49 protein-coding genes and 1 pseudogene (2 of these 50 only partly in view) are annotated in these 56,338 nt (G+C 74.7%); 22 read left to right on the top strand and 28 right to left on the bottom strand.

Annotated elements, in window-relative coordinates:
• Nucleotides 1-845: pseudogene (locus tag QSK45_RS28105) on the bottom strand (MFS transporter); it reaches 263 nt to the left of the window's first position.
• Nucleotides 846-1,185: 340 nt separating this feature from the next.
• The gene (locus QSK45_RS28100; RefSeq protein ID WP_285561690.1) at nt 1,186-1,515 is read right to left on the bottom strand and encodes a DUF6343 family protein; all 330 of its coding nucleotides are present in this window, start codon (nt 1,513-1,515) and stop codon (nt 1,186-1,188) included.
• A 374-nt stretch (nt 1,516-1,889) separates the two neighbouring features.
• On the opposite strand from QSK45_RS28100, the gene QSK45_RS28095 reads away from it, so the two are divergent.
• Nucleotides 1,890-3,140, top strand: a complete 1,251-nt coding sequence (locus QSK45_RS28095; RefSeq protein WP_395484976.1) for an MFS transporter — start codon at nt 1,890-1,892, stop codon at nt 3,138-3,140.
• Between the two features lie 8 nt (nt 3,141-3,148).
• Here the strand turns inward: QSK45_RS28095 and QSK45_RS28090 are convergent, their stop codons facing one another.
• Genes QSK45_RS28090 through QSK45_RS28080 form a run of 3 tightly spaced genes read right to left on the bottom strand, consistent with a single transcriptional unit; the run spans nt 3,149 to nt 4,802 of the window.
• Nucleotides 3,149-3,880 carry a metallophosphoesterase family protein gene (locus QSK45_RS28090; RefSeq protein WP_285561689.1) on the bottom strand — a complete coding sequence of 244 codons (732 nt, stop codon included), beginning with the start codon at nt 3,878-3,880 and terminating at the stop codon, nt 3,149-3,151.
• Nucleotides 3,877-4,146, bottom strand: a complete 270-nt coding sequence (locus tag QSK45_RS28085; protein ID WP_285561688.1) for a BON domain-containing protein — start codon at nt 4,144-4,146, stop codon at nt 3,877-3,879. Before QSK45_RS28085 ends, QSK45_RS28090 begins: the two co-directional genes overlap by 4 nt.
• On the bottom strand, nt 4,143-4,802 hold the full coding sequence (locus QSK45_RS28080) for a nucleotidyltransferase family protein (RefSeq protein ID WP_285561687.1): 660 nt from the start codon (nt 4,800-4,802) through the stop codon (nt 4,143-4,145). Before QSK45_RS28080 ends, QSK45_RS28085 begins: the two co-directional genes overlap by 4 nt.
• A 1,125-nt stretch (nt 4,803-5,927) precedes the next feature.
• Here QSK45_RS28080 and QSK45_RS28075 point away from each other — a divergent pair.
• Entirely contained in the window at nt 5,928-7,118 is a 1,191-nt protein-coding gene (locus QSK45_RS28075; protein WP_285561686.1) for a PP2C family protein-serine/threonine phosphatase, read from the top strand.
• A 43-nt stretch (nt 7,119-7,161) separates the two neighbouring features.
• Here the strand turns inward: QSK45_RS28075 and QSK45_RS28070 are convergent, their stop codons facing one another.
• From QSK45_RS28070 to QSK45_RS28060, 3 genes are all read right to left on the bottom strand, one after another.
• Nucleotides 7,162-7,647, bottom strand: a complete 486-nt coding sequence (locus tag QSK45_RS28070; protein ID WP_285561685.1) for a hypothetical protein — start codon at nt 7,645-7,647, stop codon at nt 7,162-7,164.
• Between the two features lie 182 nt (nt 7,648-7,829).
• A complete protein-coding gene (locus QSK45_RS28065; RefSeq protein ID WP_285561684.1) occupies nt 7,830-8,285 on the bottom strand; it encodes an SRPBCC domain-containing protein in 456 nt (151 codons plus the stop codon).
• A 29-nt stretch (nt 8,286-8,314) separates the two neighbouring features.
• Nucleotides 8,315-9,190, bottom strand: a complete 876-nt coding sequence (locus QSK45_RS28060; RefSeq protein ID WP_285561683.1) for a Sco1979 family transcriptional regulator — start codon at nt 9,188-9,190, stop codon at nt 8,315-8,317.
• Between the two features lie 328 nt (nt 9,191-9,518).
• Here QSK45_RS28060 and QSK45_RS28055 point away from each other — a divergent pair, with 328 nt between their 5' ends.
• Nucleotides 9,519-10,121 carry an ATP-binding protein gene (locus tag QSK45_RS28055; protein WP_285561682.1) on the top strand — a complete coding sequence of 201 codons (603 nt, stop codon included), beginning with the start codon at nt 9,519-9,521 and terminating at the stop codon, nt 10,119-10,121.
• Nucleotides 10,122-10,233: 112 nt separating this feature from the next.
• Nucleotides 10,234-10,359, top strand: coding sequence for a hypothetical protein (locus QSK45_RS28050; protein WP_285561681.1), 126 nt, complete (start codon nt 10,234-10,236; stop codon nt 10,357-10,359).
• Between the two features lie 13 nt (nt 10,360-10,372).
• On the opposite strand, the gene QSK45_RS28045 is transcribed toward QSK45_RS28050, so the two are convergent.
• The 7 genes from QSK45_RS28045 to QSK45_RS28015 all read right to left on the bottom strand — a co-directional run bounded on the left by QSK45_RS28045 (nt 10,373) and on the right by QSK45_RS28015 (nt 17,615).
• Nucleotides 10,373-10,669, bottom strand: a complete 297-nt coding sequence (locus QSK45_RS28045; protein ID WP_285561680.1) for a hypothetical protein — start codon at nt 10,667-10,669, stop codon at nt 10,373-10,375.
• Between the two features lie 34 nt (nt 10,670-10,703).
• Complete coding sequence (locus QSK45_RS28040) at nt 10,704-12,791, bottom strand: acetoacetate decarboxylase family protein (RefSeq protein ID WP_285561679.1); 2,088 nt, start codon at nt 12,789-12,791, stop codon at nt 10,704-10,706.
• A gap of 424 nt (nt 12,792-13,215) precedes the next feature.
• Nucleotides 13,216-13,872: a response regulator gene (locus tag QSK45_RS28035; RefSeq protein WP_285561678.1), complete on the bottom strand. Its 657-nt coding sequence runs from the start codon at nt 13,870-13,872 to the stop codon at nt 13,216-13,218.
• Nucleotides 13,869-15,125, bottom strand: a complete 1,257-nt coding sequence (locus QSK45_RS28030) for a sensor histidine kinase (protein WP_285561731.1) — start codon at nt 15,123-15,125, stop codon at nt 13,869-13,871. The genes QSK45_RS28035 and QSK45_RS28030 overlap by 4 nt, the downstream gene beginning before the upstream one ends.
• 79 nt (nt 15,126-15,204) lie before the next feature.
• Nucleotides 15,205-16,053 carry an ABC transporter permease gene (locus QSK45_RS28025; RefSeq protein ID WP_285561677.1) on the bottom strand — a complete coding sequence of 283 codons (849 nt, stop codon included), beginning with the start codon at nt 16,051-16,053 and terminating at the stop codon, nt 15,205-15,207.
• Complete coding sequence (locus tag QSK45_RS28020) at nt 16,050-16,991, bottom strand: ABC transporter ATP-binding protein (protein ID WP_285561676.1); 942 nt, start codon at nt 16,989-16,991, stop codon at nt 16,050-16,052. The genes QSK45_RS28025 and QSK45_RS28020 overlap by 4 nt, the downstream gene beginning before the upstream one ends.
• Before the next feature lie 171 nt (nt 16,992-17,162).
• Nucleotides 17,163-17,615, bottom strand: a complete 453-nt coding sequence (locus QSK45_RS28015) for a flavodoxin family protein (RefSeq protein WP_285561675.1) — start codon at nt 17,613-17,615, stop codon at nt 17,163-17,165.
• Nucleotides 17,616-17,735: 120 nt separating this feature from the next.
• Between QSK45_RS28015 and QSK45_RS28010 the strand changes: the two genes are divergently transcribed.
• From QSK45_RS28010 to QSK45_RS27985, 6 genes are all read left to right on the top strand, one after another.
• The gene (locus QSK45_RS28010) at nt 17,736-18,380 is read left to right on the top strand and encodes a class I SAM-dependent methyltransferase (RefSeq protein WP_395484669.1); all 645 of its coding nucleotides are present in this window, start codon (nt 17,736-17,738) and stop codon (nt 18,378-18,380) included.
• Between the two features lie 59 nt (nt 18,381-18,439).
• Complete coding sequence (locus QSK45_RS28005; protein WP_285561673.1) at nt 18,440-18,775, top strand: hypothetical protein; 336 nt, start codon at nt 18,440-18,442, stop codon at nt 18,773-18,775.
• Nucleotides 18,776-18,838: 63 nt separating this feature from the next.
• Nucleotides 18,839-19,516 (top strand): lipoprotein, encoded by a 678-nt coding sequence (locus tag QSK45_RS38630; protein WP_490993626.1) that lies wholly within the window; start codon nt 18,839-18,841, stop codon nt 19,514-19,516.
• A gap of 152 nt (nt 19,517-19,668) precedes the next feature.
• Nucleotides 19,669-21,033 carry an FAD-dependent oxidoreductase gene (locus QSK45_RS27995; protein WP_285561671.1) on the top strand — a complete coding sequence of 455 codons (1,365 nt, stop codon included), beginning with the start codon at nt 19,669-19,671 and terminating at the stop codon, nt 21,031-21,033.
• A gap of 234 nt (nt 21,034-21,267) precedes the next feature.
• A complete protein-coding gene (locus QSK45_RS27990) occupies nt 21,268-22,440 on the top strand; it encodes a DEAD/DEAH box helicase (protein WP_285561670.1) in 1,173 nt (390 codons plus the stop codon).
• A gap of 25 nt (nt 22,441-22,465) precedes the next feature.
• Nucleotides 22,466-22,756 carry a DUF1232 domain-containing protein gene (locus QSK45_RS27985; RefSeq protein ID WP_285561669.1) on the top strand — a complete coding sequence of 97 codons (291 nt, stop codon included), beginning with the start codon at nt 22,466-22,468 and terminating at the stop codon, nt 22,754-22,756.
• A 594-nt stretch (nt 22,757-23,350) separates the two neighbouring features.
• Here QSK45_RS27985 and QSK45_RS27980 read toward each other — a convergent pair.
• Nucleotides 23,351-24,505 carry a hypothetical protein gene (locus QSK45_RS27980; protein ID WP_285561668.1) on the bottom strand — a complete coding sequence of 385 codons (1,155 nt, stop codon included), beginning with the start codon at nt 24,503-24,505 and terminating at the stop codon, nt 23,351-23,353.
• Nucleotides 24,506-25,361: 856 nt separating this feature from the next.
• Between QSK45_RS27980 and QSK45_RS27975 the strand changes: the two genes are divergently transcribed.
• A complete protein-coding gene (locus tag QSK45_RS27975) occupies nt 25,362-27,797 on the top strand; it encodes a SpoIIE family protein phosphatase (protein ID WP_490993625.1) in 2,436 nt (811 codons plus the stop codon).
• Between the two features lie 194 nt (nt 27,798-27,991).
• Nucleotides 27,992-30,613, top strand: a complete 2,622-nt coding sequence (locus tag QSK45_RS27970) for a SpoIIE family protein phosphatase (protein ID WP_285561730.1) — start codon at nt 27,992-27,994, stop codon at nt 30,611-30,613.
• A gap of 383 nt (nt 30,614-30,996) precedes the next feature.
• On the opposite strand, the gene QSK45_RS27965 is transcribed toward QSK45_RS27970, so the two are convergent.
• Both QSK45_RS27965 and QSK45_RS27960 read right to left on the bottom strand, forming a co-directional pair.
• Entirely contained in the window at nt 30,997-31,230 is a 234-nt protein-coding gene (locus QSK45_RS27965) for a hypothetical protein (protein WP_285561667.1), read from the bottom strand.
• A gap of 85 nt (nt 31,231-31,315) precedes the next feature.
• Nucleotides 31,316-33,160: a glycoside hydrolase family 15 protein gene (locus QSK45_RS27960; RefSeq protein ID WP_285561666.1), complete on the bottom strand. Its 1,845-nt coding sequence runs from the start codon at nt 33,158-33,160 to the stop codon at nt 31,316-31,318.
• Between the two features lie 208 nt (nt 33,161-33,368).
• Here QSK45_RS27960 and QSK45_RS27955 point away from each other — a divergent pair, with 208 nt between their 5' ends.
• Nucleotides 33,369-33,575 carry a hypothetical protein gene (locus QSK45_RS27955; protein ID WP_285561665.1) on the top strand — a complete coding sequence of 69 codons (207 nt, stop codon included), beginning with the start codon at nt 33,369-33,371 and terminating at the stop codon, nt 33,573-33,575.
• Between the two features lie 154 nt (nt 33,576-33,729).
• Here the strand turns inward: QSK45_RS27955 and QSK45_RS27950 are convergent, their stop codons facing one another.
• The 4 genes from QSK45_RS27950 to efeU all read right to left on the bottom strand — a co-directional run bounded on the left by QSK45_RS27950 (nt 33,730) and on the right by efeU (nt 39,023).
• Entirely contained in the window at nt 33,730-34,200 is a 471-nt protein-coding gene (locus QSK45_RS27950; protein ID WP_285561664.1) for a DUF5709 domain-containing protein, read from the bottom strand.
• Nucleotides 34,201-34,321: 121 nt separating this feature from the next.
• Nucleotides 34,322-35,473 carry a Nickel transporter NicT gene (gene nicT, locus QSK45_RS27945; RefSeq protein WP_285561663.1) on the bottom strand — a complete coding sequence of 384 codons (1,152 nt, stop codon included), beginning with the start codon at nt 35,471-35,473 and terminating at the stop codon, nt 34,322-34,324.
• Nucleotides 35,474-35,676: 203 nt separating this feature from the next.
• Nucleotides 35,677-36,948 carry an iron uptake transporter deferrochelatase/peroxidase subunit gene (efeB, locus tag QSK45_RS27940; RefSeq protein ID WP_285561662.1) on the bottom strand — a complete coding sequence of 424 codons (1,272 nt, stop codon included), beginning with the start codon at nt 36,946-36,948 and terminating at the stop codon, nt 35,677-35,679.
• A 38-nt stretch (nt 36,949-36,986) separates the two neighbouring features.
• The gene (efeU, locus tag QSK45_RS27935) at nt 36,987-39,023 is read right to left on the bottom strand and encodes an iron uptake transporter permease EfeU (RefSeq protein WP_285561661.1); all 2,037 of its coding nucleotides are present in this window, start codon (nt 39,021-39,023) and stop codon (nt 36,987-36,989) included.
• A 212-nt stretch (nt 39,024-39,235) separates the two neighbouring features.
• Between efeU and QSK45_RS27930 the strand changes: the two genes are divergently transcribed.
• A complete protein-coding gene (locus QSK45_RS27930; RefSeq protein WP_285561660.1) occupies nt 39,236-39,901 on the top strand; it encodes a DedA family protein in 666 nt (221 codons plus the stop codon).
• 22 nt (nt 39,902-39,923) lie between these two features.
• Nucleotides 39,924-40,628: a phosphatase PAP2 family protein gene (locus QSK45_RS27925; RefSeq protein WP_285561659.1), complete on the top strand. Its 705-nt coding sequence runs from the start codon at nt 39,924-39,926 to the stop codon at nt 40,626-40,628.
• Nucleotides 40,629-41,141: 513 nt separating this feature from the next.
• On the opposite strand, the gene prcB is transcribed toward QSK45_RS27925, so the two are convergent.
• Nucleotides 41,142-41,996 carry a proteasome subunit beta gene (gene prcB, locus QSK45_RS27920; RefSeq protein WP_285561658.1) on the bottom strand — a complete coding sequence of 285 codons (855 nt, stop codon included), beginning with the start codon at nt 41,994-41,996 and terminating at the stop codon, nt 41,142-41,144.
• Nucleotides 41,997-42,023: 27 nt separating this feature from the next.
• Nucleotides 42,024-43,541, bottom strand: coding sequence for a hypothetical protein (locus QSK45_RS27915; protein WP_285561657.1), 1,518 nt, complete (start codon nt 43,539-43,541; stop codon nt 42,024-42,026).
• 164 nt (nt 43,542-43,705) lie between these two features.
• Here QSK45_RS27915 and QSK45_RS27910 point away from each other — a divergent pair, with 164 nt between their 5' ends.
• Both QSK45_RS27910 and QSK45_RS27905 read left to right on the top strand, forming a co-directional pair.
• Nucleotides 43,706-44,089: a BlaI/MecI/CopY family transcriptional regulator gene (locus tag QSK45_RS27910; protein WP_285561656.1), complete on the top strand. Its 384-nt coding sequence runs from the start codon at nt 43,706-43,708 to the stop codon at nt 44,087-44,089.
• A 209-nt stretch (nt 44,090-44,298) separates the two neighbouring features.
• Entirely contained in the window at nt 44,299-45,192 is an 894-nt protein-coding gene (locus QSK45_RS27905; RefSeq protein WP_285561655.1) for a M48 family metalloprotease, read from the top strand.
• A gap of 13 nt (nt 45,193-45,205) precedes the next feature.
• Here QSK45_RS27905 and QSK45_RS27900 read toward each other — a convergent pair whose 3' ends face one another.
• Complete coding sequence (locus QSK45_RS27900; protein WP_285561654.1) at nt 45,206-47,563, bottom strand: glycoside hydrolase family 65 protein; 2,358 nt, start codon at nt 47,561-47,563, stop codon at nt 45,206-45,208.
• Nucleotides 47,560-48,300 (bottom strand): beta-phosphoglucomutase family hydrolase, encoded by a 741-nt coding sequence (locus QSK45_RS27895; protein ID WP_285561653.1) that lies wholly within the window; start codon nt 48,298-48,300, stop codon nt 47,560-47,562. Before QSK45_RS27895 ends, QSK45_RS27900 begins: the two co-directional genes overlap by 4 nt.
• 107 nt (nt 48,301-48,407) lie before the next feature.
• On the opposite strand from QSK45_RS27895, the gene QSK45_RS27890 reads away from it, so the two are divergent.
• The 4 genes from QSK45_RS27890 to QSK45_RS27875 all read left to right on the top strand — a co-directional run bounded on the left by QSK45_RS27890 (nt 48,408) and on the right by QSK45_RS27875 (nt 53,466).
• The gene (locus tag QSK45_RS27890; protein ID WP_285561729.1) at nt 48,408-49,067 is read left to right on the top strand and encodes a nucleoside/nucleotide kinase family protein; all 660 of its coding nucleotides are present in this window, start codon (nt 48,408-48,410) and stop codon (nt 49,065-49,067) included.
• Nucleotides 49,068-49,189: 122 nt separating this feature from the next.
• Nucleotides 49,190-50,107 (top strand): MurR/RpiR family transcriptional regulator, encoded by a 918-nt coding sequence (locus QSK45_RS27885; protein ID WP_285561652.1) that lies wholly within the window; start codon nt 49,190-49,192, stop codon nt 50,105-50,107.
• Nucleotides 50,108-50,453: 346 nt separating this feature from the next.
• Nucleotides 50,454-50,816: a hypothetical protein gene (locus QSK45_RS27880; protein WP_285561651.1), complete on the top strand. Its 363-nt coding sequence runs from the start codon at nt 50,454-50,456 to the stop codon at nt 50,814-50,816.
• A gap of 148 nt (nt 50,817-50,964) precedes the next feature.
• A complete protein-coding gene (locus QSK45_RS27875) occupies nt 50,965-53,466 on the top strand; it encodes a SpoIIE family protein phosphatase (RefSeq protein WP_285561728.1) in 2,502 nt (833 codons plus the stop codon).
• 32 nt (nt 53,467-53,498) lie between these two features.
• Here QSK45_RS27875 and QSK45_RS27870 read toward each other — a convergent pair whose 3' ends face one another.
• Nucleotides 53,499-53,984: a flavin reductase family protein gene (locus QSK45_RS27870; RefSeq protein WP_285561650.1), complete on the bottom strand. Its 486-nt coding sequence runs from the start codon at nt 53,982-53,984 to the stop codon at nt 53,499-53,501.
• A 205-nt stretch (nt 53,985-54,189) separates the two neighbouring features.
• A complete protein-coding gene (locus QSK45_RS27865) occupies nt 54,190-55,038 on the bottom strand; it encodes an ATP-grasp domain-containing protein (RefSeq protein ID WP_285561649.1) in 849 nt (282 codons plus the stop codon).
• Between the two features lie 593 nt (nt 55,039-55,631).
• Between QSK45_RS27865 and QSK45_RS27860 the strand changes: the two genes are divergently transcribed.
• A protein-coding gene (locus QSK45_RS27860; protein ID WP_285561648.1) for a CaiB/BaiF CoA transferase family protein crosses the window boundary here: on the top strand, nt 55,632-56,338 show its 5' portion. Its footprint extends 448 nt past the window's final position; only the first 707 of its 1,155 coding nucleotides appear in the window; its start codon is at nt 55,632-55,634; its stop codon lies beyond the right edge, outside the window.

Here is a 56,338-nt window from a genome sequence, read left to right as displayed (position 1 = left end):
CCGCCGCCACCGGATGCGCGCCGGCCCCGTACAGACCGAGCAGGCCGGCCGCCTGGGTGGCCGTGGCGGTGGTCAGCGCGGCCCGCGGGAAGCGGTCCAGCAGCGCCCCGGTGATGGCCACCCCGGCCAGGCACGCGGCGCCGAACACCACGAGCAGGACGTCGACGGCGCCCGGCGCGAACCCGCTCACGTCACCGAGGAACCGCACGATGTACGTGTATCCCGTGAACGCCCCGGTGGCGGACAGGGTCCCGGCCGCGAGTACGGTCCCGAACCGGCGGGGGTCCGGGGCGGTCCCGTAGGCGGCGGGCTCCGCTTCCGGGGGCGAGCCGGGCAGCAGTGCCGCGATCGTCGCCATCGAGACGAGTCCCGGCAGCGCGAGCGCGCCCATGGGCACCCGCCAGTCGCTGTGCCCGCCGAGCCAGGTGCCCGCGGGCACGCCGAGCACGAGGGCGAGCGAACCGGCGACGGACAGCGCCCCGACCACCCATCCCCCGCACCTCGGGCGGGAACAGGCCCACCGCGACCGGTCCCGTCACGGCCCAGAACAGCGCCTGGGCGAGCGCGGTGAGCAGCCGCGCGACGAGCAGTGGCCCGTAGGAGCGCGCCGACGCGGCGAGCAGGCTGGAGACGACGAGCGCGGCCAGCAGCCCGGTGAGCACATGGCGCCGGGGCACCGCCCGCGTGCCGTGGGCGAGCGGTACGGAGGCGACGGCGACCGTCACGCCGTAACCGGTGACGAGGAGGCCGACCGCGGACGGCGACACCGCGAGGCTCCGCGAGACCAGGTCGAGCAGGCCGACCGGCAGGTTCTCCGCCGTGTTGAAGGTGAAGGCGGCGAGCATGAGGGCGCCGAGCACCGCCGGGCCCCGCCAGGAGCCCGCTCGCCCGGTCCCGGCCCGTTCCGCCCGTCCGACGCCGCCCGCCGTGGTGTCCATGGCCCCAGCTCACCGGGGGCACCGGCCCGGTCGCAACACATTTGGTCCGCGGACGGACACCAGCCCCGCCGTGTGCGGGGAGGCTTCCGGACCTCGTGACACGGCGGGGCGGGCGGTACGTGTGCAGACTGCACCCGGAATCCCGCGTTCAGTAGCGTGCGGTTGGCATATTCACGCCCTGCGTCCGGCCAAAGCCGCGCAAAGCGCGCCGCTGCCGCGTTCGCCGCGCCGGTCCGGGCGCGTCGGACTAACCGAGGTCGCCGGTGGTGGCGCGCTCACGCCGTCTGCGGGACATCACCCGCACGAGGTCGAGGGCAGCGGTCAGCGCGAGGATCCCGCACACCACCGCGAGGGCGGTCAGCGGGCCGCCGCCGGGGCTGTCGCCGGGTTTCCGGTGCGCGGACCACAGGGCGAAGCCCACGGTGGCGGCGGTGAAGAGGGGGAGGAAGAGCGCGGACAGGGTCAGCCGCAGGCCGAGGGCGCTGCGGGCGGTGGCCGGCTCGGTGCCGCCGGCGGTGCGGGCGGGGCGCGCGCGGCGCGCCGGCGGGGATGTGCGTCCGTGCTGGTCTTCGGTCATGGCGGTCCTCCTCCATCGGTGACGGCCGCTTCCGGGGGCCACGGTCCGCGCAGCCCGGCTCGGGCGCCCGCGAACGGCGTCCGGCGGAGCCTGTGAGCAACCCCACGCGCGGGGTCAACTGCCACGCGCGTACAGCGTTTTGGGCGTCGCACGACCCCGTCGGAGCGGTCGCGGGACGACATCGGCACCCCGCCTTCTGCCACGATGGTCGGCGACCTGACCGGGTGGCCCGGCCGCGCAGCGCAGCCGGCTCGCGGACCACCGTCGGTCACTCTCCCCGACCCCTGGTTGTCGAGTACCCCCACGTGTCCTCTTCCTCTCACCTGGCCGCACCCGCCTCGCGTGCGCCGTGGCGGTCGCTGCGGCATCGCGGTATGCGCTGGTGGTCGGTCGCGAACCTCGTCTCCAACACCGGTACCTGGATGCAGCTCACGGTGCAGAACCTGCTGGTGCTGCACATCACGGGCTCGGCCGCGGCGACCGGTCTGTCGATGTCCGTACAGGCGGCGCCCGCGCTCTTCGTGAGCCTGCTGGGCGGCACGGCCGTGGACCGCTGGCCCCGGAAGCTGACGGTCGCGGTCAGCCAGGCGCTGCTGGGCGCGGTGGCGTTCACCATGGCGCTGCTCGTGGCCCTCGACCGGATCGACATGACGTCGCTGCTGGTGCTGGCCGCCGTGACCGGTGTGATCGCCACCGTGGACGGCCCGGCCTGTGCGCTGCTCGGCAACGATCTCGTGCCGGTGGAGGACGTGCCGTCCGCGATCGGGGTCGGCGCGCTGGTGCACAGCGCGGGGCGGCTCGCGGGCACCGCGCTGGCCGGTGTGACCGTCGCCTTCCTCGGCACCGGCGCCGCTTACGCGGCCAACGGCCTGTCCTTCCTGTTCGTGGCGTCGGTGGTGCCGTTCCTGCGACCCGTGCACGGGACCGCCGAGCGGGCGGTGCCGCAGGGGCGCCCCGTGCCCGAGCGCACGGAGATGAGTGCCCGGGAGGGACTCGCCTACTTCGTGCGGCGGCCCCGGCTGATGGCGCTGGCCGGGATCACCGCGGTCAGCTCCGTCTTCGGCCGGAACTACGGCCTCACGCTCGCCGTGCTGGTCACGGGACCGCTCGCCGGGGGCGCCGGGTCGTTCGGCACCGTCTCCACGGTGCTGGCCGTCGGCGGCATCCTCGGCGCGGTGCTCGGCGCCCGGCTGCGTCGTCCGTCGGTGCGCACGGTGGGACTGCTCGCGGCTGCGGGCGGGCTGCTCCAGGTGGTGGCCGGGATGTCGCCGTCGCTCGCGGTGCTGCTGGTGCTGGTGCTGCCGATGGCCGTGGTGGAGTCCGTCTCCGACACCGCGGGCACGGCCGTGCTCCAGACCGATCCGCCCGCGCACCTGCGGGGCCGGGTGCTCGGGGTGTGGAGCACCATCGGCACGGTGTGGGGCCTCGGTGGGCCCCCGCTGCTGGGCCTGCTCATGCAGACGGCCGGGGCGCGCGGCGCCCTGGTCACGGGCGGTCTGCTCATCGCCGCGTCGGTGGGCGCGGGCCTGCTGCTCCGGCGCGGTCGCGCACTGCTGCCGGTGGCGGCGGTGCCGGCGCCGGACGGGGACGTGCGGGAGCGGGCGGCACTGGGTACGGCGGCCTGACGCCCGCGTCACCGCGGGTGGCCGGGCAGGTGGTACACGTGGAAGGCCCGGCCGATCACCGGCTGGGCGACGTTGCGGACGCGGATGCCGCCGGTGGTCATGCCGTGTTCCGTGCCGGCGTGGGCGTGGCCGTGGACGGCGAGGTCGGCGCCCGCCGTGTCGATGGCCTCGGCGAGGAGGTAGCTGCCGAGGAAGGGGTAGATCTCGGGCGGCTCCCCGGCGAGGGTGTCGGGGACCGGCGAGAAGTGGGTGAGCGCGATCCGTACGTCGGGGCCCCGCTGCTCCAGGTCCTTCAGGGCGGCGTGGAGCGCGTCGGCGCAGCGGCGGGTGTAGCGGACGAACTCCTTCATCAGCGGCTCGCCGAACTCCCCGGCGCAGCGTCCCACGAAGCCGCCGCCGAAGCCCTTGGTGCCGGCCACCCCGATGCGCGCGTCGCCGGCGGTGACGATGGTGGCCTGGCCCTCCAGGACGTGCGCGCCCGCGTCGCGCAGGATCGCGGTGACTTCTTCGGGGCGTTCGTCGTGGTGGTCGTGGTTGCCGAGGACGGCGACCACGGGAACCCCGAGGTCCTTGATCTCCCGGGCGACGACCGCGGCCTCCTCGGGGGTTCCGTGCCGGGTCAGGTCGCCGGCGAGCAGCAGCACGTCGGCGCACTCGGGCAGCGTCTCGAAGGAGGAGCGCAGCGTGCCCTGGCTGTCGGGGCCCATGTGGATGTCGCCGACGGCCGCGACGCGGATCATGTCAGGTCCTCTCCGTGGTCGGGCGAGGAGGTGCCGGCGACGAGGAGGTCGCTGTGCACCGGGTGGTGCGGCAGTTCCTCGCGGGCCGTGGCCAGGATCTCGTCCCGGCACGCGGCGGACGGCACGGTGCCGGTGAGCAGGACGGTGTCGCCGCGCAGTTCGAGGCGTACGCCGAGTTCGCCGAGCCTCCCCGCGGCCAGGCGTTCGGCGAGGTGGGCGACGCGGTAGTCGAGCTGGGTGTCCGGCGGTGGTGGGGCGTCGGTCATGGCCGGTCCTTACGGGGTTCGATCACGTTCAGGCGTTCGAGGAGGAAGAGGAAGGCCGCGGGCATGGGCTCGTCGCCGCAGGTGTCGCGGACGACGTCCCAGTCGACCTTCTCCCGCACGGCGCGGGCCACCGGCAGCACGGCCCCGAAGTCGCAGTAGTGCTCGGAGAAGGCACTGATCAGGCTGTGGATGAGGTCGGTCGGGCAGAGCACCGGCATGAGCACCGAGTCGACGGGCAGGACGTGCGCCCGGTCGAGCATGTCCCTGGTGACGGGCTCGTGGGCCAGCGCGAAGATGATGTCGACGTTCTGCCCCTGGCAGGTCGTCTTCACCAGCCAGTCCTCCGGCGGGGTCCGCACGGCGAGCCCGGCCTCGCGCAGGGTGGCCGCCACGGCGTCCGCGTCGTCGGGGAGCACACAGAAATCGGCGTCGTGCTGGAGGTAGCGGCTGCCCCCGTGCGCGTAGACCGCGACACTGCCGGCCAGCGCGAAGGGGTGACCCGCGCGCTTGAGGAGCGCACCGATCTGCTTGGCGGCCTCCAGGATGGCCTGACTGCGGTCGTGCGGCAGACCCGCGGCGTCGGCTCCCGTCGGGCCGCCGGGGGTGTCGTGCGCGGTCGTGGGCCGCGTCACGTCCCGCGTGGCGGGCTCCGTCACGTCCCGCGTGGCGGGCTGCGGCCGCGGCTGTCCTGACGGTGCCTCCGGGCCGGTGAGACCGTCCGGGACCTCCCGCCGCGCCCGGTGTCCCGCCGAGGTGGGGTGTCCTGCCGAGGCGGGCGGCCTCGTTCCCGGGTCGTCCGTCACCTCTTGCCGCGTGTCCTGTCCCGAGGAGGCCGGCGGCTGCGTGCCCGGCCCACCAGGGGCCGGCCCCCGCGTCCCCTGTTCCGACGGAACCTGCGGGCACGCCCCCGAGCCACCCGGGGCCTCCATCGGAAGCCCCTGATCGGGCGGAACCTGTGCGCGCGCCCCCGAGCCGGCCGGGGTCCGCGGTTGCGTCCCGTGTCCTGGCGGGGCCTGCGCCCGTGCTCCCGGGCCGCTCGGTGCGCACGGCTGTGTCCCGTCCGCCGCGAGATGCGGTTCGGTGATCTCCGGGACGTCCTGCCGCCGCGCCGACGCGGTCTCCTCCCCGTTGTGCCTCATGGCCCTCCCTTCGCGCCACGCTGCCCCGACGGTCTGGGCAGACGCCGGGGTCCGTACGGGTACCCGGCGCGACCGGGGCGACACGGCGGTGCGGTGGGCGCGCGACGGCCCCTTGGACACCGCGCCGCCACAAGGGACGGGCACCTCCGAGCCGGAAGACCCACCACGCTCGGGGCGCGGGCTCGGAGGGCGCCCCGGAGTGCTCGGACCGCGGTCTCCCAAGAGTGCCGGACGGCTCACCTCCCAAGCCCCGTGCACTCCCGAGGAACCCGATGCGCCCGGGGAGTCGGACGCCCCACGAGCCGGAACACGTTGCCCCGAGCCCCGGAGGCTCTCCTGAGGGCTTGGCGAAAGGTCCCAGGCGACCGGCACCCCACCAGGCCCGAGCGCATCCACCGAAGGCCCCGGAGACCACGCCTCCCCGGACTCGAACGACCCACCACAGACCCCGGACACCACGCCTCCCCCGGACTCGAACGACCCACCCCAAACCCCGGACACCACGCCTCCCCCGGACTCGGACGACCCACCCCAGACCCCGGACACCACTCCCTCAGCGCTCGGACACGCCGCCCTCCACCCCGGCCGACGCGCCGCAGGCGTAAGTGGCCGGTCGACCCCGCCGGGAGCACGCTGGTAGGCATGAGATTGCGGCTCGGGACGGCGGGGCGCCGGCGGTTCTGGCAGTCGTCGAACGCGTTGCTGCTGCTGCCGATCGTCCTCATCGTGGTGATCACGGCGGTGGACATGAAGGCACCGACCAGCATCCACCTCGGTCCGGCCCTGGTGATCGCGCCCGCGCTGACCCCGTCCTTCGCCGGTCCCCGGACCACGGCCGCCGTCGGCGCGCTGGCCACGCTCGCGCAGATCATCATCGCCGTCACCCATGGCGGGATCGGCACCTCGAACCACATCGTGCAGATCATCACCCTCGCGGTGCTCTCGGTCCTGGTGGTGCTCTACAGCGCCCTGCGCGAGCGGCGGCAGGCCCAGCTGGCCCAGGTACGCACGGTCGCGGAGGCCGCGCAGCACGTGTTGATGTGGCCGCTGCCCGAGCAGATCGGCCCGCTGCGGATCGCCTCGCTGTACCTGGCCGCCGAGGACGAGGCGCAGATCGGCGGCGACCTGTACGCGGCGACCCGCTGCGACGACGCTGTACGGGTGCTGATCGGGGACGTCCGCGGCAAGGGGCTGCCCGCCATCGGCGAGGCCGCGCTGCTGCTCGGCGCGTTCCGGGAGGGCTCCCACCGGCACCACGGGCTGGACGACCTGGTCACCACGCTGGAGCAGAGCGTCGCCCGGTACACGGCCGACATGGAGCCGGAGGAGGAGGCGGGTGAGCGGTTCGCCACCGCGCTGCTGGTGGAGATCCCCGACCGGGACCAGACCACCCGGATGACCAGTTGCGGGCATCCGCCGCCGCTGCTGCTGAGCCCGGGGCACGTGGTGACGATGCCGAGCCTGCACCCCTCGCCGCCGCTCGGCGTGCCCGTCGTCCCGGCGAACGTGGAGCACACGCTGGACGTCTTCTCCTTCGAGCCGGGCGACACGCTCCTGCTCTACACCGACGGGGTGGTGGAGGCGCGGGACACGCGGGGCCGGTTCTATCCGCTGGCGGAGCGGGTGGCGCGGTGGACCGACGACAGTCCCGAGGCGCTGATGCACCATCTGCGGCGCGATCTGCTCGCCCATGCGGGGGGCCGCCTCGGCGACGACGCCGCGCTGATCGCGCTGCACCGCGCGCCGGTCGACCGGCACCGTCTCCACGGCCGCGGCCACGGTCATGGGCGGGCGGCCGTGCGCCAGGACGTGGCGGGCGCCGAGGGGCCGTAGCCCGCTCCGGGTGGAGCGGGGCCGTACGGCGGTGCCGGTCCGGTCAGTCGGCCGGCTTGAGGTCGGTGATCTTCAGGGTCCGCAGGTCGGACTGGACGTCGATCCGGGTGACCTCGGCGTGCGGGCCGTCGCTCCAGGTCAGCGTCACCCGGCTGGTGGCGTGGCCGGCGCCCGAACCGGCGTAGGCCACGTGCCACCGCACCGGCACGTTCTGGGCGAAGAGGATGCCGTCGGCGTGTTCCTCGGCCTCGTAGGCGGCGACCTTCTTCTGGGCGGCCGGGCTCAGGTAGAAGGCACGCAGGGCCTTGGCCTCGGCGCCCGCGGCCTTGTCGTCGACGGCCCAGGCGGCGTCGATGTAGGCGCCGTAGAAGTCGGCGACGTGCTGGGTGACGTCGCGCGCGTCGCCCCGGGAGACGACGGCGGCGTGACCGGTGGCGGGTCGGGCGAGGGCGGGCGTGACCGCGGCCAGGCTGAGGCCGGCGGCGAGGGCGACGGCGGTGAACAGGGTCGTGCGGTTGCGGACGGACATGTGTCTCGTTCCCCCGGTTTCCTGACGGACGGGCCGGTCCCGACCGTTGACGGCTGGTAAGACCATGTTTCGGCGAGGGTGGTTCCGGTGGTTTACGGTTCATTCCGGGCATACGGCGGAACGGAAATGGTTGCGCCGATTTCCGGCCTCGGCATCGAGCCGATCCGGTCATGTACCCGGTTCTACCGTTCCTCCAGCAGCCGGGCGAGCCGGTCGAGGGCCATGCGGGTGCCCCGCTCGTTGTCCGCGGGGGGCACGGCGTCGGGGACGCCCTCGTGCAGGATCTCCACGTCCGTGCCGTCACCGGCCGGGGTGAGCGTCGTCGTCAGGGTCATCGTGGCGCCGAGGGCGTCGTCGTCCGTCTCGAACGCCGACACTTCCACGACCAGGACGTCCGGGACGAGCCGGGCGAAGTGGCCGCGGTAGGTGTCGCTGTGTCCGCCCGACTTGCCGGCGCCGCCCGAGTCGTAGTCGAGGGAGACCCGGAAGGCGCCGCCCTCCCGTGGCTCGAACACGTGCACCCGCGCGGTCATCCCGTCCGGAACCCGCCAGAGCGCGAGGGCCGCGGGGTCGGTCAGGGCCCGGTAGACGGCCCGTGGGGTCGCGTGCACATGGCGGACGACTCGGGTGGCGTACACCGGGTCCACGGTACCCGGGAGGCCGGGTGTCACAGCTCCTCGCGGATCGTGCCGAGCAGTGTCTCGGTCCGCGCGGCGGGCGCGGCCTGGGCGGCGAGCCGGTCCAGGGCCTCGCGGTACGCCTCGACGTCCTCCGGCCGGTCGAGGTATCCGGGGCCGAGCAGGCCGTCGACGTAGACGAGGTCGGGCAGTTCGCGGGCCCGGAACCGGAAGAGGTGGTAGGCGGCCGCGGCCATCGCGGGGTGCGGGCCGTGGGCGAACGGCATGAGCTGGACCGTCACCTGGGGCAGCCGGCCGATCTCGACCAGGTGGTCGATCTGCGCCCGCATCACTCCAGGGCCGCCGACGGGCCGGCGCAGCACGGTCTCGTCCATCACCACCCACACCCGCGGCGGCTCGGTCCCGGTCAGGAGCCGCTGCCGCCGCATACGCAGGGCGACCCGGCGCTCGGTCGTCTCGGCGGAGGCGTTCGGGTCGGTCGCGCGGATGAGGGCGCGGGCGTAGTCCTCGGTCTGCAGCAGGCCGGGCACGCACTGGTTCCCGTAGCCGCGGATGCGGTCGGCGGCCTGCTCCAGGCCGAGGTAGGCGGCGCACCAGCCGGGCATGACGTCGCGGTAACCGTGCCACCAGCCGCGCTCGTTGGCCTCGCGCACGGAGCGCAGGAAGGTGTCGATCTCGTGCCGGTCGGTCATGCCGTAGACCTGGAGCAGTTTCTCGGCGTCCGTGAGGCGCAGCCGGGCCACCTTGGCGGCCTCCATGCGGCGGATCGTGGAGTGGCTGACGCCGATGGCGGCGCCCGCCTCGGCGTATCCGAGTCCGGCCCGGACCCGCAGTTCCTCCAGCCGCCGGCCGAGGATCATGCGCAGCACGGAAGGGGCGCCTCCCCAGTCGGTCTCCGTGCTCATCCCCACCCCCGGGAGCATGCCTCAGGGTCACCCGCGCACACCGTCGCTCCGGGCACGCGCGTGCGTGCGTACCCCACGCAGGCAGCATGCACACGAACGACTGCCATTTTCAACTCGCAGGTTGCGAGCGGTTGTTGGCAGGTGGGAAAGTGGGGCGACTGCTCCGGCCGACCGAGGAGCAGGCGGCGTGGCCGGTCGGGGGACCGGCCCGCGGCACGGCCCCGCCCGGGGCGGTGTGTCGTCTGCTGCGCGCGGTCGGCCGACCGACACCCCCCACCACGCACGGCCACACGCATCCCATGCGAGGCCGGACGAAAGGCGCACGGCGATGGCTCCGCCCTTCCTCCCCCGACCACTGCACCGCCCGCCCCAGGACGCCAGGACGGACCGGTCGCCGCTCACGGACGGTCCGGGCTCGGAGCACGGCGCGCCGCGCACGAAAGGGGCCCCGCGCGGGGGCGGTGCGCCGCTCGGGAACGGCGCGTTCCGCGAGAAGACGGAGCGGCTGACCCCAGAGGCCCGGCTCACGCCGTCGGCCGCCGCCTTCGATCTGCCGGCCCGCTCCCTGTCCGTCGGCGTGGCCCGTCGGGTCGTACGGGACCTGCTGGCCGTCTGGGGCGTGCCGCGGGGGGCGCAGGACGACGCGGCCCTGGTGACCTCCGAGCTGGTCACCAACGCGCTGGTGCACGCGGGCGGCACCCGGATCGGCTGCCGGCTGCACCGCACGGCCGCACGGATACGGATCGAGGTGGCGGACGAGATCGCCGGGGAGACGGGCGCCGCCGCGCTCCCGGCGCCGTGCCGCCCCGGACCCGAGGACCAGCACGGGCGCGGGCTGCTCCTGGTGGAGGCGCTGAGCCTCGGCTGGGGTGTGGACCTCCCGTCCGACCGGCCGGTCCGTGTGGTCTGGGCGGAACTGCCGTCCGCCTGAAGCCCTTTGACCCCCACCCGCTCCCAACCCCCGGCTCCTCACCCCCCGCTCCTCGTCCCAACCCCTTACGACCCACCGTTCCGGACCAACCCCGACAGTCCGAAGGATTCCCATGCGCCACACCACTCCCCGCACTCCCCACCCGGTCCCGCTGCCCCGCCCCCTCCCCCTCCCGGTCGTCGACCCCTCCTGGACCCGCGCCCGCCCGAAGCCCGGCTCCGAGGAACAGCCCGACTGAGCGCCGCGCGCCACTACGCCACCGACATCGCGCCCCACGTCGGCCGGTCGGCACGCGCGTGGGCGAGCAACGCCTCGGCGGCGGCGCGCAGTCGGGTCGCCGCCGAGGCGCACGCGGCCGCCTGGCGCTCCAGGGCGGGACGGCTCCCTTCGGGCGCCGTCGAGCAGGTCCCGAGCGTGGCGGCGATGGCGCGCAGCCGCCGGGCGTAGCCGTCCATGAGGTCCGCGTCGGCCCGCAACCGTCCGACGTGGACCAGGAGTTCGTCGGCCTGGGCGGCGCCCGCCCGAGAGGACTCGCACTCGATCACCATGGGGACTCCCGACTCGGCCGAAGCGTGAGTGACGTCATCGCGCCAGTACGGCACCGCCGCCGCGGTGCGCCATGAACTGCGGGCACGCCAGCACGAACAGGGGCCGCGCCGCGTCGATGCCGAGCCGGCGCAGTTGCCCGGCGAGGGGCTCGGCCGCCCCGGTGTCGAGCCGCACCCGGACGCCCGCGCCCGGGTGCAGCCGGAGCCTTCCGTGGGCCCGGACCAGGGTGCGCACCGTACCGGTGCCCCGCCGGCCGTACAGGGCCCGGTCCGCGTCGGGGCAGCGCACGCCCGGTCCGAGGCGCCCCTCGACCAGGAGCCCGAGGTCTTCCGAGCGGGCCCGGATCCCCCTGCCCGTCAGGTCGGCCTCGGCGCGCATGCGCAGCACCGGCTGCCCCCAGACCTCCCGCGCGACCGCGCGGGCGGCCTCGGTGGTGACGGCGAGCGAGAGGACGTACCGGCCGGTGCGGCGCAGGTCGACGCGGCGCAGCAGATCGGTGACGGCGTCGTACGGGCGCGGCCGCCACAGGTCGTCCACCAGGACGGACAGCGCGATCTCGGTGTAGGGGCCGATGGTGGTGCACCGGTGCTCGTGCACGGAGAGGACCGCGAGGGCGCGGGGGCCGAGCCGGCTCGGGGTCAGCCAGTCCGCGTCGGGCAGCAGGCTCCGGGCGGCGGCCGGGTCGACGGGGAAGCAGAGGTGAGCGGCGGCGGAGTCGTAGTACCGCACCGGCACGTCGACCGGGCCCACCGTGGTGCGTACGGGTGCGGTGGCGAGGGTGAGGAAGGGGTGGCCCGCGGGCGGGTGGGCGTGGTCCTTGAGCTGGTAGGCCTGGGTGCGCACGACCGGGCCGCGATAGGGGGTCAACGCCTCGTCCAGGTCCGCGCGGGCGTCGGGGAGAAGGGTCCTGAGGTGCTCGATGTACTCGTGCAGGCGGTGGCACAGGGGGAACTCGCGGGTGGGACCGGCGTATTCGACGCGGTACCGGGTGGCCGGGTCGCCGGGCGCCGCGGGGTCCGCGGGCAGGCCGTCCGGGGCGGCCACCAGGTCGTACTGGTTGGTGACGGTGGCGATCCAGGTGCGGGGGTCGGCGGGTTCGCGGTCGCCGGCGGGGGAACCCACGGCGAGGGCGTGGGTGACGCGGTAGGTACGGCAGAAGTCCTCGTCCTGGGCGAGGTTCAGGACGGCGTTGCCGCCCTCGCTGTGGCCGATCAGGGCGAGTTCGGCGCCGCGCGGGACGCCGTGGACGGCCAGCGCGCGCACGAGGGAGCGGGTGTACGGGGAGTCCGTGGCGCACAGGTCGCGCCAGGCGCCCACGAGGTCCTGCGGGGCGTCGTCGCGGGGGCGGCCGGGGGCCGTGCCCGGCGCCTGGACCACGTAGCGGACGACGCCGTCGGGGCCGCGCACATTCTGGACGAGGATCCGCCCGTCGGTGGACAGGACCTCGATGTTGCGCAGGAAGCCGAGGACGGAGCCCTCGGTGGCGATGATCCGCCGCCGCTGGTCGGCGAGTTCGACGGCCTCGGCGCCGCCCTCGGGGGCTCCGCCGCCCTCCGGCCGGCCGTCCGAGAGGGCACGGACTGCGAGGAGTTCGGATATCAGCGGCGCGAGCCCGGACAGGGCGCGCTGGGCCGTACGGTCCCGGAGCAGGGCGCGCAGGGCCCGTACGGCGTCCTGGTCGCGGTCGGCGGTGACGGCCCGGGTCAGCAGGCGCATGCCGGGGGCGCGCGAGAGTTCGGGGTGGTCGGCGAGGACGGCGGCGACGCGCAGGCGCAGGGAGGTGAGGGCCACCAGCGCGGCCAGGCTCTCCCCGCCGCGCGCCCGGCCGGCGAGGCCGAGCACCCGGGCGACGCCGCTCCGGGGAGCCGGGTCCGCGAGGCCGCCGAGGCCCTGCCTCGCGGCGAGGGCCCGCAGCACCGCCCAGCGCCCGGCGAGGCCGGTGCGGGGACGGCGGCGGACCGCGGCGGTCAGTTCCGGGGCGAACAGGGTGGTGGCGGTGCGTTCGGACACCGCGCGGATGCCCTCGGCGACCTCCAGCACGTCCCGCGCGCAGCCGCGCAGCACATCCGCCGGGTCCGGACCGCCGGGGGCGGGCCCGGGTGCGGTGCCGTCCGCTCGCATCCGACGCTCCCTCGGCTCGACGACGTACCACGGCTGGGACCGCGTCCGTGGGAGGCGACCCGCGTCCATCGTGGGCCAGTGCCACCGGCCCCGCACCTCCGTCCGGGCCCCGGGCGGGCCGGTCGGGGCGCCGGGCACGAACCGTTCGGGGAACGCCCGCCGGGCGGGAGGCTCATGAGACGCCCCCGGCTTTTCCGGCGGGTACGGATCACTCGTCCGGGCTAAGGATGCCTGGGACACGGCCGTCGGACGCCCCGGTGTACCGCCGCCGCACGCCCGGGAGCACGACCGCTGCACGACGGGGGGCGGGGCCGTCGCACGCCCGGGAGCACGACCGCCGCACGCCCGGGAGCGGGACCGCCACACGCCCGGGAGCACTCCCCGGGCCCCCGAGAGGTACGACGGTCCCGCCCGGGGCCCGGCCTCAGCGCGGCTGGGGCCGGGCCAGGCCGAGGTCGTACGCGAAGATCACCGCCTGGACGCGGTCGCGGGCGCCGGTCTTGGCCAGCACCCGGCCGACGTGGGTCTTGACCGTGGACTCGGACAGGACGAGGCGGTCGGCGATCTCCCCGTTGGTCCAGCCCCGGCCGATGGCGACCAGGATCTCGCGCTCCCGCTCCGTCAGCCCCTCTACGCGGGGGTCGTCGGCGCGGGCGGAGCCGTAGCGGGCGTACTCGTCCAGGAGACGGCGGGTGAGCGCGGGGGCGATCACCGCGTCGCCGCCGGCGACGGCACGGATGCCGGCCAGCAGCTCGTCGGGGCGGGCGTCCTTCAGCAGAAAGCCGCTGGCACCGGCACGCAGGGCCGCGTGCACGTACTCGTCCAGGTCGAAGGTGGTCAGCACGAGGACGCGCGAGCGGCCTCCGGCGGCGACGATGCGGCGGGTCGCCTCGATGCCGTCCATGCCGGGCATACGAATGTCCATCAGGACGACGTCCGGGCGCAGTTCGGCGGCCCTGCGCACGGCCTCGGCGCCCTGCGCGGCCTCGCCGACCACCTCCGTCTCGGGCACGGAGTCCAGCAGCATCCGGAAGCCGTACCGTTGCAGCGGCTGGTCGTCCACGATGAGCACGGTGGTCATGGTGCGCCCTCCCGCGGGGTGAGGTGGAGGGTGGCCGCCACGGTCCAGCCGCCGCCGGGGGCGGGACCCGCGCTGACGTGCCCGCCGTACAGCGCCACGCGCTCACGCATGCCCGACAGGCCGTGGCCGTCCGGCCGCCGGTCTTCCCCTGCGGTGTCGCCGGTGTCGCGGACCCGGATGCCGACCCGGGTGTCCTCGACGTCGATCGCGAGGTCCACGCGGGCACCGGCGCCCGCGTGCTTCAGGGTGTTCGTCATGGCCTCCTGCACGATCCGGTAGACCGTCAACTGCACCGCCTCGTCCAGGGATTCGACGCGGCCGGCGCTCCGGTAGACGACGTCGAGCCCGGCGGCGCGCACGCCTCGGCACAGGGCGTCGAGGTCCGCGATGCCCGGCTGCGGGCTGAGTTCCGGGCCGGCGGACGGGGCGTCCGTGTCGCGCAGCACGCCCAGCACGCGCCGCAGTTCACCGAGTGCCTGGCGACCGGTGTCGCCGATGAGCCTCAGCGCCTCCGCGCCGCGCCCGGCGTCCGCGGCGGCGACCGTGGCGCAGGCGCCCGCGTCGGCGAGGGTGATGACGACGGACAGATGGTGGCCGACGATGTCGTGCATCTCCCGTGCCACGCGGGCGCGTTCGGAGGCGGCGGCCAGCCTGCTGCGCTGGTCGCGCTCCGTCTCCAGCCGTGCCGCCCGGTCCCGCAGCGCGGCGAGCTGGGCGCGGCGGATGCGGATCACCAGGCCCAGCGCGAGGGCCGCGATGGTCGTGCTCAGCAGGAAGAACAGCGCGTCCGCCACCGAGACGACGGCCGACACCCGCACCGCGACGAGGGCCAGCACGGCCGCCATGACCGCGCAGGCCCGGGGCAGTTGGCGCGGTCGGCCGTGCAGGGCGAGGCTGTACAGGGCGATGAAGAGGGCGATGTCCGCGTGCAGGGCGGCGCCCAGGGCCCATTGGAGGGCGAACACGGCGGCGACGGCGCCGAAGGCCGTAGCGGGCCGGCGCCTGCGCCACAGCAGCGGCAGCACCAGGCCCGCCTGCACGGCGAGCATGGCCGCGAGCGGCAGCCTGGTGAACGCGAGCCGGAACCGGCGCGGTCCCTCGGCGTCCACGACGCCGCCGTGCAACAGGTCCGGCAGACAGAACAGCAGGAAGACGACGGCCACCACCGCGGTGTCCAGCGCCCAAGGCCGGGCGCGGTCGGCGTGCCGCAGCCGCCGGCCGGCCCGGCCGAGCCGGGCGACCAGCGGCCCCATGGCACCGAGGTCCTCCGCGTGGACCGCGGGCCCGGGTACGGGCGCGGTGGGAGACAGAGCGGTCACGGCGGGGTCCCCGTCAGACGTCCCCCCGCCGCAACCGGTACGCCGCCCCCGCCAGGACCAGCGCGGTCCAGCCGAGGAAGACCAGCAGTCCGGCGCCGGGGGACAGCGTGGTGGCGTCGTGCGTGAGGGCGTACATGGCCTGGCCCGCGCTGCTCGGCAGGTAGGGGGTGATGGCGTCATGCCAGGAGCTGGGCAGCAGGGAGGCGAGGCCGGGGACGAGCATGAAGACGGCGACCAGGACCGAGATGCCGCCCGCCACCGAGCGCAGCAGGGCGCCCAGGGCCGTGCCGATGACGCCGACGAGGCCGAGGTAGAGCCCGGCGCCGAACAGGCCGCGGACCACGCCCGCGTGGCCGAGGGTCAGGGCGGCGGAGGTGTCGGAGACGATCCGCCCGCCGACGAGGAAGGCGACGAAGGCGCCGGCCGTGCCGACGACCAGCGCGACCAGCCCGTAGACCGCCGCCTTGGACCATAGGACGGGCAGCCGGCGCGGCACCGCGGCCATGGTGGAGCGGATCATGCCGGTGGAGTACTCCCCCGCCGTGACCAGCACGCCGAGGACGCCGAGGGCGAGTTGGGCGAAGTTGGCGCCGAAGAGGGAGAGGCTGAGGGCCGTGGAGCGGGCGAAGTCCTTGTCCATGCGGGGTGAGCCGATCATGGACTGGTACCGGTAGGCGGCGATGACGCCGAACACGACGAGGAACAGCAGTCCCAGGCCGAGGGTGATCCAGGTGGAGCGCAGGGACCAGAGTTTGGCCCATTCGGAGGCCAGGACGCGGCGGCCGGTCACCCGGTAGGCGGGGCGGCCGGGCGCGGCGCCGGTGTCCCCGGTGGCCGAGGTGGTCTGGGTGAGGGTGCTCATGCGGCGCTCCCGGTGCGGTCGGCGGCGGTGGTGGTGGTGCCGTGGTACTCGACGGCGTCCCTGGTCAGCTCCATGAAGGCCGACTCCAGCGAGACCGCCCTGGCGCTCAGCTCGAACAGCGGGATGCCGTGCTCGGCCGCCTTCAGCCCGACCTCCCGGGCCGTCACCCCGCTCACCTGGAGTTCCTCGGAGCCGGGCCGCCCGGTGATCTCCACGCCCGGTCCGGCGAGCACCTCGCGCAGGCGTCCGGGGTCCCCGGTGGCGACCCTGACGGTGTCACCGCCCGCCTCGCGCACCAGATCCCGCACGGTCGTGTCGGCGAGCAGCCGGCCCCGGCCCACGACGATCAGATGGTCCGCGACCTGGGCGACCTCGCTCATCAGGTGGGAGGACACGAAGACGGTCCGGCCCTCGGCGGCGAGTGAGGTGAGCAGGTTGCGGATCCAGAGGACGCCCTCGGGGTCGAGGCCGTTGACGGGCTCGTCCAGCATCACCGTGCGCGGGTCGCCGAGCAGGGCCGCGGCGATGCCGAGCCGCTGGCCCATGCCGAGCGAGAAGGAGCCGGCCCGCTTACCGGCGACGCTGCCGAGCCCGGTCAGAGCGATGACCTCGTCGACGCGGCGGCGCGGGATGCCGTGGGTCAGCGCGAGCGCCCGCAGGTGCTGGTAGGCCGAGCGGCCGGGGTGGACGGACCTCGCCTCCAGCAGGGCGCCGACCTCCTGGAGCGGGGCGCGATGCCCGGCGTAGCGGCTCCCGTTGACGGTGACGGAGCCGCTCGTCGGGGTGTCGAGGCCGACGATCATGCGCATGGTCGTGGACTTCCCGGCGCCGTTCGGGCCGAGGAAGCCGGTGACGGTGCCGGGTCTCACGACGAAGTCCAGTCCGTCGACCGCCGTCTTCTCGCCGTACCTCTTGGTCAGTCGTTGTGCCTCGATCATTCGGGCTCCCTCTTTCGCGGACCGCGGCGTCCGTCGGGCTTTCGCGGGCCGCTGCGTCCGTCACGTCTGACGTCTCATCCGCCACGCTAGGCGCCGAAACCCCGCGAACCCGTGGTACTGGGGGCTGAACGGGGCAGAGGGGGTGGTACCGGGGTACTACGACCGTTCCGGTCAGGGCGCGAGGCCGGCCGCGAGGGTGGCGCCGAGTTCCCAGCATGCCTCCGTGTCGGCCCGGCCGGGTTCACCCGTGACGGTGACCGGTTCGGCCGCGCGGCGCCAGCCGAGGCCGGTGGTGATGGAGTCGAGGGCGCGCACCGCGCCGGTGACGTCGTTGCCCCCGTGGACGTAGTAGCCGAAGGGGCGGCCGCGGGTCTCGTCCAGGCAGGGGTAGTAGATCTGGTCGAAGAAGTGTTTGAGGGCCCCGGAGATGTAGCCGAGGTTCGCGGGGGTGCCGAGGAGATAGCCGTCGGCTTCGAGGACGTCGGTGGCGGTGGCCGCGAGGGCCGCGCGGCGGACGACGCGGACGCCCTCGATCCCGGGCGCCGTGGCGCCGGAGACGACGGCCTCGAACAGGGCCTGGCAGTTGGGCGACGGGGTGTGGTGGACGATCAGCAGAGTGGGCACGACCGCACCCTGCCGGGTCCGGCGCGCGCCGCGCAAACGGGCCTGCCGTCCGACGCCGTTGTGGGCGCGCCTGACGGGTGCGAGGATGCCCGCGGTCGATGCCGTACGACGGGAGGAGCCGTGGTGGCCGAGGACGAGCGCCGGGTACCGGCGGCCGTGGTGTTCGACGCGCTGGGTCTCGACTACGAGAAGGCGTTCGCCTCCGACGAGGCGCACCGGGCGTCCCTGCGGTGGCTGCTGGAGCGGCTGGCGCCGGGCAGCCGGGTGCTGGACGTGGGGAGCGGGACCGGACGGCCGACGGCCGAGGCCCTCGCGGACGCCGGTCACCGGGTGCTCGGCGTCGACGTGTCCCCGGTCATGGTCGAGTTGGCCGCGCGGCAGGTGCCCGGTGCCGAGTTCCGCCGGGCCGACATCCGCGAACTCGCACTGGAAGAAGGGGCGTTCGACGCCGCCTGTGCCTACTTCTCGCTGCTCCAGATGGACCGGGCCGAGCAGGAGGCCGTGGTGGGGCGGCTGGCGCGGGCGGTACGGCCCGGCGGGTTCGTGGTACTGGGGACCGTGCCCCTCGACATCGAGGGCGGCGAGGGGCTGTTCATGGGGCAGCCGGTGCGGGTGACGAGCTTCGACGCGGACGCGTTCGGGGAGCTGGCCGGGCGGGCCGGGCTGACCGTACTGGCCGAGGAGCGGTCCGAGTTCGCGCCGGCCCACCCCGACGCCGTACCGGAGCCGCATCTGTTCCTGCACTGCCGGCGGGATGCGCGCTAGCCTCTGGTCTTCCTCAAGCCGCTTGGCCCGCGGGTCCGCCGACGGTCAGGATGATCGACATGGCTGGAATCACGGGTCTGCACAGGAAGCACAATTTCGTGCCGGTCATCCGGGACGCGGATGTGGTGGCCGAGGCGCTGCGCCAGGCACTGGAGGCGGCCTCGCCCGAGGAGCGCCCGGGTCTGGAACGCGCCGCCGCACTGGTCGAGTCGACCGCGCAGGCCACGGAGGCCACGTTGCGCGCCGACTGGACTCGTTCCCGGCTGGCCGCCGTCGGGTTCACCGGGGATCCGTCCTCCGTCGCGGCGACGAAGGCGCTCCGCCGGGCGGAGCCGAGGCTGAGCCTGCTCGCGGCGGTGCAGTTGCAGAAGGAGGCCCTGACCCAACCCGGCTGATCCGGGCGGGAGTTGGGGTCACTCTCGGGTACGGTGACCGCGCCGAACCGGAGGGAGACGGCCATGCGGGTCAGGGCGGGCGGTCCGGGGGCCGGTGCGGCGGTCCTGGTGCCGACGCTCGCGGAGGTACCGGGCGGTCGCGCGGGGGAGGACACCGCGGGCGGACCGCCGACAAGGAGCACGGGGCCTGGGACGAGGACTCCGGCGGTGCTGGGCGGACACACGATCGGCACCGCCGGTTCACCCTGCGCGCCACCCGTCCGGTTCGGGCTCGCGAAGGGCCGGAGGGTCCGGTCGGTCGACGCGGCACAGGGCGCGGTGGGCTCCGACGACGGCCTCGGCGCCCGCGCCGCTGCGGCAGGGCCCGGTGACGGGCGCCCGCGAGATCGACTCCAGGCCGGCCGCCTCGGCTTCCCGCGGGTGTGGACCGGCGTGGCGGGTGACGCCGACCCGCGCGGCGCGCCGCGGGGGTTCGTCGCCGCGGAGGGCGATGTCGGTGAGGAGCGGTACCGGGCGTGCACGACGGGCGGCGGCGTCCGCGGCGTCGAGGTGGAGCACCAGCTCCACCGGCGAACCGCCGATCGCGACCAAGCGACCAAGCGGCCAAGCGACCAAGAAGGAGAGCGCCTTCGCGGTGGGCACGTCCGACGGTCCGGTCGTCGTACGCCTCGGCGGGATGGACACCGGGAGCACGAGGCCGCGCCCCCGGCCCGGGAGTCGGCCAGGCGGGCCCTAGGGTGATCAGGCAGGGCGAGCCGCCTCCATAAGGCACCCCTGGGGATGTCATAAGATGCCCTTATGAGGTCATAGGCGGGACCCGCGTACCTACTTAGGTCTGCCTCAGCTTAGGCTTCCGGTTCGAGTCGACTTTTCCACTCGAAGGGAACCTGATCATGCCGCGCCCCCTGCGGGTAGCCATCGTCGGAGCCGGCCCCGCCGGGATCTACGCCGCCGACGCCCTGCTCAAGTCCGAGGTGGCCGCCGACCCCGGCGTGTCCATCGACCTCTTCGAGCGCATGCCCGCCCCGTTCGGCCTGATCCGCTACGGCGTCGCGCCCGACCACCCGCGCATCAAGGGCATCGTCACCGCGCTCCACCAGGTGCTGGACAAACCGCAGATCCGACTGTTCGGCAACGTCGACTACCCGACGGACATCAGCCTGGACGACCTGCGCGCCTTCTACGACGCGGTGGTCTTCTCCACCGGCGCCATGGCCGACCGCGCACTGTCCATACCCGGCATCGACCTCGACGGCTCCTACGGCGCCGCCGACTTCGTCTCCTGGTACGACGGCCACCCGGACGTCCCGCGCACCTGGCCGCTGGAGGCCGAGAAGGTCGCGGTCCTCGGCGTGGGCAACGTGGCCCTGGACGTGGCCCGCGTCCTCGCCAAGACCGCGGACGAGCTGCTGCCGACCGAGATCCCGCAAAACGTCTACGACGGCCTGAAGGCCAACAAGGCCGTGGAGATCCACGTCTTCGGCCGCCGGGGCCCGGCGCAGGCGAAGTTCAGCCCGATGGAGCTGCGCGAGCTGGACCACTCCCCCAACATCGAGGTCATCGTCGACCCCGAGGACATCGACTACGACGCCGGCTCGATCGAGACCCGGCGCGGCAACAAGCAGGCCGACATGGTCGCCAAGACCCTGGAGAACTGGGCGATCCGGGACGTCGGCGACCGTCCGCACAAACTGTTCCTGCACTTCTTCGAGTCGCCCGCGGAGATCCTCGGCGAGGACGGCAGGGTCGTGGGCCTGCGCACCGAGCGCACCGCCCTCGACGGCACCGGCAACGTCAAGGGCACCGGCGAGTTCAAGGACTGGGACGTCACCGCCGTCTACCGCGCGGTCGGCTACCTCTCCGAGAAGCTGCCCAAGCTGCCCTGGGACCTCGGCTCGGGCACCGTCCCGGACGAGGGCGGCCGGGTCGTCGAGGAAGGCGGGGCGCACCTCCAGTCCACGTACGTCACCGGCTGGATCCGGCGCGGCCCCGTCGGCCTCATCGGTCACACCAAGGGCGACGCCAACGAGACGGTGGCCAACCTGCTGGACGACCACGCCAACGGCCGTCTGCACACCCCCGCCGCGCCCGCGCCGGAGGCCGTGGACGCCTTCCTCGCCGAGCGCGGTGTCCGCTACACCACGTGGGAGGGCTGGTACCGCCTCGACGCCGCCGAGCGCGCCCTGGGCGAGCCGCAGGGCCGCGAGCGCGTGAAGATCGTCGAGCGGGAGGACATGCTGCGCGAGAGCGGGGCGTGAGCGCGACCGCGGACCGCCCCGCGCACGGGTGACCCGGCAGGGGCCACCCGACCGCACCGCCCCGCGCACCGAGTGTGCGGGGCGTACGCCCGCATGCGCGGCCCCGGTCGAGAGCCGGGTCCCGCGACCCACCGTCCCGCCCGGCGCGCCGCGCGGGGCGTGGGGCCGTCTACGTTTCCGCGCGACGAGCGGTGATACTGGGAGGCGCACCCGCCCCCATCAGCAGATTGGCTCATGTCGAACTCCGCCACCGACCGCGCCGCCCTCCCGCAGTCCGTCTGGGCGGCCCGCGGCCGTCACACCGGTCCCGATCCCGAAGACGTCGTCCGCCGCACCCTGCGCCGGCACAAGGAGGGCGGGGACATCGACGACTTCGCCGAGCCCCCCGTTCCCGAGGACGCCCTCGGGAACGACGACGCGCCCCCCAGGATCTTCGAGGCACGCTGGCGCGCCGGCGGCACGGTGACCGTGCGGGCCCGGCTCACCCTCGTACCCCGGCGGGGCAAGCCGCAGGGACACCTGTGGCAGCTGGTCGCGGAAGCCGAACGGCCCTGGGACGAGGGCTGGCCCTCGCCCGCGACCCTGTTCTGGCCCGAGGGCGGCTCCGGCGACGACGGCTCCTGGGACCACCACCCCACGGTCGCCGGTCTGCGTTTCCGGCAGGTCAACGCGCTGCCCGCGGACGACAAGGAGATGCGCCGCAGGCTGCGGGACGCGGCCCGCGAGGCCTGGTGCGTCAACCTGGTCGTGCACGAGGCGATGACCCCCGACGAGCAGGGCAGGCTGCCGCTGGCCCGGCTGCTGCCGCCCGGCCTCAGGCACCGCGTCGTGGAGCACCGCGCCGCCCCCCACCAGTTGCGCGGCGTCAACTGGGCGCTGAAGGACCTCGGCGTCGAGGTGCCGCGCGGCGGCGCCGTACTCCTGCCGCCCGACCCGGCGCCCGAAGACTACGACGGCACTCCGCACCGGGTGCGCAGCGTCTTCCTGGACGGCTCCGAGCCCACCGAACTCCTCACCGCGCTGCGGCACTTCGTGGCCCTGCCCCGTCCCGCACCGCAGGACGCGGTGGCGGCGCTGACGGACCTCAGGGACCACTGGACCCTGATGACCCATCAGGAGGAGCTGGACCGGGAGCGGCGGCTGGTGGCCATGTACGCCGAGGCGCTGGAGGCCATGACGAAGTCCCGGGACCTGTACAAGCAGGCCGCCGAGCAGGCCCTGGAGGCGCTGGCCGCCTACCGTGACGTCCCCGCCGCCGCCCTGCCGCAGCAGCGCCCCGTCGCCCGGACGCCCGCCCCGCTGCAACAGCTCACACGGACGTTCGAACGGCTGCGGTTCCCCGGTCTTCCCGGCCGCGCGAAGGCGGCCCCCGAGGACACCGCCGACGGCACGGACCGGCCGTCGTAGGCCACGTGCCGCCCGAGGAGCCCCGATGGATTCCACCACCCTGCTGCTGATCGTGGCCGCCGTCGTCGCCGCGGGCCTGCTCGCCGGTGCCGTCGCGGTGCTCGTACGCCTGGTGCGGACCCGGCGCGCGCTGCTGCGCGCCGGGCTGCCGACGGGACCGCGCTGGGTGTTCTGGGGCGCGGTGGCGTATCTGCTGCTCCCCACCGACCTGCTGCCCGATCCCGTCTACCTGGACGACATCGGCGTCCTGCTCCTCGCCCTGCGCAGCCTGCGCGCCGCCAGGCCGGCGGCCCCCGGGGATCCCCGGCTGCCCTGAGGCCCCGACGGCCGCCCGGCCCGCCGCGCGTGCCGCGCCACGGTGCGGTGCGGCCCGTCTCCAGCCGTGCCTCCGACGCCCCGCCACCGCGGATTCCGGCCGGGGCGACCGCGCGGGTGCTGCGGGGGAACAGGGGCGGAGGGAGCGCAGCCGCGCGGGCGAGGCCGAGGCCCGGCACCGGCACCCGTCCTGGAAGGGCCGTCGGGCCTTCAGCTCCGGGACCTCCTCCCGCGTGCCGGCGAACACGGTCCGCCCGGCACCGCGCCGGAACGCGGTGGCGGCCACCGCGCGCACCCCGGCGACGCCGACGTTCGCCGTCACCTGGACGACGGGCGGGTGGGAGGAGGACCGGGTCCCTGACCGGGTCCCCGAGCACCTCGCCGCCCGCGTACGCGCCGCCGGGGCCGGGGCCGCCGCTCCGACGCGGCCGCGTTGCTCGCGGCGGTGGTGCGGCGGGGGACGGCCCGGGGCGCGCCCGGAGGACGTGGTGCCGTGTCCGGTGGCGGACGGCCTCTCCTTCGCGATGGTGGCCGCCCGTGTGGGCGGGCGCCCGGTGCTGCCGCACGTGGGCGTCGACGGGGCCGGGGCGCTGATTCAACTCCCCTGGTCACCGGTGGACTTGGCGCCCAGCAGGACGGCCGGTACCACCGCGAGGGCCGCGAGCGCGGCCACCGCCGCCGCGGTACCGGCCAGCCAGGGCGGTGCGAGCGTCCCCGCCCACAGCCGTGCCGGGTCCGGCAGCCCGAACCGCCCGCCGAGGAGTTGGCCCGCGCCGAGCCCCGCGGTGACCGCGAGGGCCGCCGCCGCCGCGCCGAGCCTGGCGTGCGGCGACCGCGCGGGCAGGGCGAGGCCCAGGAGCATGCACAGCGCGGAGACGACGAGGGTGGCGCCGAGGAGTCCGTGGGACAGACCGGCCCAGTAGCGGGGCGCGTGGGCGGCTCCGCAGAGGAAGACCAGGACGGCGGCTGCGCGCACGCCGCTCTCGGCCGGGGAACGGAGACCGGGGTCCGGGGCGGGCACGGCGCCGAGTTCCGCACGGGCCGTGGGCGCGAGCCGGAGGAGCTTGAGCCGGGGGGGCCGGCATGGTGGTGTCCGGGGCGGCTGGGGGTGGCTGCGGTCGGCGGGCTCCGGCCGGTCGGTCGGTCGGGGAGCCGTCGCCGCGCTCGCCGGCGGCGGCTCGCACCCCGGCTGTTCCGCGGCCAACCGGCCGATCAGTTCGGCCACTTCCTCGACGGGCCGGCCGCTCGCCACCGCCTGTACGGCGGTCCGCGCGCAGTGGGGTTCCAGGGGGGCGCGGTGCAGCAGCCGCAACAGCCGGCCGACGTCCGCGAGGGGGCGTTGCCCGGCGGCGGCACGGAGCACGGCGTCGGCGCCGGCGGAGTCCCGCGGGGGCCGGGTGAGCAGGGCCGCCAGCCGGGTGACGTCCTCCACGGAACGGTCGAGCCCCGCCACGCGCAACGCCTCGGCCGACGTCCGGGCGTGTTCCGGGGAGCCTTCCAGCAGGGTGACGAGCCGGACGACGTCTTCCAGCGGGCGGGTGGTGACCGCCGTACGGACCAGGTCGAGCAGGGGATCGTCGTACCGGCGGTCCTCCTGGCGCCCGGCCCCGGGCGGCTTCTGCGCGCGGGACCCGGCCGGCGGCGCGGACCGCGTCAGGACCCGGACCGGCGGCACGCGGACACCGACCGTGACCGGCGCCGGGCGTATGAGGGAGTCGTCGGGACAGGTGGACGAAGAGCGGGTGGTCATCTCGGCTCCAGTGCAGGAGTGCGGCCGCACCTGACGCCCCCGACCGCGGCACGCGCAGTACGCAGTCCATTACTAGGAGCCGCGCACCCTCGCCGCCACCCGGGTGGGGCACTGGTGTGAGCCCTGGCCGTCCCTTCGCCGCCGGGGTGCGCCCTCTGCTCCCCCTGGCGCATTCTTGCTGTGTGATCCACCCGGAGGCGTACAGGACGGGGTAGGGCCGATGGCGCGGAGCGGGGAGCGGGCGGCCCGGACCAGGGCCCGACTGGCCGCGCTGCTGGCGGACACCTCCACCGCGGCGCTCCGCGCGGCGGGCGGGAGGGTGGCGGGTGTGTACCTGCGCGAGGGCGGTACCGGGCCCACGGAGCCCGGGGGGCCCGGCGGGCTTCCGGAACGCGCCGGGGCCCCGGGGTACGACACGGAGCGCCTCGGACCCGCCGAGCCACGAACTCACGCCAGGCGCCGGGACGACGCGGAGCCCCGAGGCCACGCCCGGTTCCCCGAGGACGCGGACGCGCCGGGACGCACCGGTTCCCCGGGCGCGGGGCGCCCGGGGGGAACCGCGTTCCCGGCCGGCGCCGACGCCTGGACGGGTGCGGGCCCCGCCGCACACACCGACGGACGGGCCCCCGCGCCCCCACCCGGGCGGGGGGACGACCCCCCGCACACCGGCGCGGACGTCCGCGCACCCGCCGGCCCCCCGCGACACGCGAGCCCCGCACCCGCACCGGCCCCGGCACGCCCCGGCGCCACCGCACCCGCCGGCCCCCCGGGCCCCGCCGAAGCCGCCCCGGCCACCTCCCTCCGCCTGGCCGTCCTCGCCGGGCTCCCCGGTGCGCTCTTCCGCCCCTGGTGGCGCGTGAACGCGGACGGGCCCCTCCCCGTCTCCGACGCCTACCGGCTCGGGGTGCCCGTCGTGCTGCCGAACGCGACGGAGACGGTGCGCCGGTATCCGCAGTTCGCGGCGGGGCTGCCGTTCCCGTTCGGGTCGGTGCACCTGCCGGTGCCGGGCGGCAGCGAGCCCCTCGGGGTGCTGACCGTGCTGCGGGCCGCGGTGGACGGCTCCGCGGACGATCCGCTCGACCCGGAGCTGCTGACGAGGCTGGCCGAGGGGCTGGGCACCGAGTTGCTCGCGCTCGCCGAGGGCGACCCCGGCGCGATCGCGTGGGACGCGGAGCCACAGTGCGTGCGGCCACCCGCCCGTCGGCTCCCGGGGGCCACGATCGGACGCTTCACCTGGGATCCGGGGGACGGCGTGGTCCGCGCCGACGACCGGCTGCACACGCTTCTCGGCCTGCCGGCGGGCGGGTTCGCGGGCACCGACACGGCGCTCGCCGAGGCCCTCGCCCCGTCGGAGTCGTACCGGGTGCTGTCCGCGCTGCGCGACACCGCGGCCGGGAGGCCGCCCGGCGCGCCGCTGAGCCTGCGGGCGGGCGACGGCGCGCCGCGGCTGCTGGACCTGTGGGCGGCGGAGGACGGCCGTGCGGTGCCGAAGGTCGGCGGCGTGGTGGTCGACCCCGGCACGGCCGCCCTCGCGGACGGCGCCGCCGACCAACTGCCGCAGGGTGTGTTCTCCCTGGACCGGCTCGGGACGATCGTGTACGCCAACGCGGCCGCGGCGCGGTTCGCCGGACACCCGCGAAAGCGGCTGCTCGGCCGGTCCCTGTGGGACGCGATGCCGTGGCTGACCGGTCCGCCGTACGACGATCATCTGCGGGGTGCCCTGCTGTCGCCGGATCCGGTGCACTTCCATGTGCGCCGGCCGGGCGGGCACGGCGGGTACGACGGGTTCGCGGTGTCGGTGCATCCCGGCGACGACCTGCTGACCTGCACGCTCGTCCCGGCCAGCCGCATGGAGGCACCGGCCGCCCCGCACCCGCCGGCGGAAGCGCGGGCCGGCGCGGAGCCGCCGGCGGGAGCGCCGGCCGGCCCGCGCCCGCCGGCGGAGGCGGTGGCGGGCGACCCCTCGATGGCGGGGGTGTACCGGCCGGTCGCGCTGGCCATCGCGCTGACGGACGCGGTGACGGCCCAGCAGGTGTCGGCGGTGGTGATGCAGGAGCTGCTGCCCGCGTTCGGCGGCCGCCGGCTGGCGATCCACCTGCTTCAGGAACGGCGTCTCCACCTGGCGTGGGAGACCGGTTTCCCGCCGGGCTTCCTGGAGCGGTTCGACGGTGTGGGGCTCGACGCGCGGATCCCGGACGTGGAGACCCTGGCGACGGGCCGTCCGCTGTTCTTCGAGTCGATGCGTCAGCTGGCGGAGACCTATCCGGGGATGCCGCTGGACGCCGAGGAGGGCTCCCGCGCGTTCCTCCCGCTGATCGCCTCCGGCCGGATGGTCGGCTCCTGCATCCTCGGCTTCGACCGCCCGCGCCGCTTCAGCACGGAGGAGCGTACGGTGCTCACCTCGCTCGCCGGGCTGATCGCGCACGCGATGGAGCGAGCGCGGCGCTACGACAGCGAGGCGGCCCTCGCCCGGGGGCTCCAGCAGGCGCTGCTGCCGGGACGGCTGTCGGCGCACCCCGGGGTGGAGACCGCGGGCCGCTATCTGCCGGGCACCGAGGGCCTGGACGTGGGCGGCGACTGGTACGACGTGGTGGAGTCCGGGGACGGGCTGGCGCTCGTCATCGGCGATGTGCAGGGGCACGGGGTGCAGGCGGCGGCGACCATGGGTCAGCTGCGCAGCGCCGTACGGGCGTTCGCGCTGGGCGACCGGCCGCCGGACGAGGTGCTCAGCGGGACCAATCATCTGCTGATCGGCCTCGATCCGGGCCAGTTCGCCAGCTGCTGCTACCTGCGCCTGGACCCGGCCACCGGACGGGCCCAGATCGCCCGTGCGGGGCATCTGCCCCCGCTGCTGCTCTCGCCCGGCGGCCGTACCAGGACGCTGGACATCCCCGGCGGTGTCGTTCTCGGGGTGGATCCGCATGCGCGGTACCCGGTGACCGAGCTGCTCCTGGAGCCGGACGCGATCCTCGCGCTGTACACGGACGGCCTGGTGGAGCGGGCGGGCGCCGACATCGACGAGGGCATCGCGGACCTGCGCCGGGCCCTGGACCGGGCGGGTGCGGCGGCCGGCCGGCGCGACGGCCTCACCCTGGCCGGAGTCGCCGACCGCCTCACCGCCGCCGCGCGCCACGCGGGCGCCCGCCCGGACGACGTGGCGCTGCTCCTCGCGGCCCGCCGGGAGGGGACCCCGCGCGCCGAAGTGCCGCGGGGACCCGCGCGACCGGCCGCGTACGACCCGCGGGCACACCCGGGCGGAACCCACCGCTCCTCCCCCGGTCGTCCCTCATGACCCCCTTCCACCTGTCCCGACGCCGGACCCCCGGTGCGACGCCCTCGCCTCATGGCGGCGGGCAGTGTAGACATGGGCACATGGTGCGACTGCCCGGCCGGCCCGTGTCCCGGCCGCCCCGACCTTTCGGGCAACCGCGCGCACCACTGGCCCCGCCGCCGGACGGCCCCGGCGCGCCCGGCGACCGGCCGGGGATGCTGTGGGCGGCGGTGACCGGCCGCAGCGTCGCCGGTCAGGTGTTCGTGCTCCAGGTCGTGATCGTGCTGCTGCTGGTGGTCTCGGCCGTGGTGGCCCAGGTGCTCCAGGTGCGCCACGACAGCGAGACCGAGGCCCGCAACCGCTCGCTCGCGGTGGCGCAGACGTTCGCCAACGCGCCCGGCACGGCCGCCGCGCTGCGCGCCCCGGACCCGACGGCGATCCTCCAGCCGAAGGCCGAGGCCGCCCGCAAGGCGGCCGGCGTGGACTTCGTCGTGGTGATGGACACGCGGGGCATCCGCTACACGCACCCCCTTCCCGACCGCATCGGCAAGAAGTTCGTCGGCACCATCGGACCGGCCGTGGACGGCGGCACCGTCGTGGAGAAGATCAACGGCACGCTGGGCCCGCTGGTGCAGAGCGTGGTGCCGGTCAAGGACGCGAGCGGCACCGTCGTGGGGCTGGTGTCGGCCGGCATCACCACCGCGCACGTGGGCGGGGCCGCCGACCAGCAGCTGCCGTTGCTGCTCGCCGCGGCCGCCGCGGCGCTCGCCCTGGCCACCGCGGGAACCGCGCTGGTCAGCAGACGGCTGCTCCGCCAGACGCACGGCCTCGGGCCGTACGAGATGACCCGGATGTACGAGCACCACGACGCGGTGTTGCACGCGGTCCGCGAGGGTGTGCTGATCGTCGGCCGCGACGGCCGGCTGCTGCTCGCCAACGACGAGGCGCAGCGCCTGCTCGGCCTGCCCAAGGGCGCCGAGCGGCAGCACGTGCTGGAGCTGGGCCTGGACGACGAGACGGCGCGGCTGCTGGCCTCCGGACGGGTGGCGACCGACGAGGTGCACCTGGTCAAGGACCGCCTGCTGGCGATCAACCAGCGGCCCACCGAGCTGCGCGGCGGCCCGGCGGGCAGCGTCACCACCCTGCGCGACTCCACCGAGCTGCGCGCGGTGTCGGGGCGGGCGGAGGTCGCCCGGGAGCGCCTGAACATGCTGTACGACGCCGGGGTGGGCATCGGCACCAGCCTGGACGTGACCCGTACCGCCGAGGAGCTGGCGGAGCTGGCGGTGCCCCGGTTCGCGGACTTCGCGACCGTCGACCTGTTCGAGTCGGTGCTGAACGGGGAGGAGCCGCGGCCCGGGAACGCGCTGCGCCGGGTGGCCTGCGTGGGCGTCCGCGACGAGTCCCCGCTGTATCCGCTGGACCACCGGATCCGGTTGGTGCCGCCCTCGCCGCAGGCACGCAGCCTCACGAGCGGGCAGTCGGTGGTGGTGCCCCGGCTGCGCGACGCGCCGGGCTGGCGGGAGCAGGAGCCGGAGCGCACGGACAAGGTGCTGGAGTTCGGCATCCACTCGCTGATCACCGTGCCGCTGCGGGCGGGCAGCCTGGTGCTGGGGCTCGCGCACTTCTGGCGTTCGGAGAAGCCGCAGCCCTTCGACACCGAGGAGCTGGCGCTCGCCGAGGAGCTGGTGGCGCGGGCGGCGGTGTCCATCGACAACGCCCGCCGGTACACGCGCGAGCACAGCATGGCGGTGACGTTGCAGCGCAGCCTGCTGCCGCGGACGCTGCCCGAGCAGGGCGCGCTGGAGATCGCCTACCGGTACCTGCCCGCGCAGTCCGGGGTGGGCGGCGACTGGTTCGACGTGCTGCCGCTGTCGGGGGCCCGGGTGGCGCTGGTGGTGGGCGACGTGGTGGGGCACGGGCTGCACGCGGCGGCGACCATGGGGCGGCTGCGCACGGCCGTGCACAACTTCTCCGCGCTGGATCTGCCGCCCGACGAGCTCCTCGGTCTGCTGGACGAGCTGGTCGGCCGGATCGACCAGGACGAGAGCCCGGAAGAGGGTGCCGCGGTGACCGGCGCGACCTGTCTGTACGCGGTGTACGACCCGGTGGCCCGGCGGTGCACGATGGCCCGCGCGGGGCACCCGCCGCCCGCGCTGGTGCGCCCGGACGGGAGCGTGGAGTTCCCGGAGATGCCGGCCGGGCCGCCGCTGGGTCTGGGCGGGCTGCCGTTCGAGACGGTCGACCTGGAGCTGGCCGAGGGCAGCAGGCTGGTGCTGTACACGGACGGTCTGATCGAGGACCGGGACCGGGACATCGACGTGGGCCTGGAGCTGCTGGGTGACGCCCTGCGCCGGGCGCCGGACACCTCACCGGAGGCGACCTGCCGCACGGTGCTGGAGCGGTTGCCGGCCCGGCCGAGCGACGACGTGGCGCTGATCGTGGCCCGGACGCGGGTGCTGGGTCCGGACCAGGTGGCCGAGTGGGGGGTGCCGTCGGACCCGGCGGCGGTCTCCGAGGTGCGCTCGGCGGTCACCCGCACGCTGGACGAGTGGGGCCTTCAGGAGCTGGCGTTCGCGACCGAGCTGATCCTCAGCGAGCTGGTCACCAACGCCATCCGCTACGGGCGGCCCCCGATCGGGGTACGGCTGCTGCGCGACCGCACCCTGATCTGCGAGGTCTCCGACCGCAGCACGACCTCCCCGCACCTGCGCTACGCGGCGAGCACCGACGAGGGCGGACGGGGCCTGTTCCTGGTCGCCCAGGTCTCGGATCGCTGGGGCACCCGCTACACGCCGAACGGCAAGATCATCTGGGCGGAGCAGCCGCTGCCGTAGACCGTGCCGTCCGTCTCGCGTGCCAGGCGGCGGTGGGGGGCTCCGGCGATCCCCGCCGTCCGCGAGGCTCGCCGAAGCCGGGCACCGGGCACTCGGCCCGGCTGCTCGCCGTGGCCGGGCGCGGCGACGTCACCCGCGCCGCCGGGCGCCACGCCCGTCACCCGGTATCACCGCCACTCTCCTGTTCCCCGAGGCGCCCTCACCCAAGTCACCGGCTTCGACCACACCGCCACCCGTCGTTGGGCCGCGCCGCCGGTACGAGATCTCGCTCGTCGTCAACGGGGCCCGCGCGGCGGCGACTTCGCCACGCCGGCCGCGTCCCCACCGCGGCACCGTGAAGCCGGGACGGGCCCGCCGGCCCGTCCCGGTCTCCGGTGGTGCGGTCAGCCGCCGAGGCGCGAGCGCAGCAGCTGCTTGCCCAGTTCGGCGCCCTTGCGGCTGTCGGCCTGTGCCTTGCGGAACAGTTCCGCGGTCTCGTTGTCGCCGTCGCGCTCGGCGTCCTGGATGTAGGTCTCCAGGCGCAGGGCGTTGTTCAGACACGACTCGACGTACCAGATCAGGTTGTAGTCCTTGTCCCGCGTGCCGGTGAGGTGGCCGGTCTCGCTGGTGCTGGTCATGCGGGTCTCCTCCTTCTGTCGACCCCGTCTGTCGCCTTTCGCGGCCCGGGTACCCGGGCCACCTGCGGACACACGGGCCGTCGGGTCAGCCGAGGGCGCGGTCGAGGTTGAAGGCGGCGCTGATCAGCGAGAGGTGGGTGAACGCCTGCGGGAAGTTGCCCTGTTGCTCGCCGGTGCGGCCGATCTCCTCGGCGTACAGGCCGAGATGGTTGGCGTAGGTGAGCATCTTCTCGAAGGCCAGCCGGGCCTCGTCGAGCCGGCCCGCCCGCACCAGTGCCTCGACGTACCAGAAGGAGCAGATGGAGAAGGTGCCCTCGTCGCCGCGCAGCCCGTCGGGGCTGACCAGGGGGTCGTAGCGGTAGACCAGCGAGTCGGAGACGAGTTCCTCGGTGAGGGCGTCCAGGGTGGCCAGCCACTTGGGATCGGTGGGGGCGATGAACTTGGCGAGCGGCATCATCAGCACGGAGGCGTCCAGCACGTCGCCGTCCTCGTGCTGCACGAAGGCGTTCCGCCGCTTCGACCAGCCGCGGTCCATGATCCGCCGGTAGATGGCGTCCCGGGTCTGGCGCCAGCGGAGCAGTTCGGCGGGCAGCCCGCGCCGGTTGGCGAGCCGGATGGCGCGCTCCACGGCGACCCAGCACATCAGCCGCGAGTACAGGAAGTTCTTGCGGCCGCCGCGGGTCTCCCACACGCCCTCGTCCGGCTGGTCCCAGTTCCGGCAGACCCATTCGACCAGCTGGGTCACGTCGTCCCACTGCCCGCTGGAGATGGGCTGGGCCCATTTGTCGTAGAGGTAGACGGAGTCGATCAGGGCGCCGTAGATGTCGAGCTGGAGCTGGTCGGCGGCGGCGTTGCCGACCCGGACCGGGGCCGAGCCCTGGTGGCCCTCCAGATGGGGCAGCTCGCGTTCGGGCAGATCGGTGCGCCCGTCGATGCCGTACATGATCTGCAACGGGCCGGAGGCGGCGCCGTCGCCGGGGCTGATGCTGGTGGTCAGGAAGCGCATGAACGCCTCGGCCTCGCCGCTGAAGCCGAGCCGCAGCAGCGCGTAGACGGCGAAGGCGGCGTCGCGCACCCACACGTACCGGTAGTCCCAGTTGCGCTCGCCGCCGAGCTGCTCGGGCAGGCTGGTGGTGGGGGCGGCGACGATGGCGCCGGTCGGGGCGTAGGTGAGCAGCTTGAGGGTGAGGGCGGAGCGGTGCACCATCTCGCGCCAGCGGCCCCGGTAGCGGGACTGGTGCAGCCAGCGCCGCCAGTAGGCGACGGTCGCGTTGAACTCGTGCTCGGCCTCCGCGTGGGCGCAGCCGCGCGGGGCGATCGCCGCGCCGGCCTGGTCGAGGGCGAACACCGCCGTCTCGCCCTCGCCGAGCTTGAACTCCGCGCGCGCGTCGCGGCCGTCGCACTCCATGGCGACGGTGGCGGTCAGGGCGAGCGCCAGGTCCGGCGACTCGAACAGCAGTATTCCGTCCGTCTCGCGGACGCTGTGCGGGGCGGCGCCGTAGTCGAAGCGCGGGGCGACGAGGGCGCGGAAGGGCACCCGGCCGCGCACGCACACCACCCGCCGGATCAGCCGGTGCCGCACCGTCTCGCAGGGCTGCCCGGGACCGGCGGTGACGGGCATGAAGTCCTGCACCTCGCCGACCCCCTCCTCGGTGAAGAAACGGGTGATCAGCACGTTGGTGTCGGGGAAGTAGAACTGCTTGGTGCGGGCCGGGACGGCGGCGGCCAGTTCGAAGCAGCCGCCGCGCTCGGCGTCCAGGATGGCCGCGAAGACGCTGGGCGAGTCGAAGGACGGCGAGCAGTACCAGTCGATGGTGCCGTTGCTGCCCACCAGGGCGACACTGCGCAGGTCGCCGATCAGCCCGTGCTCGGCGATCGGCAGGTAGCGGGGGCTCGCGGAGGTGTCCGCGGGGAACGGCGTCTGGCTCATCGGCGGCCTCCCGGTGCGGGTGCGCGACGTGGTCCGCGATGTCTCCAGCCTAGGAGCGAGTACGACGCCGTGGTGCGGGCAGGCGAACGGCACCCGTCGCCGCGGCGCCTTCCGGATGCAGGGTGCGCCGCGGCGGGCAATGGTGAGAGTGTGCGCCGTTCGGCGGCACCGGCACGGATGCGCTCATCCGGACCGAGGAGGAGGCAACATGTCGACATCCGCAAGTGGAGGGTCCAGGTCGCCCGACGACCACCGCACCCCGGACTCCCTGCTCCACTCGGCTCCCCAGCGGGACGTCACCCCGGAGGACCTGGTCATGGCGGCCGGCAGGGACGTCACCCCGAAGACGCTCGACTGGGCGCGCCGCAAGCTGGAGACGGAGGGTCCGTCGGCGATCGAGAAGCTTCTGCCATAGGTTTTTCCGACGGGCACCGGCCGGGCGGCGAGCGAAGCCCGGCCGGTGCCCGTGTGCCGTTCAGGGGGTCGCCGCGCGTCGTGGGCCGCCGCTCGTCGGTGGCCGGTCGCGTGGTTCCGCACACCCTTGGGCAGGTCGGTCCACCGCCGGCCGGTCAGTCGGGCTCGTCCGGTACGACATGCACCGCGGCCTCCTCCGCGCCCGCCGCTCCGCCGTCGATGCCCACGTCCTCGGCGACCTCCTCCTTGGTGGTGTCGGCGTGCGCGCCCTCGTCCGGGGCCACCAGCCGGCCCGCCCGCACGTCGCCCGCCTCGGGGTCGAGGGGCTCGCCCTCGCCACCGGGCAGGTCGCCGATGTCGTCGCCGACCGGTCCGCCCGTCTCCGGGACCTCCTGCCGGAGTCGCTCGTCGAGGGTCTCGCCCTCGCGCTGCTCGGCGGCGGTGGTGCCGTGTCTGGTGACGCCGAGGGGGCGTTCGGGCGGGGAGTAGCCCTCGTCGAGCATGTCGTCGTAGGAGCGTTCGCCGACCGCGTCCTCGGGGTCGAGGGGCGCGGCGTCCGCCTGCTCCTCGTTGGTCCCGGTGGGCTGGTAGGCGTCGTCCCCCATGGGAGTCTGCGCTTCGCTCATCGTCGCCTCCTTCCGTGCTCGCGCGGCGGTCCCGGTCCGCGTTTCCCGCAGCCGGGACGTCAACCCCGCCGAGCCGGATCCGGTCGGCGCGCCCGCCGCGCCCGCGCCGGCGCGACCGGCTTCAGTCGGCGGACCGCTCGGCCAGGCCCGCGGTCCACTTCTCCTCGATGCGGCCCGCCTTCCACACCAGCAGCGCGAGCGCCCAGGTGGCGAAGAACAGGCCGACGATGACGAAGCCGACCGTGTTGAGGTCGAGCCCCGCGACCCAGTCCCAGAAGAAGCCGTGCAGGTCCATCCTGTCGGCGAGCAGGCCGAGGAGTTCGACGGAGCCGATGATCAGGGCCACGGCGACGGACAGACCGGTGATGGTGAGGTTGTAGTAGACCTTGCGCACCGGCTTGGAGAACGCCCAGCCGTAGGCGAAGTTCATGAACGAGCCGTCGATGGTGTCCAGCAGCGACATGCCGGCCGCGAACAGCACCGGCAGGGTGAGGATGGCGTACCAGGGCAGTCCGGAGGCGGCGCCGGAGCCCGCGAGGACGAGGAGGGCGATCTCGGTCGCCGTGTCGAAGCCGAGCCCGAACAGCAGCCCCAGCGGGTACATCTGCCAGGGCTTGCCGACCGCGCCGGTGACCCGGCCCAGCAGGCGGTTCATGAAGCCCCGGTTGTCGAGGTGGGCCTCCAGGGCGGCCTCGTCGTAGTGGCCGGTGCGCATCCCGCGGAACACCTTCCAGATGCCGGCGAGGATGACGAGGTTGATCCCGGCGATGAGGTAGAGGAAGGCGCCGGAGACGGTCGTACCGACGAGGCTGGTGACCTGGTGGAGGTGCGAGTGGTCGTCCCGGACCGGTCCGGCCAGCGTCTTCATGCCCAGGGACAGAAGCAGGGCGAGGCCGAAGACGATGCTGGAGTGGCCGAGGGAGAACCAGAAGCCGACGGACAGCGGGCGCTGCCCCGAGCCCATGAGCTTGCGGGTGGTGTTGTCGATGGCCGCGATGTGGTCGGCGTCGAAGGCGTGCCGCATGCCCAGGGTGTAGGCGGTTACACCGATGCCGATGCCGAAGGACTCGCCGCCGACACTGAAGTGCTGCGGCGCGATGACGCCGACGAGCGTGCCCCAGCCGACGACGTGCAGGGCCAGCACGAAGGCGGCCATCGAGCCGACCCTGATCCACTCCTGGCGCGTCATGGAGCGTCGGACGCGTTGCCAGGCCGACGAGTCGGCGTCGGCCTGTGCGGGGAGGGACGGAGCGGGACCAGGGGCGGCCGTCATCGGGAAGGTCGTTCCTCACTTGGTACGGGTACGGCTGCACACCGCAGCCTGGTGCCATCATGTCGTACCTGCAACTCATGTGCAGTAAAGGCGGCGGCAGACCTTCCCCATGGTCAGGAAAAGACCATGAACGGGAAAAGGCCGCTCCCCCGGGCGGGGGAGCGGCGAAGCGGCGGGGCCCGGCCCGCAGGCCGCGGGTCCGGTCAGGCGGAGAACATGCCCCGGCCCAGCCAGTCCTCGGCACCCCGCACGCCGGGCAGGGCGAAGAAGTAGCCGCCGCCGGTCGGGGAGATGTAGTCCACCAGGGGCTCGTCGATCAGCCGGGTCTGCACCGCCTCGAACTGGCGCTTGACGTCCTGCTGGTAGCAGCAGAAGACGAGGCCCATGTCGAGGTTGCCGACGTTGTCCACGCCCCGGTCGTAGTTGTAGCCGCGGCGCAGGATGCGGGAGCCGTCCGTCTTCGCGGTGCGCGGGTTGGCGAGGCGGATGTGGGAGTCCAGCGGGATCGCGTTGCCGTGCGGGTCCTTGGCGTAGTTGGGGACGTCGGTCTCCTCGGCGCCGTCCAGCGGGGCGCCGGTGTCCTTGCGGCGGCCGAACATCTTCTCCTGCTCGGTGAGCGAGACCCGGTCCCAGAACTCGACCAGCATCCGGATGATGCGGATGACCTGGTAGCTGCCGCCGGCGGCCCACGCGGGCTCGCCCTGGCCGTCGCCGACCCAGACCAGCCGGTTCGTCTCGCGCGCGGAGTTGACGTCCGGATTGGCGATTCCGTCCTTGAAGCCGAGCAGGTTGCGCTGGGCGCCGGTGGGCCTCGGCGCGTTCTGGAAGCCGTCGACGCGCCACTTGACCTGCATCGCGCCGCGGGTGTGCCGGGCGATGTCGCGCAGCGCGTGCAGCACGGTGTCCCTGCTCTGCGCGCAGATCTGCAGCGAGAGGTCGCCGTGGCACTCGGCCGGGTTCAGGTTGTCGTTCGGAAAGGTCCGCATGGGTACCAGCCGGGCGGGCCTGGCCTTGGCGAGACCGTAGCGGTCGTCGAACAGGGAGGGGCCCACGCCGACGGTGAGGGTGAGGCCGTCCGCGGGCACCGCGGGGCCGAGGATGCCGTTGTCGGAGGGCGGCGCGCCGACGCCGAGGTCGGTGGGGACCCCGCCGGAGGTGAGGAAACGGGCCCGCTCGGTGATGGTTCTCAGCAGGTCGGCGACGCCGTCGCGGTCGTCGGCGACGACGTCGAAGGAGACGAACGCGGCGGCGGCAGGCGGCGGGGTGGTGATCCCGGCCTGGTGGACGCCGTGGAACGGCACCCTCGTACGACCGTCCGGGCCGCTCGTGCGGGCCTCGGCCGTGCCGCCGCTCGCGCCGAGCGCGAAGCCGCCGCCGGCCAGGACCGCGCCCGCGGCACCGGCGCCCAGCGCGCCGCGCACGAAGGAGCGGCGGGCGGGCCCGACGGGGCAGGACGGCGTGTCGGCGGTGGACATGGGCGGGTTCCCTCCGGGGTGCGGGTGCGCGGTGGTCATCAGGCGGACTTCCGGATCTCCAGCAGGTCCGGGATCGGGGCGAGGTCCTCCAAGAGCTGGCCGGTGGCCCCGTCGAGGCGCTGCCGGTCGGCGGCGGAGAGCTTCTCGACGGGGGTCCAGTGGGTGCCGTCGTGGGCCGCGTCCAGCAGCTTCTGCACCCGGTCGATGTCGCTGTCGACGGTGGGCAGCACCTTGGGGGCGCGGTGGGTGAGCAGCGGCGCGAGGACGGTGAGCAGTTCGCGGGTGCCGGCCAGGTTGGCGTCGGCGGTGGCGAGGTTGGTGCCGCTGCCCTCGTCGGTGTCGCCGGTCAGCTCGAACTGGAGGGTGTTCTCCAGGATCTCGTGGGCGCGCAGCGGCAGGTCGCCCGGGTCGAAGTCCTGGCTCGGGAACGCCTTGCGCAGCCCGGCCGCGTCCGCGCTGAGCCGCCGGGCGGGCCCGGCCAGTTCCTTGGCCGACTGCCCGTGCCACAGGCCGTACTCCAGGCGCAGGAAACCGGTGAAGTCCTTGTCGTGTTCGCCGCCCGGCAGCCCGTCGGTGCGACCGTCGATCCTCTGGTCGAAGTCCTCGAAGGTGCCGTAGGCGGCGCCCAGGGAGGCGTAGGTGCGGTGGGCCGTGAGCCAGTCGGTGCGGGCCTTGTCCAGGTGGCCGCCCTCGATGTCGCGCCGGAGGACGCCGGTCTGGGCGACGAGGGTGTCCAGGCCCTTGCCGACGTACGTCCGGTACGACGCCAGGGGCGCGGCGAGGTCCTGCTCGGAGACGGGGGCGACCGGCCTGGCCGCGCCGCCGCCGGCGACGGTGACCGGCTTGGAGGTGACGGCCCTGCCGCTCGCGGGGACGCAACGCCAGGCGTAGGTGCCGCCGGCGACGGTGGCGACGAGGTCGCGGGTGGTGCCGGGGGCGAGGCCCTCGATCTCGCCGTAGACCGCGTTGGTCGACGGGTCCACGAGGTAGACCTCGGCGGCCTGACGGCCGGTGTTCCGCATCCGGAAGGTCTGCCGGCCGGGCTTGGGCGCGGTGAAGCCCTTGCCGCAGTCGGTCTCGGAGACGGCGACGGTCTGGTCCCCGGCGGGCTTGGGGCGGCCGAGGGCGACGAAGAGTCCGGCGACCACCGCGGGTACGGCGACCACGGCGGCCGGGACGACCCAGACCGGGCGGCGCCGGGCCGCGGGCTTCGGCGTGGCGGCGCCTTCCGCCGCCGCGCGCCCTGCCTCGGGCTTGGGGGTGGTGGCGCGCACGCCGCGCACGAAGAGGGTCATCACCACGGCGAGGTAGGCGACGTAGGCGATCACCTGGAGCCAGGTCATGGTGGGCATCAGGTTGAAGACGCCCTGGATCAGGGTGCTGTACCAGGAGCCCGCGTCGATGCTGCCGGCGAGGTCGACGGCGTAGGCCGTCCCGCCGGGCAGCACGCCGCCCTCCTGGAGGTCGCGCAGGCCGTAGCCGAGGACGCCGGCGGCGATGACGATGAGGACGACGCCGGTGGCGGTGAAGAACTTCGTCAGGTTGATCTTCAGGACCCGGCGGTACAGGCCCCAGCACAGGCCGGTCGCGAGGACCAGGCCGATGGCGGCGCCGGTCAGCGGGCCCGCGGACTCACCGGCCGCCTGGGCGGTGGTCCACAGGAAGAGGGCGGTCTCCAGGCCCTCGCGGCCGACGGCCAGGAAGGAGGTGAGGATCAGCATGCCGGAGCCCATGGCGAGGGCGCCGGTGACCTTCTGCCTCAGCTCGCTGGAGAGGTTGCGGGCCGAGCGGCGCATCCAGAACACCATGGCGGTGACGAACGCGACGGCGATCACGCTGAGGGTGCCGCCGAATGCCTCCTGGGCGGTCTCCGGCATGGACGCGGCGGTGAAGGTGAGCACCGCGCCGAAGCTCATCGCGACGGCGATGGCGGCCAGTACACCCGTCCACACCTGCGGCAGCCGGGAGCGCGCCTCGGCGCGCACCAGGGTGGCGACCAGGATGGAGACGATGAGTCCGCCTTCGAGTCCCTCCCTCAGCCCGATCAGGAAACTCGGAAACGCGTCGTCCCACATGCCCTGCGACCCTCCCGGAAACTTAGCGAAGGCATGCCTTACCTTCGCGACCATGATGACCACACCTTCGTAGGCAACCGGTCACGAACCGGTAATCGCACGGCAAAGTCCGGGAAGGATGCCCTGTCCGCGTTCGTCGGGGCACCGCGCGAACGTCTACAAATGTGTAGTCACATGTTGTCGAGGCAAGTCGAAGGAAAGGGCGTGCGGCCGTGGCCACTCCCCCACATCTGGCGTCGCAGCTCGCGGTCAACGTGCTCGACGCCCACTCCCTGCTCGCCGCCTTCGGCGTGTTCGGCGTCGGCGTCGTGCTGTTCGCGGAGACGGGCCTGCTGATCGGGTTCTTCCTGCCCGGGGACTCGCTGCTGTTCACGGCGGGGCTGCTGTGCACGGGCTCGGCCGAGCGCGGACTGCACCTCTCGCTCGGCCCGCTGCTGGTCGCGGCGGCGCTCGGCGCGCTGGCGGGCTCCCAGTGCGGGTTCCTCATCGGCCGCAAGGCGGGCGGCGCGCTGCTGGCCCGCACCCGCTCGGCGAAGCTGCGCGAGGGCGCGCGCCGCGCGGAGGAACTGCTGGACCGCTACGGCCACGCGAAGGCGATCGTGCTGGCCCGCTTCGTGCCGGTGGTACGCACCGTGCTGAACCCCATGGCGGGCGCGCTCGGCGTGCCGACGCGCACGTTCACCGTGTGGCAGGTGAGCGGCGGCCTGGTCTGGAGCCTCGGCCTCACGCTGGGCGGGTACGCGCTGGGGTCCTCGATCCCGAACGTCGACAAGTACCTGCTGCCGGTGATCGCGCTGATCGTCGTCGTCTCGCTGATCCCGCTCGCGGCGGAGGTGCTGCGCTCGCGGCGGGCCGCGGCGGCGAAGGAGACGCCGTGACGAGGGACCCGGGGGTCTGGACATGCCAGTCGTCGATACGGTGAGCCGGCGCGGGCACGCGGCGCCGGTGGCCGCCGTCGGCCTCGGCGCCTGGCTGGCCTTCGCCGCGCTGGCCCTGGTCGTGGCATCGCGGCACGGCACCCCGCTCCCCCCGGACCGCGCCCTGCTCGCCTGGTCCCTCGGGCACCGGCCGCCGGTCGCGGTCGCCACGGCACGCGGACTGACCGACACGGGAACGGGGGCGGTGCCGTACGTCCTGGTGGTCGCGGCCGGGCTGATCGCGGGCCGCACGACCCGGCAGCGGTGCGCCGCCGCGCTGCTGGGCCTGCTCTGCCTCGGCCTGGGGCAGGCGGTGCGGTACGGCGTGATGGACCTGGTCGGCCGGGCGCGCCCGCCGCGCGGGGACTGGGAGGCGCTCGCCTCCGGCTGGTCGTTCCCCTCCGGCCACACGACCACCTCGGCCCTGACCGCCGGACTGCTGATCACGGCCCTGTGGCTGCGCGCCCCGCACGGCCGGGGCCCGCTGACGCTGCTCGTCGCCTGCTGGGGCGCGGGAGTCGGGCTGACCCGGATCTTCCTGGGGGTGCACTGGTTCACCGACGTGCTGGGCGGCTGGCTGTTCGCGGTGGGCTGGCTCGGCCTGCTGCTCACGGCGGCGGCCCGGTGGCTGCCCGCCGACCTCCGCCCCGGCGCTCCGGACCCGCGTTCCGAGGCGGAAACCCCCTGAGGGGACCTTTTCCCGTACCCGGCCTGGGCCCCGCCGCCGTCCGGCACCGCGCGACTCCTGCTGGTCGTCGAGGACATCGACGTCCCCTGGCCAGGCCGGCCGTGCGCTGCTCCGCGCTGGTCGACGCGGCTGCCGGGCATCGCGAACCGGGCGCGCTCGACGCCCGGCAGCCGCCCCCGGCGTGCGGCCGCTGCGATCCGCCGTCAGCCGTGCACCGGCACGGCCCCGCCCCGTCACGGGCCACGGACCGCACCGCCACACCTTCCAGCCGTTCGCCCTCGCCGCCCCGGTGGACACCCCGCGACCGGACCGGGGCCCGCCCCCGCGCCCTGCTGCGAGCCGTCACCGCCCCCGTCCTCGCCCGCGCCCGCCTGACCGGCGTCCACCAAACGCCGACCCCGGCCCTCGTAGCGGCCGGTCCTTCGGGAGGTACCCGCGGCTCTTCGAGGTTCCCCCGGCACCGGGCGGTCCCCCGGCGCCGTTCGCCGCCGCTCGCCCGACGCGCCGCCGGGGTCAGGGCGCGACGTGCGGGCCGTCCGGGCGCTCCTCGCGCCGGCGCACCATCTCCCGGGTCAACTCCTCGGTCTCGGCCTCCGGCAACCGTTCGAAGCCGTCCTCCGTGATGAACGAGACGATCGGGAAGATACGGCGGTTGAGGTCGGGCCCGCCGGTCGCCGAGTCGTCGTCGGCGGCGTCGTACAGTGCGTGCAGCGCGGCGAGGACGGCCTCGCGGCGGGTCAGGCCGGGCCGGTAGAGCTTCTTGAGCGCGCCGCGGGCGTACGGCGAACCGGAGCCCTCGGCGTGGAACTCCCGCTTCTCGTACAGTCCGCCGGCCGCGTCGAAGGCGAAGATGCGGCCGCCCTCGCCCGTGGGCGCGCCGACGTCGTACCCGGCGAGCAGCGGCACGACGGCGAGGCCCTGCATGGCCTGGGCCAGGTTCTGCCGGATCATCGTCGCGAGGCGGGTCGCCTTCGCGCGAAGGGTCATCGGGATGCCCTCGATCTTCTCGAAGTGGGCCAGCTCGACCTGGTAGAGCCGCACCATTTCGAGGGCGAGTCCGACGGTGCCCGCGAAGGCGACGGCCGTGTGGTCGTCTGCGGGGTGGACCTTCTCCAGGTCCCGCTGGGCGATCAGGTTGCCCATGGTGGCCCGGCGGTCCCCGGCGAGCAGCACGCCGTCGCCGTAGGTGAGCGCGAGCACCGTGGTGCCGTGCGGGAAGCGGTCGGGGCCCGCGCTCGTGCCGGGGGGCAGCAGGGACGTGGTGGGCAGCAGGCGGGGCCGGTGCGCCGCCAGGAACTCGGCGAAGGACGAGCTTCCCGGCGTGAAGAACGCCGCGTCCGGCAGCCCGGCGGTGTCGTTCCCCGTCATCTGTTTCCCCTCCGTAGACACGCGGTATCACCCGTCTCCTACCTGACCCGGCCGAACCGGAAACGCCCGGCGCCCCAACGTGTAGTACAGCCGTCGGCTTTCGGCCGTGACCCAGGGCCAGTCACGGGCGTACGCGGGCGGTCGCGCGCCGGTCGGCACGAGGGTGGCCACCGGGATGCGCCGGGCGGTGCGCGCGATGGCGTCCGCGGTGGTGTCGGCGTTGGGGCCCGACGTCGCGGCCGAGGAGCAGCCGGCGTAGAAGGCGATGGGCAGGGCGTCGTCGCCCGTCACCAGGCAGGGGGCGCGGACGCCCAGCCGGTGCAGGGTGTCGGCGGTACGCGACCAGGCGCGGTGTCCCGCGGTGGTGCCGCGCGCCACGTGCACCAGGACCGTGACCTGGACGGCGAGATGGACGACGAGTCCCAGGCACAGCGCGGCGGCGACCACCGGGCGCCCGCGCCGGGGCGTGAGGGCGACCGACCGGAGCAGCGCGGCGGCGACGGGGACCGCGAGCAGGGCGTAGGCGGGCAGCAGGAAGCGGGGCGCCGCGTAGCCGATCAGGAACAGGTACGGGAAGGCGGCCGACGCGGCGCACGCGAGCGGCAGCGCCGTGGCCGTCGTCCGTCCGGCGCGGACCGCGAAGTACAGGGCGAGCGCCGCGAGGACGGGCAGCACGAACCACCAGACGGTCACGAGCGGGGAGGGCAGCGCGCCGGCGCACGGCCGGCACAGGGTGCGGCCGCCGAGGCTGCGGACCTGGTCGACGACGGCGAGGTGCCAGCCCAGTCCGCCCTGGATCGCCGAGCCCTCGGCGAGCCGGTGGAGCAGGCCGCCGTAGCGCACGTACGCCTCGATCACCCACTCGGCCACCCCGGCCGCGAGACCGGCGAGCAGCGCCGCCGACCGCCTCCCGTGCCGGCGCAGAAGGCCGACCGCCAGCAGGGGCAGGACGACCCACACCGCGTCCATGGGGCGCATCCAGCCCATCAGCGCGGCGCCGGCGGCGAGCCCCGTCGGCGCGGCCCGGTCCGCGGGCGGCGCGCCCGCACGCAGGTACGAGCCCACCACCGCCAACGCCCCCATCGCGACCCAGTAGTTGGGCATGGCCTGGAGGCCGTAGAAGAGGGTCACCCACAGGGAGGCGAAGAGGGCGGCGGCGAGCGTGAGGACACGCGGCGGGAACAAACCGCGCCAGGTGCGCAGCGCCAGGTAGAGGGCGAGGCCGGACAGGGCGGCGAGGTAGCAGCGCAGCAGGACCGTCGAGGACGACCACGCGGCGACGGGAGCGACGAGCAGGGAGATGCCGCGGGCCCTCGGCGCGCTGAAATAGGCCGCGGGGGCGCCCGCGCCGACCTGGCTGACGTACACCGCCTCGTCCCAGCCGAGGCCCATCCCGGGCCGCACCAGGAGCAGTTGGGCCACGGTGAAGGCGGCGGCGACGGCCGCGAGCGGGACGGCGGGCCGCGGGCCCCGGCCGCCGTCGGACGGGCGCCACAAGCGTGCGGCCCGCGTCCGGGCGAGTGCGGCGTCGGCGCTGCCGGTCATCATTCCCCCTTCGCCCCGGACGGGGCATACCGGAAAACACCCCCCACCCCATCACAGAGTCGGCTCGGAGCGCGGGCAGACCCGCCCGTTCCCCCGGGTGTCCGGTCGAGGAGGGAGACGGGACGGCCACCGGCCCCGGCCACTACGCGCTGTAAGGTTGGGCCATGGCTGGCACAGGGTCCCGGGGCAGGGCGGAACGGCGCAGCGCCGGGGAGCTGGAGAGCGAGGTGCTGGCCGCCCTCTGGGCCACGGACCGGGCGCTCACCCCGGCGGAGATCCAGGCCGGGATCGGTGGCGGTCTCGCGTACAACACGGTGCACACCATCCTCAAACGGCTGTACGACAAGGGGCTGGTGCTGCGGGACGCGGACGGGCGGCGCGGTGCCTACCGTCCGGCGAAGAACGCGGCCCAACTGACCGCCGAGGCCATGCACCAGGCCCTGGACCGGGGACCGGACCCGATCGCCGCGCTCCAGCAGTTCGTGACCGGCCTGAGCCGCGAGGAGGAGCAGGCACTGCGCGCCCTGCTCGCGGAGGGCGACGCATGAGGGCCGGGCCACGAGGGCGCGTTCGTGGGCGACGGGCCGCCATGAGGGCGCGTTCGGCCGGGTACGGCGCATGAGACCGGGCACGTGAGGTCCGGGCCGTGAGGTCCGGTGCATGAGGTTCGATGTGCGGGGTCCCTCGGACAGGGTCCCCGCGTGAGGTTCGGCACACGAGGTTCCGCGCACGACGTCCGAAACACGAGGTCTCGCGCATGAGATTCGATGTGTACGGCCCGCTGGTGGTGTCTGTGCTGCTCGCCGTGGCGGGCCCGCTGACCGGCCGGTACGTCGCGCCGGCGGCGGCCGCGCGGGTGCTGGCCGCGGCCGCCGTGCTGACCGCCGGGGCCACCACCTGGTCGCTGGTGCTGCTCGGTGCCGCGCTGCTCGGGGACGCGCCGCCGGTGGTGCGCGAGGCCCGGGAGAACGGGCGGACGCCGACCGCCCCGGTGCCGGAGTCGATCGCGCTCGCCGCGTGTCTGGCGCTGGTGGTCGTCGCGGTGCGGGTGCACCGGGCCGTACGCGACGAGCGGCGCACGCGCCGGGCGCTGCGGCGGCTGTGCGCCGGGTACCCCGCGGACACGGAGCTGATCGTCGCGTCCTCGGCGGTGCCGCGGGCGTTCGCGATCCCCGGCCGGCCGGGCCGGATCCTGGTCACCTCGGCGATGCTCGGCGCGCTCCGCCCCGAGGAGCGGCGGGTGCTGCTCGCGCACGAGCGGGCCCATCTCGCCCACCGGCACGGTCTCCTGGTGACGGCGGCCACGCTCGCGGCGGCGGCCGACCCACTGCTGTGGCCGGTGCGTTCGGCCGTCGTCTACCTGGTGGAGCGGTGGGCCGACGAGCAGGCGGCGGCCACGGTCGGCGACCGTCGTACCGCCGCCCGCGCGCTGGCACGGGCCGCGCTCACCGCGGGGCCGGCCGCCCCGGGTCACGCGCTGTACTTCGGCGACCGTGCCGTCACCCGCCGCATCACCGCCCTCCGGGCCGGGCCGCCGCCGAGCCTGTGGTCCGCCGCGCTGGCCGTCGTCGCCCTGAGCACCCTGCCGCCGCTGCTGGCGGCCGATGCCACGGGCGACCTCTTCGGGCTGCTGACGGGCAGGCCGCACTGAGCGGGCAGGTCCGTCACGAGGACCCGTTCGGCGCACGGTGCCGCGGCTGCTCCGGCGCCGGCCGGCGCGCGGCCGGCGGTACGGCGCGGACGGCCGGCTCGGCCGTGGTCACCGTCACGGACTCGCCGTGGTGCCGCAGGGTCAGCGGGGGCCCGTCCAGCAGCGCGTATGTCGTCTTGTCCGCACCGATCTCCACCCGCAGCCGCCGTCCCCGGAACTGCACGTGGAAGGCGAGCCGGGCGAGCCGTTCGGGCAACCGGGGCGCGAAGCGCAGCCGTTCGCCGTCGCGGCGCATCCCGCCGAAGCCCGCCACCAGCGCCATCCAGGTACCGGCGAGCGAGGCGATGTGCAGCCCGTCGCGGGTGTTGTGCTCCAGGTCGTGCAGATCCATCAGGGCCGCCTCGGCCGTGTAGTCGTAGGCGAGGTCGAGATGGCCGGTCCGGGCGGCGACGACGGCCTGGCAGCAGGCGGACAGGGAGGAGTCGCGCACGGTCAGCGGCTCGTAGTAGGCGAAGTCCCGGGCGATCTGCTCCTCGTCGTACCGCTCGGCGAAGTAGCCGTCGCAGGTGTACAGGGCGAGCACCAAATCGGCCTGTTTGACGACCTGTTTGCGGTAGAGGTCGAAGTACGGGAAGTGCAGCAGCAGCGGGTACTGGTCGGGCCGGGTGCCCTCGAAGTCCCAGCGCTGGTAGCGGGTGAAGCCGGAGTGCTGTTCGTGGACGCCGAGTGCGGCGTTGTACGGCACGTGCATCGCCGCCGCGGCGTCCCGCCAGGCCGCGCCCTCCTCCTCGTCCACGCCCAGCCGGTCGGCCACGCGCGGATGGCGTTCGACGGCATCGGCGGCTGCCAGTAGATTCTGACGTGCCATCAGGTTGGTGTAGATGTTGTCGTCGGCGACCGCACTGTACTCGTCGGGGCCGGTGACACCGTCGAGATGGAACACGCCGTGCACGTCGTGGTGGCCGAGCGAGCGCCACAACCGGGCGGTCTCCACGAGCAGTTCGACCCCGGCCTCGCGTTCGAAGGCGGTGTCGCCGGTGGCCTCGACGTAGCGGACGACGGCGTCGGCGATGCCGGCGTTCACGTGGAAGGCGGCGGTGCCGGCCGGCCAGTACGCCGAGCCCTCCGGTCCGGCGATGGTCCGCCAGGGGAACGCGGCCCCGGCGAGCCCCAGCTGGGCGGCTCGTTCACGGGCCTCGTCCAGGGTGGTGTACCGCCAGTGCAGCGCCTCGGCGACGGCCGCGGGCGCGGTGTGGGTGAGCACCGGCAGCACGAACATCTCGGTGTCCCAGAAGGCGTGCCCGTCGTAGCCGGAACCGGTCAGACCCTTCGCGGGTATCGCGCGCCGCTCGGCGCGCGCCCCGGCCTGGAGTACGTGGAACAGGGCGAACCGCACGGCCTGTTGGATCTCCTCGTCGCCGGTGACCTCGACGTCGGCGCGCGCCCAGAAATCGTCCAGGCAGGCCCGCTGGTCGGCGAGCAGGCCGGGCCAGCCGTCGTGGGCGGCGGCCGCGAGCGCGGCGTCGACTTGGTCGGCCATCGCGGGCAGGGAGCGTGAGGCGGACCAGCCGTGGGCGACCAGCTTCTCCACCCGCAGCGTCTGACCGGGCTCCAGGACGGAGGTGACGGTCAGCCGGGCCAGGTCGGTGCCGCTCTCGCTGCGGGTGGTGGTGCGTTCGGGTCCGCTGACGACATGGTCGGCGGCGACCGCGACCCGCAGGCCGCTGCGCCGGGTCCGGTGCACCAGGCGCAGCCGGTTGCCCGAGGCGAGGTGGTCCTCCTGCTCCAGGGGCGACCGGAGCGCCATCGCGGCGCGCGGGTCGCCGTCGGAGTCCGGCAGGCTCTCGTTGGCGACCAGCTCGGACTGGATCACCACCCGGCTGCGGGCGTCGACGGCCTCCACCTCGTACGCCACGGCGGCCACGGCGCGCTGGGTGAGCGAGACGAGCCGGGTCGAGCGCACCCGGACCGTGGAGCCGGCCGGGGAGGTCCACTCGCAGGTGCGCTCCAGCACCCCGCGGCGCAGGTCGAGGACCCGCTCGTGGGCGGTCAGGCGGCCGTAGCGCAGGTCGAACGGCTCGTCGTCCACGAGCAGTCGCAGCACCTTGCCGTTGGTGACGTTGATGACGGTCTGGCCCGACTCCGGATAGCCGTACCCTGCCTCCGCGTAGGGCAACGGGTGCACCTCGTGCACGCCGTTGAGGTAGCTGCCGGGCAGTCCGTGCGGTTCGCCCTCGTCGAGGTTGCCGCGCCAGCCGACGTGGCCGTTGGACAGCGCGAACACGGACTCGCTCTGGGCGAGGACGTCGAGGTCGAGGGCGGTCTCGCGGACGGCCCACGGCTCCACGGCGTACGACCCCTGGGTGATCACCGCTTGCCTCCCAGCTCGGTGAGGTCCTTCACGACGACGCTCGCGCCGTGCGCGTAGAGGGCGTCGCCCTGGCCGACCCGGTCGAGGCCGACGACGTACCCGAAGCCGCCCGCGCGGCCCGCGTCCATGCCGGCCAGGGCGTCCTCGAACACGGCGGCCCGGGACGGTTCGACGCCGAGGTCGTGGGCGGCGGCGAGGAAGGTGTCGGGGTGCGGCTTGCCCGGCAGCCTCCGCTCGGCGGCCACCACGCCGTCGATCCGTACGTCGAAGAAGTGCTCGGCGCCCACGGCCCGCAGCACGTCGCGGCAGTTGGCGCTGGAGGAGACGATCGCGGTGCGCAGCCCTTCGGCCCGCACCGCCTCCAGGTAGCGCAGGGTGCCCTCGTACGCCTCGACGCCGCCGGTGCGGATCCTCTCCAGGAGAAGTTCGTTCTTCCGGTTGCCGAGGCCGTGCACGGTCGGGGCGTCCGGCGGGTCGCCCGGGGTGCCCTCCGGCAGATGGATGCCGCGCGAGTCGAGGAAGGCGCGCACCCCGTCGGCGCGCGGACGGCCGTCGACGTACTCGTCGTAGTCGGCGACCGCGTCGAACGGCCTTGTCCCTGGGCCCTCCTGGGCGCGCAGGAACGCGTCGAACGTCTCCTTCCACGCGGCCGCGTGCACCACGGCCGTCTTGGTGACGACGCCGTCGAGATCGAAGAGGCAGGCCTGGATGTCGTCGGGCAGACCGAGCTGAGTCATACCGAGGACTGTTCCCCATGAGCGGCGCTCCACCGGGTGTCCCGCGCCACAGGTTCTCCCGGTTCCGGGGTGGCACACTCTGCGGTGTGCCGCCGACCTCGCCCCCCGTGGCCCCGACCTTCGACGATCTCCTCGCGCGCGCCCGCGCACTCCCCCGAGGCGGCCGACGCGCCCTGCTCGGCATCACGGGCGGCCCCGGCGCGGGCAAGTCCACCCTGGCCGAGCGGTTGGTGCGCGCCCTGGACGCCGACGGGCGCGCGTGGGTCGCCCATGTCCCCATGGACGGCTTCCACCTGGCCGACGCCGAACTCGACCGGCTGGGCCGCCGGGACCGCAAGGGCGCGCCGGACACCTTCGACGCGGCCGGGTACGCGGCGCTGCTGCGGCGGCTGCGCGAGGACACCGGGGAGGTCGTGTACGCGCCCGGGTTCGAGCGCGTCCTGGAGCAGCCGCTGGCCGGTGCGATCCCGGTGCCGCCGAGTGCGCGGCTGGTGGTGACCGAGGGGAACTACCTTCTGCTGGAAGAGGGTTCGTGGGCGCGGGTGCGGCCGTGCCTGGACGAGGTGTGGTACTGCGAGATCCCCGAGGAGGAGCGGATCCGCCGACTGGTCGCGCGGCACGAGGAGTTCGGCAAGGAGCGGGCGGCGGCCCGCGCCTGGGTGCTGGGCACGGACCAGCGCAATGCCGAGCTGGTGGCGACGACACGGGAGCGGGCGGACCTGGTGGTTCCGGTCGGCGCGCTGCCGCCGGATCGCTCGGCCGGCTAGCGGCGCCGTTCGCCCCGGGGCTCGCGCCTGTGTTCCGGTTCGCTCGATTGCTGCTCAACCCGCTGGTCACGGCCCTGGGTGAGTTATGTTGAGTGCTCGTGGGAGACAAAGGAGACGGACCGGTGCCCTCGCCGCAGCAGGCCCGCGCACAGGCATCAGCGATCACCTCGGGCAAGACCGCTCCGGAGGTCGAGGCGGCCCCGACCTCCCAGCTCAGGGAGCTGTTCGACGGCCCCCGCCTGTCGCCGGGGCAGCGCCGGATCGCCCAGTACCTGATCGAGCACATCACCGAGGCCGCGTTCCTGTCCATCACCGAACTGGCGGACCGGGTCGGGGTGAGCCAGCCCTCCGTGACCCGCTTCGCCGGCGCGGTCGGCTTCAGCGGCTATCCGGCGCTGCGCGAGCGGCTCCAGTCGATCGCCCTGAAGGCCCTGGCCGGCGGGCCCGGGGAGCCGAACCGCGCGAACGAGCTGCAAGCGGCCGTGGACGCGGAGATCGCGAACCTGGAGAACCTGCGGCGCGACTTCGCCGACCCGGACCGGGTGATCCACATCGGCCGCGAGCTGTCCCGCTCCACCCCACTGACCGTGCTGGGCCTGCGCATCTCGGAGTCGCTGGCCGAGTACTTCGGGTACGCGGCGCGTCGCATCCACCCCGACGTACGGCTGGTGACGCGGGGCGGCAGCGTGGCCTACGACGCGCTGCTCCAGTCCCGCGAGGCGGGCGGCAGCTGGGTGCTGGCGTTCGCCATGCCCCGGCACTCCCACGAGACCCTGCAAGCGGTCCGGGTGGCGCACCGCGCCGGTCTGAAGGTTGCCCTGATCACCGATCTCGCGCTCGGACCGGTGGCCGACGAGGCGGACGTCACCTTCGCCACCGGCACCGGTTCCCGGCTGGTCTTCGACTCCTACGCCGCGCCGGGCGTGATGGCGGCGGCGCTGCTCCAGGCGATGACCGACGCGGATCCGGAGCGGACGCAGGCGCGGCTGGAGAAGTACGAGCAGGTGTCGGAGCAGCACCAGTTCTTCGTCAGGGACTGAGCCTCTCCTCGGGCTTTCCCGAAGCGACCGCCGGTCCTGCGGCGGCACCCTCACACTCGTGAAGATCTTGCGGTCACCGATCGCCCCTAGGTGGATCTTTCACCCCATATCGCGCATGAATGTTTTCATACGTCTTGCAAACTGCTCGGTATATATAAATACTCTGCTGGCGGAACGCCCGCGCGAACACCCTCCAACGCCGACCCCTACCCGTATCGGCGCCCCGGGGGTGTCCGGTGGTGCGGCGCCCCTGTGCCGCACCAGGGGCGGCCCCGGTCATCCCCTAGACCGGGGCCGCCCGCATCTCGTCGGACCACCCTCACGACGCCGCAGACCGGAAGTGACCATGCAACTGACCAGCACGCGCATCAGTCCCGACTGGCCCTGCCAGGTCAAGACCCCGGGCTCGTACGACTGGGAGCGCTCGGCCGCCAAGTGGCTGCGCGAGCTGATCCCCGCCCGCTACGCGAGTTACCCGGCCCTGATCCGGCACCCCGTGCTGCTCGCCCGGCACGCCCAGATCCAGGTCGACCAGGAGGTCCGGGTCGCCCGCACCGCGCTGCAGACCGCGCGGGCGGAGCTGCCGACGCTCGGGCTGCCCGAATCGGTCATCGAACACACGATCAAGATGTACGCCGCCGAGGTCCTCCAGCTCCAGCACATCGCCCGCAGCGTCCGCGCGGTCAGCACCGCCCTGGGGCGCCGCTGAGGCGATTCCGCCCGGTCGTCGCAGGCCCACGGGTGGGCCACCGGGAAGGGCGGACGGAGGGCCGTAGCGCCTCGGCCACCGCGGACGAGTGATCGAACGCCCCCGAATGTGCGATGCTCAACGCGTGACGAGCGAGTCCGTGCCCCCGATGGACGACCCCGGAACGGGCGCCGACAGCGCGGCGCTGGCCAAGGTCGTGGCCCGTCAGCGCGCCGAGCTGGAGCGGCTGCGCGACCTCGTCGCGACGGCGGCGGTCCTCGAGCGGGCCAAGGGTGTCCTGATGGCGGTCACCGGCTGCGCCCCGGACGCCGCCCACGAGGAGCTGCGCCGCCGCGCCGAGGACAGCGGGCGCACCCTGATCGAACAGTGCTGGCTGACGCTGGGCTCCCTCCCGCCGCCCCCGGAACAGCCGCCTCCCGCGGCCCCGGCACCCGCGCCCCCGGCATCCGCCCCGCGCACGACCCCGTCCGCCGGCACCCCGGAGATGGCGGAGGTACTCGCGCGAACGGGCCGGGACCTGCTCCGGGTCGACTCGCCGCACGAGCTGGCCGGGCGGCTCCTGGACCACCTGGCACCGCGGGTGCGGGCCGACGCCGTGCTTCTGTACGAGCGGCGGGCCGAGGGCGGTCTCGAACTGGTCGGCCATGCCGGGATCGACGCGCACTTCGCCGGCCAGTGGCGGCATGTGCCCCCGCTGGACAGGGTGCCCGCGTTCGAGGCCCTGGTGGCGGGCGAACCCCTGTGGCTGGAGGACCTGGCGGCCGACCGCACCCGCCATCTGCTGCTCGGTGACCTGGCCGAGCGGTGGCGGAGCCGGGTCTGGCTGCCGGTGCCCGTCGGGGGAACCGCCCGGTTCGCCCTGGGGGTGATGCGCCGGTGCGGCGGGCCGTTCACGCCGCCGGAGCGCCAACTGATCGTCGCCGCCGCCCGGTTGTGCGCGGGACGGCTGCGCGCCTTCGACACCGCGCGGGAGGCGCCCGGCGAACTCGGCGTCGCCCGGACCGTGCAGGCGGTGTTCGACGCGCTGCCGGGGGCCGCGATGCTGCTGACGCCGCTGCGCACCGCCGCCGGTGAGGTGGAGGACTACCGGATCGACGCGGCCACCCCGCAGGCGGTCGACGTGTCCGGCCGCACCGGCCGGGACATGGTCGGCCGGCGCATCCTGGAAAGCTACCCGTCGGTCGCGGGCGAGCCGCTGTGGCGGGGCTACCTGGAGACGCTGGAGACCGGGGTGCCGTTCGAGAGCGAGCCGTTCGCCTATCAGGACGTGTCCGACGGGCCGGCCCTGACTGGTACCTTCTCGGTGCGGGCCGCCCCGCTGGGCGGGGGCCTGCTGGTGTCCTGGCTGCGGCTCGACCCCCAGGACCGGCAGGAGCAGCGCCTGGCCGACGTGCAGCGGCTCGGCAACCTCGGCTGGGCGAACTGGAATCTGGTCACCGGGCAGATCTCCTGGTCCGCGCAGGCCCACACCGTTCTCGGGCGGGACGTCGAGCAGGGGCCGATGGAGCTGGCGAAACTGCCGGAGCTGGCGCTGCCGCAGGACGCGGAACCGCTGGCCGCCGCGATCACCGGACTCGTGCGCGAGGGGCGGGCCTTCGACGTGCCGTTCCGCGTCGAGGGGCCCGAAGGCGTACGGCATCTGCGGCTGGTCGCCGAGGCCGTCAGCGATCCGGACGGTACCCCGGCCGAGGTGCACGGCTTCGTGCAGGACCTCACCGCGCAGCGCAGCGCGGAACTCGCCCTGGTCAAGAGCGAACGCACCATGCTGCTCCAGCGCGGGGTCCTGCAAGCAGAACGGGCGCTCGCCGCCCGGCTCCAGCACGCCCTGCTGCCCCTGCCCAGCAAGCCGGTACGGCTGGCCGGGCTGCGCGTCGAGGTCGCCTATCTGCCCGCCCAGTCCGGGATCCACGTCGGCGGCGACTGGTTCAGCGCCATCGAACTGCCCGAGTACGACGCGCTGTTCGTGGTCGGCGACGTGGCCGGGCACGGCATCGACGCGGTGGCCACCATGGCCCAGCTGCGGTTCACCGCCAAGGGGATGGTCAGCACCGGCACCTCGCTCACGGTCGCCCTGGCCCGGCTCAACCAGCTGCTGCTGCACTCCCGGGACAGCCAGATGACGGCGACCATGATCATGGCCCGCTACGACCCGGCCAGCCGGCTGCTGGCCTGGGCCCAGGCCGGGCACCTCCCGCCGCTGCTGGTGCGCGGGGGCGAGGCGCGCTACCTCGACCGCCCCGGCGGCATGCTGCTCGGCGCCAGCGCGAACCCGTACTACGAGTCGGCGGAGCTGCGCCTGGAACCCGGGGACCGGCTGCTGCTGTACACCGACGGCCTGGTCGAACGCCCCGGCGAGGGCCTGGACGCGGGTCTCGACCGGCTCGCGGCGGCGGTGCGGGTCCATGGCGCCGGGGGGTCCGGCTCCCTGGACGCGCTGCTCGCCGCGATGCTGGCGGACGAGCGGCGGGACGACGTGTGCGTGGTGGACATCCGGATGCCGGCACGGGCGGACGATCGTACGGAGGAACCGGTGGACGCGGCCGATGCGGCGGACGCGGTCGACGCGGCGGTGGACACGGCCACCGCAAAGGCGGCGGAGGCCGCGGCGAAGACCGCCGGGACGGGGAGGGCGGCGGGCCGGGACGAGTAGGCGCGCCTCGGGCGCCGGCCGGACGGCCCGGGTCAGTCCACGGGGTGACCGGCCTCGATGCCGACGGCGTCGGACAGCCGCAGGATGTCGCCGGACCGTCCCCCGCCCCACTCCAGGGGGTCGAGCACGAAGCCGACATGGTCGCCGCCGTCGACGCGGTGCAGGATCTCGCCGACGAACCAGGCCGCCGCGTCCCGGAGGACGACCGCGCCGCCGGGCCCCTGCGCGCAGTCGAGGCCGACGAACTTGTCGGTGTCGTCGCCGGTCTCGCCGCCGAAGAGTTCCGCGAGGGCGCGCTGGTCGCGAGTGAGCAGGTGGACGGCGAGGCAGTGGGCGGCACGGGCGACGCGGTAGGTGCGGTTGGCCTTGGACAGCCACACGGCGAACCGGGGCGGCCGGATGGAGCACTGCGAGGCGAAGCCGACGAGGCAGCCCGCCCGCTCACCGCCGGCCGCGGCCGTGACCACGCACATGTCGGGGTCGAGCCGCCCCAGGAAACCGTCCTCCGCCCGCGTCATGCCGCTCCGCTCTCCTCGCCGCCGCTCCGGGTGCCGGCGCACCGGTGGATCCGCGTGCTCATCGTCGCGTGCGCCGGTCGTCCACCGCTCCGGCGTTCCCCGCGCGCCGCTCCCGAATCGCCCCACCGGCCGAACTCACCTTCACCGGGCAGATCGCTCCACCGACCCTCGGCGACCTCGTCCGGGCGGCCGGGCGGCCGGCTGATCACCCGTCGGACCGTGCCGACGGCCCGCGCACGAACCGGCTCAGGGACGCCGTGAACGCGCCGACGAAGGCGTCCCTGTCCGCCTCCGGCAGGGCCTCCAGCGACAGATAGGGGTTGAGGTCCTCCAGCTCGACCAGCAGCAGGCCGCCGTCGGGGGCACGGCAGGCGTCGACGCGCTGGATGCCGTGGCCGAGGTCGTTCCAGTCGACGAAGCGGCGGGCGAACTCCAGGTCGGCGGCGGTCGCCGCGTACGGCTTCAGCTCCCAGCGGCGACGTGGGTCGGGGGCGTACAGGGCGTATTGGAAGTCGTCGTCCACGAAGTAGAAGGACACCTCGTAGTCGAAGTCGACGTGCGGCTGTATCAGGACGTCGTCCCCGGCGTGCGCGTCGACGCGGCTCGCGGGGACGATGCGCAGGCCGAGGGAGTCGGCGCCGAGCCGGGGCTTGACCACGTAGCGGTGCGCGGCGGGCAGCCGGTGCAGGTCCTCGACCCGGTCGACGGTCGGGATCACCGGGTACCCGGCGGCGGTCAGGTCGAGGAGGTAGCGCTTGCCGGCCATGTCCGCCTTGCCGGTGACCGGGTTGTACACCCGGCTGCCGCGTTCCAGCGCGCGTGCGCGGAAGGCGTCGTACGCCTGCTGGTAGCCGAGCACGGGGCCGCTGTTGCGGACGACGACCGCGTCGTGACCGTCCATCAGCGCCTCCGCGTCCAGCGGATGGCACAGCGCGAGATCGAAATGGGCGCGCAGCCGGGCGGTGAGGAAGATGTCCTCGTCGCAGTACCGGCGCCCGCGAGCCTGGTACGCCAGGTCGGTGACGTAGAGGACGCGGGGGCGAGCGGCGGGCATACGGGTCTCCTTGGGCGGCACTGCGAACGGCGTGGCGGCGAGGCCAAGCGCAGAAAGGTTACGCCCGACCGGTGGCGCTCCTCCGGTCGCCCGGGGTGCGGGCTCGTCGCGCTCTCCCGCAGGGGCGTGCGGGCGCGGCGCCATCGACAGATCGGCGTGTCCCACCCCCCGGTACCAGGCCATTTCGTCCAGTGCGCACCGGGCCGGTCGCCCCCAGAATGGCGGCTTCAGCCAGGCCGCCGCAGCTCGGGACACCACGGCGTGCGGGGGCGTGCCGAGAGGAGTGGCGAATTGCGGGCCATCGCAGGCAGGGGCGCGGGGCAGGGCGGAGCGGTTCGGGGGCACCGGGGGCGGCGCCACCCCGGTGTGGGGACGTGGCGGCCCGGGGGCGGTGGTGAACCGCTCGACACCGGTCGGGCCCGGCCGGGCGGAGGCGCGGTCGCGAAATGGCCGGGTGAAGGCGTGGCCGCGGGGTGGCCGCGCGAAAGCACGGCTGCGGGGTGGCCGGGTGAAGGCGTGGCCGCGGGGTGGCCGGCCGGGGAACGGGCCCGCAGGACCGCCGGGCGTCCGCGCACCACCGGAGGGACGACGTCATGACCGCCGCGAACGCGCTGCCGCTGAGCGGCGTTCTCGTCGCCGACTTCGGGCGGGTGCTCGCCGCGCCGTACGCGACGATGCTCCTCGCCGACCTGGGCGCCGACGTGATCAAGGTCGAGCATCCGGCGGGCGGTGACGACACCCGCGCCTGGGGCCCGCCGCACGCGCACGGCGAGGCCACCTATTTCCTGTCCGTCAACCGCAACAAGCGCTCGGTCGCCCTCGATCTGCGCGAGGCGGCCGACCGGCGCCGTGCCGCCGAACTGGCCCGCCGCGCCGACGTGTTGTTCGAGAACTTCCGGCCGGGGACACTGCGGAAGTACGGGCTCGGATACGACGAGGTGCGCGCCGCGAACCCGGGGATCGTGTACTGCTCGATCACCGGCTTCGGGTCCGGGCCCGGGGCCGCGCTGCCCGGGTACGACCTGCTGATCCAGGCCGTGGGCGGGCTGATGAGCGTCACCGGGGCCGCGCCCGGCGAGCCGGTGAAGACCGGGGTGGCGCTGGTGGACGTGCTCACCGGGCTGCACGCCACGATCGGTGTGCTCGCCGCGCTGCGGCACCGGGACGCCACCGGGGAGGGGCAGCACATCGAGGTCGATCTGCTGACGACCCTGCTGTCGAGCCTGGTCAACCAGTCCGCCGGATACACGCTGGCCGGCCGGGTGCCGGGCATCATGGGCAACCGGCACCCGTCCATCGC

The sequence above is a fragment of the Streptomyces hygroscopicus subsp. hygroscopicus genome (assembly GCF_030269125.1).
Lineage (GTDB): Bacteria > Actinomycetota > Actinomycetes > Streptomycetales > Streptomycetaceae > Streptomyces > Streptomyces hygroscopicus_C.
The sequence above is the reverse complement of the archived record's forward strand: the minus strand, read 5'-3'. Positions and strand labels throughout refer to the sequence as shown.

Coding starts and splice junctions, on each gene's coding strand:
- QSK45_RS27990 (WP_285561670.1), top strand. CDS start 21,268: ATGTCGAACTCCGCCACCGACCGCGCCGCCCTCCCGCAGTCCGTCTGG.
- QSK45_RS28020 (WP_285561676.1), bottom strand. CDS start 16,991: ATGATCGAGGCACAACGACTGACCAAGAGGTACGGCGAGAAGACGGCG.
- QSK45_RS28060 (WP_285561683.1), bottom strand. CDS start 9,190: ATGAGCACGGAGACCGACTGGGGAGGCGCCCCTTCCGTGCTGCGCATG.
- QSK45_RS28050 (WP_285561681.1), top strand. CDS start 10,234: ATGCGCCACACCACTCCCCGCACTCCCCACCCGGTCCCGCTGCCCCGC.
- QSK45_RS28040 (WP_285561679.1), bottom strand. CDS start 12,791: ATGCGAGCGGACGGCACCGCACCCGGGCCCGCCCCCGGCGGTCCGGAC.
- QSK45_RS27955 (WP_285561665.1), top strand. CDS start 33,369: ATGTCGACATCCGCAAGTGGAGGGTCCAGGTCGCCCGACGACCACCGC.
- QSK45_RS27870 (WP_285561650.1), bottom strand. CDS start 53,984: ATGACGCGGGCGGAGGACGGTTTCCTGGGGCGGCTCGACCCCGACATG.
- prcB (WP_285561658.1), bottom strand. CDS start 41,996: ATGACGGGGAACGACACCGCCGGGCTGCCGGACGCGGCGTTCTTCACG.
- QSK45_RS27875 (WP_285561728.1), top strand. CDS start 50,965: ATGGACGACCCCGGAACGGGCGCCGACAGCGCGGCGCTGGCCAAGGTC.
- QSK45_RS28070 (WP_285561685.1), bottom strand. CDS start 7,647: ATGTCCGTCCGCAACCGCACGACCCTGTTCACCGCCGTCGCCCTCGCC.
- QSK45_RS27965 (WP_285561667.1), bottom strand. CDS start 31,230: ATGACCAGCACCAGCGAGACCGGCCACCTCACCGGCACGCGGGACAAG.
- QSK45_RS28005 (WP_285561673.1), top strand. CDS start 18,440: ATGGCTGGAATCACGGGTCTGCACAGGAAGCACAATTTCGTGCCGGTC.
- QSK45_RS28090 (WP_285561689.1), bottom strand. CDS start 3,880: ATGATCCGCGTCGCGGCCGTCGGCGACATCCACATGGGCCCCGACAGC.
- QSK45_RS28030 (WP_285561731.1), bottom strand. CDS start 15,125: ATGGGGCCGCTGGTCGCCCGGCTCGGCCGGGCCGGCCGGCGGCTGCGG.
- QSK45_RS27995 (WP_285561671.1), top strand. CDS start 19,669: ATGCCGCGCCCCCTGCGGGTAGCCATCGTCGGAGCCGGCCCCGCCGGG.
- QSK45_RS28085 (WP_285561688.1), bottom strand. CDS start 4,146: ATGACCGACGCCCCACCACCGCCGGACACCCAGCTCGACTACCGCGTC.
- QSK45_RS27865 (WP_285561649.1), bottom strand. CDS start 55,038: ATGCCCGCCGCTCGCCCCCGCGTCCTCTACGTCACCGACCTGGCGTAC.
- QSK45_RS27950 (WP_285561664.1), bottom strand. CDS start 34,200: ATGAGCGAAGCGCAGACTCCCATGGGGGACGACGCCTACCAGCCCACC.
- QSK45_RS27925 (WP_285561659.1), top strand. CDS start 39,924: ATGCCAGTCGTCGATACGGTGAGCCGGCGCGGGCACGCGGCGCCGGTG.
- efeB (WP_285561662.1), bottom strand. CDS start 36,948: ATGTCCACCGCCGACACGCCGTCCTGCCCCGTCGGGCCCGCCCGCCGC.
- QSK45_RS27970 (WP_285561730.1), top strand. CDS start 27,992: ATGCTGTGGGCGGCGGTGACCGGCCGCAGCGTCGCCGGTCAGGTGTTC.
- QSK45_RS38630 (WP_490993626.1), top strand. CDS start 18,839: ATGCGGGTCAGGGCGGGCGGTCCGGGGGCCGGTGCGGCGGTCCTGGTG.
- QSK45_RS27905 (WP_285561655.1), top strand. CDS start 44,299: ATGAGATTCGATGTGTACGGCCCGCTGGTGGTGTCTGTGCTGCTCGCC.
- QSK45_RS28075 (WP_285561686.1), top strand. CDS start 5,928: ATGAGATTGCGGCTCGGGACGGCGGGGCGCCGGCGGTTCTGGCAGTCG.
- QSK45_RS27980 (WP_285561668.1), bottom strand. CDS start 24,505: ATGACCACCCGCTCTTCGTCCACCTGTCCCGACGACTCCCTCATACGC.
- QSK45_RS28025 (WP_285561677.1), bottom strand. CDS start 16,053: ATGAGCACCCTCACCCAGACCACCTCGGCCACCGGGGACACCGGCGCC.
- QSK45_RS27985 (WP_285561669.1), top strand. CDS start 22,466: ATGGATTCCACCACCCTGCTGCTGATCGTGGCCGCCGTCGTCGCCGCG.
- QSK45_RS27895 (WP_285561653.1), bottom strand. CDS start 48,300: ATGACTCAGCTCGGTCTGCCCGACGACATCCAGGCCTGCCTCTTCGAT.
- QSK45_RS28035 (WP_285561678.1), bottom strand. CDS start 13,872: ATGACCACCGTGCTCATCGTGGACGACCAGCCGCTGCAACGGTACGGC.
- QSK45_RS28095 (WP_395484976.1), top strand. CDS start 1,890: ATGCGCTGGTGGTCGGTCGCGAACCTCGTCTCCAACACCGGTACCTGG.
- nicT (WP_285561663.1), bottom strand. CDS start 35,473: ATGACGGCCGCCCCTGGTCCCGCTCCGTCCCTCCCCGCACAGGCCGAC.
- QSK45_RS27960 (WP_285561666.1), bottom strand. CDS start 33,160: ATGAGCCAGACGCCGTTCCCCGCGGACACCTCCGCGAGCCCCCGCTAC.
- QSK45_RS27880 (WP_285561651.1), top strand. CDS start 50,454: ATGCAACTGACCAGCACGCGCATCAGTCCCGACTGGCCCTGCCAGGTC.
- efeU (WP_285561661.1), bottom strand. CDS start 39,023: ATGTGGGACGACGCGTTTCCGAGTTTCCTGATCGGGCTGAGGGAGGGA.
- QSK45_RS27910 (WP_285561656.1), top strand. CDS start 43,706: ATGGCTGGCACAGGGTCCCGGGGCAGGGCGGAACGGCGCAGCGCCGGG.
- QSK45_RS28045 (WP_285561680.1), bottom strand. CDS start 10,669: ATGGTGATCGAGTGCGAGTCCTCTCGGGCGGGCGCCGCCCAGGCCGAC.
- QSK45_RS28100 (WP_285561690.1), bottom strand. CDS start 1,515: ATGACCGAAGACCAGCACGGACGCACATCCCCGCCGGCGCGCCGCGCG.
- QSK45_RS27915 (WP_285561657.1), bottom strand. CDS start 43,541: ATGACCGGCAGCGCCGACGCCGCACTCGCCCGGACGCGGGCCGCACGC.
- QSK45_RS28055 (WP_285561682.1), top strand. CDS start 9,519: ATGGCTCCGCCCTTCCTCCCCCGACCACTGCACCGCCCGCCCCAGGAC.